48 protein-coding genes and 1 other RNA gene (2 of these 49 cut by a window edge) are annotated in these 57,671 nt (G+C 53.6%); 26 read left to right on the top strand and 23 right to left on the bottom strand.

The window, feature by feature from the left end; genetic code table 11:
- The 3 genes in view from xdhA to xdhC are tightly spaced (at most 4 nt apart) and all read left to right on the top strand, a layout consistent with a single transcriptional unit that may run on beyond the window.
- Positions 1-1,584 carry the 3' portion of a xanthine dehydrogenase molybdenum-binding subunit XdhA gene (xdhA, locus tag VSR74_RS12110; protein WP_347794971.1) on the top strand. 720 nt of this gene lie to the left of the window's left edge, so only the last 1,584 of its 2,304 coding nucleotides appear in the window; its start codon lies beyond the left edge, outside the window; it ends in the stop codon at positions 1,582-1,584.
- A gap of 4 nt (positions 1,585-1,588) precedes the next feature.
- On the top strand, positions 1,589-2,467 hold the full coding sequence (gene xdhB / locus VSR74_RS12105; RefSeq protein ID WP_347794970.1) for a xanthine dehydrogenase FAD-binding subunit XdhB: 879 nt from the start codon (positions 1,589-1,591) through the stop codon (positions 2,465-2,467).
- Positions 2,464-2,943, top strand: a complete 480-nt coding sequence (gene xdhC / locus VSR74_RS12100; RefSeq protein WP_347794969.1) for a xanthine dehydrogenase iron sulfur-binding subunit XdhC — start codon at positions 2,464-2,466, stop codon at positions 2,941-2,943. Before xdhB ends, xdhC begins: the two co-directional genes overlap by 4 nt.
- A 43-nt stretch (positions 2,944-2,986) precedes the next feature.
- Here xdhC and VSR74_RS12095 read toward each other — a convergent pair whose 3' ends face one another.
- Positions 2,987-4,765: a sigma-54-dependent Fis family transcriptional regulator gene (locus VSR74_RS12095; protein ID WP_347794968.1), complete on the bottom strand. Its 1,779-nt coding sequence runs from the start codon at positions 4,763-4,765 to the stop codon at positions 2,987-2,989.
- Between the two features lie 480 nt (positions 4,766-5,245).
- Between VSR74_RS12095 and ygeW the strand changes: the two genes are divergently transcribed.
- From ygeW to arcC, 5 genes are all read left to right on the top strand, one after another.
- Complete coding sequence (gene ygeW / locus VSR74_RS12090; protein ID WP_347794967.1) at positions 5,246-6,433, top strand: knotted carbamoyltransferase YgeW; 1,188 nt, start codon at positions 5,246-5,248, stop codon at positions 6,431-6,433.
- Between the two features lie 64 nt (positions 6,434-6,497).
- Positions 6,498-7,694 carry a diaminopropionate ammonia-lyase gene (gene dpaL / locus VSR74_RS12085; protein ID WP_347794966.1) on the top strand — a complete coding sequence of 399 codons (1,197 nt, stop codon included), beginning with the start codon at positions 6,498-6,500 and terminating at the stop codon, positions 7,692-7,694.
- Positions 7,695-7,753: 59 nt separating this feature from the next.
- The gene (locus VSR74_RS12080; RefSeq protein ID WP_347794965.1) at positions 7,754-8,965 is read left to right on the top strand and encodes a YgeY family selenium metabolism-linked hydrolase; all 1,212 of its coding nucleotides are present in this window, start codon (positions 7,754-7,756) and stop codon (positions 8,963-8,965) included.
- A gap of 53 nt (positions 8,966-9,018) precedes the next feature.
- Positions 9,019-10,404: a dihydropyrimidinase gene (gene hydA / locus VSR74_RS12075; protein ID WP_347794964.1), complete on the top strand. Its 1,386-nt coding sequence runs from the start codon at positions 9,019-9,021 to the stop codon at positions 10,402-10,404.
- A gap of 32 nt (positions 10,405-10,436) precedes the next feature.
- Positions 10,437-11,369 carry a carbamate kinase gene (gene arcC, locus VSR74_RS12070; protein WP_347794963.1) on the top strand — a complete coding sequence of 311 codons (933 nt, stop codon included), beginning with the start codon at positions 10,437-10,439 and terminating at the stop codon, positions 11,367-11,369.
- Positions 11,370-11,422: 53 nt separating this feature from the next.
- Here the strand turns inward: arcC and yqeB are convergent, their stop codons facing one another.
- Positions 11,423-13,048 (bottom strand): selenium-dependent molybdenum cofactor biosynthesis protein YqeB, encoded by a 1,626-nt coding sequence (gene yqeB / locus VSR74_RS12065; RefSeq protein WP_347794962.1) that lies wholly within the window; start codon positions 13,046-13,048, stop codon positions 11,423-11,425.
- Between the two features lie 48 nt (positions 13,049-13,096).
- Positions 13,097-13,867 carry a selenium cofactor biosynthesis protein YqeC gene (yqeC, locus tag VSR74_RS12060; RefSeq protein ID WP_347794961.1) on the bottom strand — a complete coding sequence of 257 codons (771 nt, stop codon included), beginning with the start codon at positions 13,865-13,867 and terminating at the stop codon, positions 13,097-13,099.
- A gap of 33 nt (positions 13,868-13,900) precedes the next feature.
- On the opposite strand from yqeC, the gene mocA reads away from it, so the two are divergent.
- The 8 genes from mocA to VSR74_RS12020 all read left to right on the top strand — a co-directional run bounded on the left by mocA (position 13,901) and on the right by VSR74_RS12020 (position 27,240).
- Positions 13,901-14,467, top strand: a complete 567-nt coding sequence (mocA, locus tag VSR74_RS12055; RefSeq protein ID WP_347794960.1) for a molybdenum cofactor cytidylyltransferase — start codon at positions 13,901-13,903, stop codon at positions 14,465-14,467.
- Positions 14,468-14,802: 335 nt separating this feature from the next.
- Positions 14,803-17,901 (top strand): putative selenate reductase subunit YgfK, encoded by a 3,099-nt coding sequence (gene ygfK, locus VSR74_RS12050; protein WP_347794959.1) that lies wholly within the window; start codon positions 14,803-14,805, stop codon positions 17,899-17,901.
- A 2-nt stretch (positions 17,902-17,903) separates the two neighbouring features.
- The gene (gene ssnA / locus VSR74_RS12045) at positions 17,904-19,232 is read left to right on the top strand and encodes a putative aminohydrolase SsnA (RefSeq protein ID WP_347794958.1); all 1,329 of its coding nucleotides are present in this window, start codon (positions 17,904-17,906) and stop codon (positions 19,230-19,232) included.
- 45 nt (positions 19,233-19,277) lie between these two features.
- Positions 19,278-20,057 (top strand): molybdopterin-dependent oxidoreductase FAD-binding subunit, encoded by a 780-nt coding sequence (gene ygfM, locus VSR74_RS12040; RefSeq protein WP_347794957.1) that lies wholly within the window; start codon positions 19,278-19,280, stop codon positions 20,055-20,057.
- A complete protein-coding gene (locus VSR74_RS12035) occupies positions 20,054-22,924 on the top strand; it encodes a molybdopterin-dependent oxidoreductase Mo/Fe-S-binding subunit (protein ID WP_347794956.1) in 2,871 nt (956 codons plus the stop codon). The genes ygfM and VSR74_RS12035 overlap by 4 nt, the downstream gene beginning before the upstream one ends.
- A 182-nt stretch (positions 22,925-23,106) precedes the next feature.
- Positions 23,107-24,507, top strand: coding sequence for a nucleobase:cation symporter-2 family protein (locus VSR74_RS12030; RefSeq protein ID WP_347794955.1), 1,401 nt, complete (start codon positions 23,107-23,109; stop codon positions 24,505-24,507).
- Between the two features lie 20 nt (positions 24,508-24,527).
- Positions 24,528-25,844: a guanine deaminase gene (gene guaD / locus VSR74_RS12025; protein ID WP_347794954.1), complete on the top strand. Its 1,317-nt coding sequence runs from the start codon at positions 24,528-24,530 to the stop codon at positions 25,842-25,844.
- A 28-nt stretch (positions 25,845-25,872) separates the two neighbouring features.
- On the top strand, positions 25,873-27,240 hold the full coding sequence (locus VSR74_RS12020) for an NCS2 family permease (RefSeq protein ID WP_347794953.1): 1,368 nt from the start codon (positions 25,873-25,875) through the stop codon (positions 27,238-27,240).
- 33 nt (positions 27,241-27,273) lie between these two features.
- Here VSR74_RS12020 and VSR74_RS12015 read toward each other — a convergent pair whose 3' ends face one another.
- On the bottom strand, positions 27,274-27,762 hold the full coding sequence (locus tag VSR74_RS12015; protein WP_347794952.1) for a 4Fe-4S dicluster domain-containing protein: 489 nt from the start codon (positions 27,760-27,762) through the stop codon (positions 27,274-27,276).
- Positions 27,759-29,684, bottom strand: coding sequence for a formate-dependent uric acid utilization protein YgfT (gene ygfT / locus VSR74_RS12010; protein WP_347794951.1), 1,926 nt, complete (start codon positions 29,682-29,684; stop codon positions 27,759-27,761). Before ygfT ends, VSR74_RS12015 begins: the two co-directional genes overlap by 4 nt.
- A 431-nt stretch (positions 29,685-30,115) precedes the next feature.
- Here ygfT and VSR74_RS12005 point away from each other — a divergent pair, with 431 nt between their 5' ends.
- From VSR74_RS12005 to idi, 3 genes are all read left to right on the top strand, one after another.
- Positions 30,116-31,564, top strand: a complete 1,449-nt coding sequence (locus tag VSR74_RS12005) for a nucleobase:cation symporter-2 family protein (protein WP_347794950.1) — start codon at positions 30,116-30,118, stop codon at positions 31,562-31,564.
- Positions 31,557-31,691 carry a hypothetical protein gene (locus VSR74_RS12000; RefSeq protein WP_347794949.1) on the top strand — a complete coding sequence of 45 codons (135 nt, stop codon included), beginning with the start codon at positions 31,557-31,559 and terminating at the stop codon, positions 31,689-31,691. Before VSR74_RS12005 ends, VSR74_RS12000 begins: the two co-directional genes overlap by 8 nt.
- A 110-nt stretch (positions 31,692-31,801) precedes the next feature.
- Positions 31,802-32,362 carry an isopentenyl-diphosphate Delta-isomerase gene (gene idi, locus VSR74_RS11995; protein WP_347794948.1) on the top strand — a complete coding sequence of 187 codons (561 nt, stop codon included), beginning with the start codon at positions 31,802-31,804 and terminating at the stop codon, positions 32,360-32,362.
- 683 nt (positions 32,363-33,045) lie between these two features.
- On the opposite strand, the gene lysS is transcribed toward idi, so the two are convergent.
- The 5 genes from lysS to xerD form a co-directional block, all read right to left on the bottom strand.
- Positions 33,046-34,563, bottom strand: coding sequence for a lysine--tRNA ligase (gene lysS, locus VSR74_RS11990; protein WP_347794947.1), 1,518 nt, complete (start codon positions 34,561-34,563; stop codon positions 33,046-33,048).
- A gap of 9 nt (positions 34,564-34,572) precedes the next feature.
- Positions 34,573-35,671 (bottom strand): peptide chain release factor 2 gene (prfB, locus tag VSR74_RS11985; RefSeq protein ID WP_347794946.1). Its coding sequence is split into 2 segments (ribosomal slippage): positions 34,573-35,595 and positions 35,597-35,671, totalling 1,098 coding nucleotides; the frame shifts between segments, so codons are not numbered across the junction.
- A 91-nt stretch (positions 35,672-35,762) separates the two neighbouring features.
- Entirely contained in the window at positions 35,763-37,496 is a 1,734-nt protein-coding gene (recJ, locus tag VSR74_RS11980) for a single-stranded-DNA-specific exonuclease RecJ (protein WP_347794945.1), read from the bottom strand.
- 5 nt (positions 37,497-37,501) lie between these two features.
- Positions 37,502-38,215 (bottom strand): bifunctional protein-disulfide isomerase/oxidoreductase DsbC, encoded by a 714-nt coding sequence (dsbC, locus tag VSR74_RS11975; RefSeq protein ID WP_347794944.1) that lies wholly within the window; start codon positions 38,213-38,215, stop codon positions 37,502-37,504.
- A gap of 23 nt (positions 38,216-38,238) precedes the next feature.
- Positions 38,239-39,135: a site-specific tyrosine recombinase XerD gene (xerD, locus tag VSR74_RS11970; RefSeq protein ID WP_149463303.1), complete on the bottom strand. Its 897-nt coding sequence runs from the start codon at positions 39,133-39,135 to the stop codon at positions 38,239-38,241.
- 103 nt (positions 39,136-39,238) lie between these two features.
- Here xerD and fldB point away from each other — a divergent pair, with 103 nt between their 5' ends.
- The gene (gene fldB / locus VSR74_RS11965; RefSeq protein ID WP_347795242.1) at positions 39,239-39,760 is read left to right on the top strand and encodes a flavodoxin FldB; all 522 of its coding nucleotides are present in this window, start codon (positions 39,239-39,241) and stop codon (positions 39,758-39,760) included.
- Here fldB and VSR74_RS11960 read toward each other — a convergent pair.
- A complete protein-coding gene (locus VSR74_RS11960; protein ID WP_347794943.1) occupies positions 39,757-40,173 on the bottom strand; it encodes a protein YgfX in 417 nt (138 codons plus the stop codon). The genes fldB and VSR74_RS11960 overlap by 4 nt on opposite strands.
- Positions 40,154-40,420 carry an FAD assembly factor SdhE gene (sdhE, locus tag VSR74_RS11955; RefSeq protein WP_347794942.1) on the bottom strand — a complete coding sequence of 89 codons (267 nt, stop codon included), beginning with the start codon at positions 40,418-40,420 and terminating at the stop codon, positions 40,154-40,156. Before sdhE ends, VSR74_RS11960 begins: the two co-directional genes overlap by 20 nt.
- Before the next feature lie 246 nt (positions 40,421-40,666).
- Here sdhE and ygfZ point away from each other — a divergent pair, with 246 nt between their 5' ends.
- The gene (gene ygfZ / locus VSR74_RS11950; RefSeq protein WP_347794941.1) at positions 40,667-41,647 is read left to right on the top strand and encodes a tRNA-modifying protein YgfZ; all 981 of its coding nucleotides are present in this window, start codon (positions 40,667-40,669) and stop codon (positions 41,645-41,647) included.
- Between the two features lie 48 nt (positions 41,648-41,695).
- On the opposite strand, the gene trhA is transcribed toward ygfZ, so the two are convergent.
- Both trhA and yqfB read right to left on the bottom strand, forming a co-directional pair.
- Complete coding sequence (gene trhA / locus VSR74_RS11945) at positions 41,696-42,355, bottom strand: PAQR family membrane homeostasis protein TrhA (RefSeq protein WP_347794940.1); 660 nt, start codon at positions 42,353-42,355, stop codon at positions 41,696-41,698.
- A 142-nt stretch (positions 42,356-42,497) separates the two neighbouring features.
- Positions 42,498-42,830, bottom strand: a complete 333-nt coding sequence (yqfB, locus tag VSR74_RS11940; protein ID WP_347794939.1) for a N(4)-acetylcytidine aminohydrolase — start codon at positions 42,828-42,830, stop codon at positions 42,498-42,500.
- Between the two features lie 51 nt (positions 42,831-42,881).
- Here yqfB and VSR74_RS11935 point away from each other — a divergent pair, with 51 nt between their 5' ends.
- Both VSR74_RS11935 and VSR74_RS11930 read left to right on the top strand, forming a co-directional pair.
- Positions 42,882-43,610 carry a MurR/RpiR family transcriptional regulator gene (locus VSR74_RS11935; protein WP_347795241.1) on the top strand — a complete coding sequence of 243 codons (729 nt, stop codon included), beginning with the start codon at positions 42,882-42,884 and terminating at the stop codon, positions 43,608-43,610.
- 119 nt (positions 43,611-43,729) lie between these two features.
- On the top strand, positions 43,730-45,163 hold the full coding sequence (locus VSR74_RS11930) for a 6-phospho-beta-glucosidase (RefSeq protein ID WP_347794938.1): 1,434 nt from the start codon (positions 43,730-43,732) through the stop codon (positions 45,161-45,163).
- A gap of 126 nt (positions 45,164-45,289) precedes the next feature.
- On the opposite strand, the gene VSR74_RS11925 is transcribed toward VSR74_RS11930, so the two are convergent.
- From VSR74_RS11925 to VSR74_RS11890, 8 genes are all read right to left on the bottom strand, one after another.
- Positions 45,290-46,033 (bottom strand): SDR family oxidoreductase, encoded by a 744-nt coding sequence (locus tag VSR74_RS11925; RefSeq protein WP_347794937.1) that lies wholly within the window; start codon positions 46,031-46,033, stop codon positions 45,290-45,292.
- A gap of 56 nt (positions 46,034-46,089) precedes the next feature.
- Positions 46,090-48,963, bottom strand: a complete 2,874-nt coding sequence (gene gcvP, locus VSR74_RS11920) for an aminomethyl-transferring glycine dehydrogenase (protein ID WP_347794936.1) — start codon at positions 48,961-48,963, stop codon at positions 46,090-46,092.
- Positions 48,964-49,032: 69 nt separating this feature from the next.
- The gene (gcvH, locus tag VSR74_RS11915) at positions 49,033-49,422 is read right to left on the bottom strand and encodes a glycine cleavage system protein GcvH (RefSeq protein WP_347794935.1); all 390 of its coding nucleotides are present in this window, start codon (positions 49,420-49,422) and stop codon (positions 49,033-49,035) included.
- 26 nt (positions 49,423-49,448) lie between these two features.
- Positions 49,449-50,543, bottom strand: a complete 1,095-nt coding sequence (gene gcvT / locus VSR74_RS11910) for a glycine cleavage system aminomethyltransferase GcvT (RefSeq protein ID WP_347794934.1) — start codon at positions 50,541-50,543, stop codon at positions 49,449-49,451.
- Positions 50,544-50,950: 407 nt separating this feature from the next.
- Complete coding sequence (ubiI, locus tag VSR74_RS11905; protein WP_347794933.1) at positions 50,951-52,153, bottom strand: FAD-dependent 2-octaprenylphenol hydroxylase; 1,203 nt, start codon at positions 52,151-52,153, stop codon at positions 50,951-50,953.
- 9 nt (positions 52,154-52,162) lie between these two features.
- The gene (ubiH, locus tag VSR74_RS11900) at positions 52,163-53,341 is read right to left on the bottom strand and encodes a 2-octaprenyl-6-methoxyphenyl hydroxylase (protein WP_347794932.1); all 1,179 of its coding nucleotides are present in this window, start codon (positions 53,339-53,341) and stop codon (positions 52,163-52,165) included.
- Positions 53,338-54,654 (bottom strand): Xaa-Pro aminopeptidase, encoded by a 1,317-nt coding sequence (pepP, locus tag VSR74_RS11895; RefSeq protein WP_347794931.1) that lies wholly within the window; start codon positions 54,652-54,654, stop codon positions 53,338-53,340. Before pepP ends, ubiH begins: the two co-directional genes overlap by 4 nt.
- Before the next feature lie 36 nt (positions 54,655-54,690).
- Positions 54,691-55,269: a YecA/YgfB family protein gene (locus tag VSR74_RS11890; protein WP_347794930.1), complete on the bottom strand. Its 579-nt coding sequence runs from the start codon at positions 55,267-55,269 to the stop codon at positions 54,691-54,693.
- A 160-nt stretch (positions 55,270-55,429) separates the two neighbouring features.
- Here VSR74_RS11890 and zapA point away from each other — a divergent pair, with 160 nt between their 5' ends.
- The 3 genes from zapA (at position 55,430) to VSR74_RS11875 (ending at position 56,605) form a co-directional block, all read left to right on the top strand.
- Positions 55,430-55,759, top strand: coding sequence for a cell division protein ZapA (gene zapA, locus VSR74_RS11885; protein ID WP_347794929.1), 330 nt, complete (start codon positions 55,430-55,432; stop codon positions 55,757-55,759).
- Between the two features lie 41 nt (positions 55,760-55,800).
- Positions 55,801-55,984: non-coding RNA, 6S RNA (ssrS, locus tag VSR74_RS11880), on the top strand.
- Positions 55,985-56,008: 24 nt separating this feature from the next.
- Positions 56,009-56,605, top strand: coding sequence for a 5-formyltetrahydrofolate cyclo-ligase (locus VSR74_RS11875; protein WP_347794928.1), 597 nt, complete (start codon positions 56,009-56,011; stop codon positions 56,603-56,605).
- 390 nt (positions 56,606-56,995) lie between these two features.
- Here VSR74_RS11875 and serA read toward each other — a convergent pair whose 3' ends face one another.
- Positions 56,996-57,671, bottom strand: partial view of a phosphoglycerate dehydrogenase gene (gene serA / locus VSR74_RS11870; RefSeq protein ID WP_347794927.1) — the 3' portion only. The gene runs 557 nt beyond the window's last position; only the last 676 of its 1,233 coding nucleotides appear in the window; the start codon falls outside the window, past its right edge; the stop codon is at positions 56,996-56,998.

The following is a 57,671-nucleotide window of genomic DNA, read 5'->3' as shown; positions in this document are numbered from 1 at the left end:
GTGATCAAACCCTTTGTCGGCGGCGGCTTCGGGAATAAACAGGATGTGCTGGAAGAACCTATGGCGGCATTCCTGACCAGTAAACTGGGAGGGATTCCGGTAAAAGTGTCACTGAGCCGTGAAGAGTGTTTTCTTGCCTCTCGTACCCGCCATGCGTTCACCATAGATGGGCAATTAGGGCTAAACCAGGACGGTACGCTAAAAGGCTATCGCCTGGATGTCCTGTCTAACACCGGCGCTTATGCGTCACACGGGCACTCTATTGCCTCTGCGGGCGGTAACAAAGTGGCTTATCTCTACCCTCGCAGCGCCTACGCCTATCGTTCAACCACCTGCTATACCAATCTCCCTTCCGCTGGCGCAATGCGTGGATATGGGGCGCCACAGGTTATTTTTGCCGTGGAGTCTCTGCTTGATGACGCCGCGACTGCGCTGGGGCTCGATCCCGTCGACGTTCGGCTGGCAAACGCCGCTCGCGAGGGGGATAAGAATCCACTGACGGGCAAGACGATTTACAGCGCAGGGCTTCCCGAGTGCCTGCAAAAAGGCCGCGAGTTATTTGAATGGGATAAACGGCGCGCAGAGTGCCAGGGGCAGCAGGGAAATATTCGCCGCGGCGTCGGCGTCGCCTGCTTCAGCTACACCTCAAACACCTGGCCCGTTGGCGTGGAAATCTCAGGCGTGCGGTTGCTGATGAATCAGGATGGCACCATCAACGTACAAAGTGGCGCGACGGAAATCGGCCAGGGCGCGGATACCGTGTTTGCACAGATGGTCGCGGAAACGGTCGGGGTACCTGTCAGCATGGTGCATGTCATTTCCACCCAGGACACCGATATTACGCCCTTTGACCCCGGCGCATTCGCTTCACGTCAAAGCTACGTCGTCGCCCCCGCAATCCGTAAAGCCGCTGAACAGCTCAGAGACAAAATTCTTGCCAGCGCGGCGGTCATATTGCATCAACTCTCCAGCAAACTGACGCTGGTAAACGGCAATATTGTGCTGACTGACAGGCCGCTTATCCCGCTGCTATCGCTGAAAGAGCTGGCGCTGGATGCCTTTTATCACCCTGAGCGAGGCGGCCAGTTATCTGCGGAATGCTCGGTTAAAACCATGACCAACCCGCCCGCATTCGGCTGCACCTTTGTCGACCTCACGATTGATATTGCGCTCTGTAAAGTCACGATTAATCGCATCCTGAATGTGCATGACTCTGGGCATATCCTCAATCCACTGCTGGCTGAAGGACAGGTACACGGTGGTATGGGAATGGGCATTGGCTGGGCATTGTTTGAAGAGATGATTATCGACGCGCAAAGCGGGCTGGTGCGTAATCCTAATTTGCTCGATTACAAAATGCCAACCATGCCCGACTTACCAGACCTGCAGAGCGCCTTCGTCGAAACGCAGGAGCCACAATCCGCTTACGGGCACAAATCGTTGGGTGAACCGCCGATTATTCCCGTCGCCGCCGCAATCCGTAACGCGGTAAAAATGGCCACCGGTGTTGCAATTAATACACTGCCATTAACGCCTAAACGTCTGTTCGAGGAGTTTCATCAGGCGGGTTTGATTAAAGGATAACACCATGTTTGATATCGCTACTTATCACCGTGCGACGACAATGACAGAGGCATTAAGCATGCTGTCAGCAAATCCCGACGCTAAATTGCTGGCGGGAGGCACTGATGTCCTGATTCAGCTTCATCACCATAACGCACGTTATCGCCATATCGTCGATATTCATGACCTCCCGCAACTGCGCGGGATCGCCCTGGCAGAGGATAACCAACTGCGTATTGGCTCCGCCACTACGTTCAGCGAAATTATCGATAGCCCTCTGACGAAGAAACATTTTCCGGCATTATGCGCTGCCGCGGCCTCCATCGCAGGGCCGCAGATCCGCAATGTGGCGACCTATGGCGGCAATATTTGTAATGGCGCAACCAGCGCTGACTCTGCCACACCCACCTTAATCTATAACGCAGTACTGGAAATCCAGTCGCCAACAGGCGTGCGCTTTGCTTCGATGAATGGCTTTCACACCGGCCCGGGAACGGTGTCACTGCAACATAATGAAATTGTTACTGCTTTTCTCCTGCCATTGCCGCCTGAAAAAAATGTGGGCAGCGCCCATTACAAGTACGCCATGCGCGAAGCGATGGATATATCCACTATCGGCTGCGCCGCCTACTGCCAGTTGAATAATGGCTATATCGAAGAACTGCGACTGGCGTTCGGCGTCGCGGCGCCCACCCCCATTCGCTGCCCTCAAGCGGAACTCGCGGCATATCATGCGCCAGTGTCCGCTCTGACGCTGGATGCGATCGGCGAAGCCGTGTTGCAAGACGTGAACCCGCGATCCTCCTGGCGAGCGAACAAAGCGTTCCGTTTACATCTCATCCAAACGATGACCAGAAAAGTCGTGGGCGAGGCCATCGCTGCGGCCGGGGGAGAACTGCAATGAATCAGAACGATACTATTCATATTAACTGTCAAATCAACGGGATGCCTTTTCAACTGAGTGTGCCGCCAGGCATGCCGTTATCTGAACTGCTGCGCGAGCAAGGGTTACTCAGCGTGAAGCAGGGATGCTGTGTGGGGGAATGCGGCGCCTGCACGGTACTCGTCGACGGAACCCCCATCGACAGTTGTCTGTATCTTGCCTGCTGGGCATCAGGCAAGGAGATCCGCACGGTGGAAGGGGAATCCAAAAATGGCCAACTGTCAGCAGTTCAACAGGCTTATGTCCATTCCGGCGCAGTACAGTGCGGGTTTTGCACACCGGGGCTTATTATGGCAACGACTGCATTACTGGCAAAACCGCGCGAACGCCCTTTCACTATCACAGAAATTCGTCGTGGGCTGGCGGGAAATTTATGCCGTTGTACCGGTTATCAGATGATTGTTAATACCGTGAAAGCGTGCGAAAAGCAAAAATAAACCCTGCGAATCCGGCCTGATTTCAGGCCGGATTGGCTAACACTCACGCACTTAATAATTCATATTTTTTTATTTTGCGATAAAGCGTGGCGATGCCAATACCTAATTCATCTGCCACCTGTTTTTTACTGCTATGACGCGAGAGCGCCTCGCGAATCATCTGTTTTTCCATCTCTTCAAGCGCAGTACCGCTGGTATCCTCTACTGAAGACAACCCGAAGCTGCTGACAATATTCACGCGCTCGGACTCTTTGTTATTACTCACCAGATTCGGCGGCAAAAGAACACTGTCAATCACCTCACCGGATGGCACGACATTGACCAGATACTCCATGAGATTGCTTAACTCACGCAAATTTCCCGGCCAGCGATGACGTTTAAGAACGGCAACCACCTCCGGTGAAATGCCGGGGTATACCAACCCAAGACGGCGCGTATGCAGGTGCAGGAAGTAATGAACCAGTAGCTCAATGTCGTCCTGGCGCTCTCGTAGCGGGGGAAGAGTCAGAGGAATAACGTTTAACCGGTAATAGAGATCCTCACGGAACTTTCCTTCACTGATAAACTGATTCAGGTTCTGGTGCGTGGCGGAAATAATGCGAATATCAACCGGAACCGGGCTGCTGGCGCCAATCGGTAAAATCTCCCTTGCTTCGATTGCCCGTAATAGCTTGGCCTGAAGCATCAGCGGCATATCACCAATTTCATCAAGAAAAAGTGTTCCGTTGTTTGCCGCCTGGATCAGCCCCACCTTGCCGTTCACCGACGCCCCTGTAAATGCGCCCTTCACATAGCCAAACAGTTCGCTTTCCAGCAACTGTTCGGGAATAGCGGCGCAGTTAATAGCAATGAAAGGTTTGTTTTGGCGTTCACTTAATTTGTGAATCGCCCTGGCGACCACTTCCTTACCGGTTCCGCTCTCTCCGACAATAAGAACGCTGGAGGGACTTGGCGCAATGCGGCCGATCAGCCGCTTCAATTGACGCATTACCCGACATTCCCCCACCAGTTGCTCAATATGCGGATCATCGCCGCCTGGGGTTATCGTGGAACTGGTATGTGACTGATGGAAAGCCATTAAGAAAAGTTGCCGTTCCTGCACACTATGCAACTGGCCTATAATAATTTCACTTTTATCATCCCAACTAATGATGTGTTGCATATGCCCATGGGTGAAATTACTTTCAAAGGTTAATGGACGAAAACGAATTGATTTCCCAATCATATTGTTTTGCACAACACCAAGAATTTTCAGCGCCGTATTATTGGCGAACTGTATGCGATTATCTTCGTCAATAACCAGAACACCCTGATCCATATTTTCGATCATCGTCGAAAATATTTTACTGATACTGCCGCTGCTTTTTTGGTCTTCCAGCAACTTCGAAACAAAAATAGTCGAGATGTGGCGGACGTAATCAGAAAACGCCTGCAAGTTATCGTTGATATGTTCCTGTTGCTCGTGCGTCACGGCTATCAAGCTTATCACGCCAACGCAGCGATCCTGTAAGATCACGGGCGTTCCCAGAAAGGCCTTCTCGCGGCAGCTCTCTTTGCTCTCGCAGCCTTCGCAGAGGGGATCAAACCGGCTATGCGTCACGATTTTTTCTTGTTTAGACTCCAGTACATAGCGCAATAAGCGGGAACTGCTGCCCTGCTGACGCCCAAGATATCGGCCATAGGCACCGGTGCCCGCCACCCGGCACAAGTTTTCATCGACTATTTCAACTTCAAGCTGCAACACGCTGGCCAGCATCCTGGCAAAACGTTGGATCGTGGGCTGAATCTGCATCAAAACGGAGGGAACATCTGCGATAACCATAAACTTACCTTTCAATTTTGTGAGGCGATTGAGCAGTGAAGATAAAGGCGATGATGGAAATACGATGATACTAAACCAGGGCTGGTTTGCTTTGATGGAAAGAGGGGATGTTTATCACTTTATAATGAAATTATGGAAGAAGTGTCACATTTCCATATCAATATGAGAATAAACGGCACTAATTTATCATATTGACGAAATCCGGCTTAATTTGCTTACGCTGACGTTATTACCCCCCTCATGTACGCAGGATTCACTCCGCCAAAACCCGTTCAGTTCTATTTTCGCATTCAATTTATGCCAGGGTTATGTGAAATACATCACATTCCAATCGCACAAAACATATCGTCTCGCGAATATATCCAAAGCTGGCACACTTATTGTTAGTTCCAGGCATGACGGTGATATCTCCTTCCTGATGAATATACGTTCACAGCAAAACGATCCACCAGCCTGTCATTCCACTACCGGGACTTTACAATGAAAACTGTTAATGAGCTGATAAATGACATCAATTCTCTGACCTCCCATCTTCACGAGAAAGATTTTTTGTTAACGTGGGAACAGACGCCGGATGAACTGAAACAAGTACTGGATGTTGCCGCCGCATTGAAAAAACTGCGTGCCGAAAATATTTCAACCAACGTCTTCAATAGCGGTTTAGGCATCTCCGTATTCCGTGATAACTCCACCCGCACCCGCTTCTCCTACGCTTCAGCGCTCAATCTGTTGGGCCTGGCTCAGCAAGATCTTGACGAAGGTAAATCCCAGATCGCTCACGGTGAAACCGTGCGCGAAACCGCGAACATGATCTCCTTCTGCGCGGATGCAATTGGTATTCGCGACGATATGTACCTTGGGGCGGGTAACGCCTACATGCGCGAAGTCGGCGCAGCCCTGGACGATGGCTACAAGCAGGGCGTCCTGCCACAACGTCCGGCGCTGGTTAACCTGCAATGCGATATCGACCACCCAACCCAATCAATGGCTGACCTTGCCTGGCTGCGGGAGCACTTCGGTTCCCTGGAAAATCTCAAAGGCAAAAAAATCGCGATGACCTGGGCCTATTCCCCCAGCTACGGCAAGCCGCTCTCCGTACCTCAGGGCATTATCGGCCTGATGACCCGTTTTGGTATGGACGTCACTCTGGCGCACCCGGAAGGATATGACCTGATCCCGGACGTTATCGAAGTCGCGAAAAATAATGCGAATGCATCAGGTGGCAGCTTCCGCCAGGTAACCAGCATGGAAGAAGCCTTTAAAGATGCGGATATCGTCTATCCAAAATCCTGGGCGCCTTACAAAGTCATGGAAAAACGCACTGAATTGCTGCGCGCTGACGATCATGCCGGCCTGAAAGAGCTCGAAAAGCAGTGCCTGGCGCAAAACGCCAACCATAAAGACTGGCACTGCACCGAAGAGATGATGAAGCTCACACGCGGCGGCGAAGCACTCTATATGCACTGCCTGCCAGCCGATATCAGTGGCGTCTCCTGTAAAGAAGGTGAAGTCACCGAAGCGGTCTTCGAAAAATATCGCATCGCAACCTACAAAGAAGCCAGTTGGAAGCCTTACATCATTGCCGCGATGATCCTCTCACGCAAATACGCAAAGCCTGGCGCATTGCTGGAGCAGTTGCTGAAAGAAGCAGAAAAACGCGTCAAATAACTCACCCGGCCGACCGGTTGGTCGGCCCTCCATTTGCGGAGACCATGACGGTTAAGGATCGATTATGTCCGTTTTTTCATTAAAGATTGATATCGCAGATAACCATTTTTACAACGGTGAAACGTCGCCACTGTTTTCACAACAGCAGGCCAAAACCGCTCGACAGTTCCACCAACAAATCGCGGGGTATCACCCCACGCCGCTTTGCGCGCTGGATAACCTTGCCGCGCTGCTCGGCGTAAAGAAAATCCTCGTTAAAGATGAATCCAAACGATTTGGTCTGAACGCATTCAAAATGCTCGGCGGCGCTTACGCTATCGCCAGACTGCTGTGCGAGAAATACCACCTCGATATCGCCACGCTGTCGTTTGAGCAGTTAAAAAACAGCATTGGCGAAAAGATGACATTCGCCACGACAACCGACGGCAATCACGGACGCGGTGTCGCATGGGCGGCTCAGCAGTTGGGTCAACATGCGGTCATCTATATGCCTAAGGGGTCGGCTCAGGAACGTGTCGACGCCATTCTTAATCTCGGCGCTGAATGTATCGTCACCGACATGAACTACGACGATACCGTGCGTTTGACGATGCAACACGCTCAGCAACATGGCTGGGAAGTGGTTCAGGATACCGCCTGGGAAGGCTACACCAAAATTCCAACCTGGATTATGCAAGGCTACGCCACCCTTGCCGATGAAGCCGTCGAACAAATGTCCGCGCTGGGCATCAAACCAACACACGTACTGCTGCAGGCGGGCGTCGGGGCGATGGCTGGCGGGGTTCTGGGTTATCTGGTTGACGTCTATGGCCCGCAAAATCTGCACAGCATCATCGTTGAGCCCGACAAGGCTGACTGCATTTACCGCTCTGGCGTGAAAGGCGACATCGTCAACGTTGGCGGCGACATGGCAACCATCATGGCAGGCCTTGCCTGCGGAGAGCCTAATCCACTGGGCTGGGAAATCCTGCGTAACTGCGCCAAACAATTTATCTCCTGTCAGGACAGCGTCGCTGCCCTGGGGATGCGCGTTCTCGGCAATCCCCTCGGTGACGATCCCCGCGTCATTTCCGGCGAGTCCGGCGCGGTAGGTTTAGGCGTTCTGGCCGCAGTACATCATCACCCACAACGTGAAGACCTGATGAAAACGCTGGCGCTCGATAAGAACGCCGTGGTGCTGGTTATCAGTACCGAAGGCGACACGGATGTTAAACACTACCGTGAAGTCGTCTGGGAAGGCAAACATCCGGTAGCACAATAACTTGCTGACAAATTAGAGATTTCGTAGCTCATACGGAACATGAATACTGGAGAATAAATATGGCTAAGCACATTCCATTTAAGCTGATTCTGGCAAAAGCAAACGACTATAAAGACGATATGACGCGGTTCCTGCGCGACATGGTGGCTATTCCCAGCGAAAGCTGCGATGAAAAGCGCGTCGTGCATCGTATTAAGCAGGAGATGGAGAAAGTCGGCTTCGATAAAATCGAGATTGACCCGATGGGGAATATTCTCGGTTACATCGGTCATGGCCCGCGCCTGGTCGCCATGGATGCCCACATCGATACGGTCGGTATTGGTAACATCAAAAACTGGGAATTTGACCCCTACAAAGGAATGGAAACCGACGAACTGATTGGCGGCCGTGGAACCTCCGATCAGGAGGGAGGAATGGCGTCGATGGTGTACGCCGGCAAGATTATCAAAGATCTTGGCCTGGAAGATGAGTACACCCTGCTGGTCACGGGTACCGTGCAAGAAGAGGATTGCGACGGTCTCTGCTGGCAGTACATCATTGAACAATCAGGCATTCGCCCGGAATTTGTCGTCAGTACTGAACCTACCGACTGCCAGGTTTACCGTGGTCAGCGCGGTCGCATGGAAATTCGCATTGATGTTCAGGGGGTGAGCTGTCACGGCTCAGCACCAGAGCGCGGCGATAACGCCATTTTCAAAATGGGCCCGATTCTGAGCGAATTGCAGGATCTTTCCCAGCGCCTGGGCTATGACGAGTTTCTCGGCAAAGGCACCCTGACCGTGTCTGAAATTTTCTTCACGTCGCCAAGCCGCTGTGCCGTTGCTGACAGTTGCGCGGTCTCTATTGACCGTCGACTGACCTGGGGCGAAACCTGGGAAGGCGCGCTGGATGAAATCCGCGCTCTGCCAGCCGTACAGAAAGCGAATGCGGTGGTGTCCATGTACAGCTACGACCGTCCATCCTGGACTAGCCTGGTTTACCCCACCGAATGCTACTTCCCAACCTGGAAAGTCGAAGAAGACCACTTTACCGTCAAAGCGCTGGTTAATGCCTATGAAGGGCTCTTTGGCAAAGCGCCTGTCGTTGATAAATGGACGTTTTCCACCAACGGAGTGTCCATTATGGGTCGCCACGGTATCCCGGTCATCGGCTTTGGCCCAGGCAAAGAACCAGAAGCGCACGCGCCAAACGAAAAAACCTGGAAATCACACCTGGTCACCTGCGCGGCAATGTACGCGGCCATCCCGCTAAGCTGGCTGGCAACAGAGTAATCATTACTTTCTCGTTATCCCTCCGGTTCGCCGGAGGGTGTCCGGAGCTTGTTATGCGCGTGCTGATAAAAAATGGAATCCTGGTGAATGCCGATGGGCAGGCAAAACAGGACTTACTCATTGAAAGCGGTATTGTTCGTCAAATCGCCGACAACATAACGCCGCCATTGCCCTGTGAAGTCATTGATGCACAAGGATGTTATGTGATGCCGGGAGGCATTGATGTACATACTCATTTCAATATCAACGTTGGTATCGCACGTAGCTGTGATGATTTTTTTACCGGCACCCGCGCCGCGGCGTGTGGTGGTACAACAACCATCATAGATCATATGGGATTCGGCCCGGCTGGCTGTCGCCTCAGGCACCAGCTTGAGGTTTACCACGGATATGCCGCCCATAAAGCCGTTATCGATTACAGTTTCCATGGTGTTATTCAGCATGTTAACCCCGCTATTCTCGACGAAATTCCCGCCATGGTCGAAGAGGGGATCAGCAGTTTTAAATTCTATTTAACCTATCAGTACAAAGTGAATGATGACGAAGCCCTTCAGGTGCTGCGGCGTCTGCATGATTCAGGCGCACTCGCTACCGTCCACCCGGAAAATGATGCGGCGATCGCCAGAAAGCGCGCTGAGTTTCAGGCCGCAGGGTTAACCGCTCCGCGTTACCACGCCCTGAGCCGTCCGCTGGAATGCGAAGCGGAAGCCATTGCCCGCATGATTAATCTTGCCCAGTTGGCAGGTAATGCGCCGCTCTATATCGTTCATTTATCCAATGGCCTGGGGCTCGATTATGCTCGTCTGGCCCGGGAGCGCCGCCAGCCAGTATGGGTTGAAACCTGTCCGCAATATCTGCTGCTGGATGAACGCTGTTATGAAGCGGAAGACGCTCTGAAATATATCCTGAGCCCACCGCTGCGTAATGCCCGTGAGCAGGATAAATTGTGGTGCGGCATCAGCGATGGGGCGATTGATACTGTTGCCACCGACCATTGCACTTTCCCCATGACGCAACGCCAACAACTCTCTTCCGGTGACTTCAGCCGTTGTCCAAATGGCTTGCCGGGGGTGGAGAATCGTCTGCTGCTTTTATTCTCAACCGGCGTAATGAGCGGGCGCATTTCGCCTGAGCGCTTTGTCGCGCTGACCAGTGCCACACCCGCAAAACTCTTTGGGCTGTGGCCGCAGAAAGGGATACTCGCACCCGGTGCAGATGGCGATGTGGTGATTATCGATCCTCGTCAAACGACGGTGATTCGTCATACCGATCTTCACGACAACTGTGACTACTCACCGTGGGAAGGCACCCGCTGTTCCGGCGCAATCGTCAGAACCTTATCGCGTGGAGAAACGCTCTACAGCGACGGCGTATTTTCCGGCAAGGCCGGTCGCGGTCGTTTCCTGAGGCGAAAACCTTTCGCCCACCCAACTTTTTAGCAAACAACATTCGCAGAAATGAGTGAGGAAAAATGAGTAAGAAAATTGTTCTCGCACTTGGCGGGAATGCGCTGGGTGAGGATCTCGCCGGGCAAATGCAGGCGGTCAAAATCACGGCGCAGGCTATTGTTGATTTGATTGCCCAGGGTCATCAGGTGGTCGTCACGCATGGTAATGGCCCTCAGGTTGGTATGATCAACCTGGCCTTCGAAGCCGCCGCCAAAACCGAGGCCCACACGCCGATGTTACCGATGTCAGTTTGTGTGGCATTAAGCCAGGGCTATATCGGATACGACCTGCAAAATGCGCTGCGCGAAGAGTTGTTATCCCGCGGTATCAATAAGCCCGTCGTGACGCTGGTCACTCAGGTGGAAGTGGATGCGCACGATCCAGCATTCCAGAATCCGACCAAACCCATTGGCTCTTTCTTCAGCCAGGAAGAAGCGCAGCAACTGGAGAAACAAGGATACATCCTGAAAGAGGATGCGGGCCGTGGCTATCGCCGTGTCGTTGCCTCACCGAAACCTGTCGATATTATTGAGAAAGAGACTGTCCAGACGCTGATGGAAGCGGGTCAAATCGTCATCACCGCAGGTGGCGGCGGTATCCCGGTTATTCGCGAAGGGCACCATTTACGCGGTGCCAGCGCCGTGATTGATAAAGACTGGGCGAGCTCTCGACTTGCCGAAATGATCGATGCCGATATGCTGATCATTTTGACCGCCGTCGAAAAAGTCGCAATCAACTTTGGTAAGCCAAATGAGCAATGGCTCGATCGCCTCTCCCTGGCTGACGCGCAACGCTTCATTGATGAGGGGCACTTTGCCAAAGGCTCCATGCTGCCGAAGGTTGAAGCAGCCGCATCTTTTGCCCGTTCACGTGCCGGACGCGAGGCGCTGATTACGGTTCTGAGTAAAGCGAAAGAAGGAATTGAAGGTAAAACGGGTACGATTATTTGTCAGTAATAGCTATTCTTCATCAAGAGCGGGAAGGTGTCACACACCTTCCCGCTCTCTTTTTATGCAACTTCCAGCACATCGCGAGTCGATTTTACGCCCTGATGCATTAACATCATCAGCGCCTCCAGAACGCCGCCGCCGATGGCTCTGGCCTTATCGGAAACGCTGGTAAAGTCGGCGTTTTCACCCCTGGGATCGATATCGCCAATTTTAAAACCACTCACTACCGTTAAACCGTCGCTGAGTAATCCGCGCACCATTCCTGCCAATGGCGCTTTGATTTCGCTTTCTCCCACCCAGGCAATCACGTCCCCCTGCGCAACTAAATCGCCCAGTTTAACCGCTGCGCGAAACACGCCAGCGACCGGAGCACGAATCACGCGAAGCGAAGTGTGTCCCATAATATTCCCCGGAACGCCGGTGTTTTCTTGCGCGCAACCGGAATAAATCACCTGGCCTAACCAGTGGCCGCGATTCGTTTCGACAACGGCGTGGCAATCTTTACCCGCATAAAAACCTGGCCCCAGAGCAATCGTCACCGCAGCCATATCCATGTGCGTGCCTAAGTTTTGCTTTGCCAGAATAGCGTCGACCACACAGCCGGGTTTCAGTTGTTCGAGCAGAGCACAATGCGGATCAGCAAGTAGCGGAATAATGCCGCGCTCAGAAAGCGCTATGGCCTCCGCAACATCTGCCGCCCGACGGGCAGTAACGCCTTCAACGCACATTTCACCATCAAACATCGCCTGAGCAAAAGCCACACTGCGGCGAATCACCGTGGGTTGTTCCACCTCAACCATAAATACTTTAAAACCAGCATGGAACAGGCGTAGCGCCACGCCACTGGCAATATCGCCGGCGCCGCGGATCACCACCCGTTGATGCCGGGAAGGATGATCGGCGGCCATCATCAGCCCGCCAGGCGCGCGGTTTTTAATCTGCAGGATCTCGGCCAGAACGCTAATCGCGATCTCTTCCGGCGTTTCAGCGCCAATGTCATACCCGACCGGCGCATGAAGGCGGCGAATGCTCGCTTCGCTCACGCCTTTTCCACGCAGCTCGCGTAAAAACACCTGCACCTTGCGCCGACTGGCCAACAGCCCGAGCCATGCCACAGGCTGCTCAACCAGTTTATCAAGGGCTTCCCGATCCTGATTATTGGTTGCGATTAAGACAAAGTTATCCGGCCGGATCGCCAGCGCATCCACCGCCTGGGCAAACGTGTCTGCGTGAAGCAACTGTGTTGCAGGAGGAAAAGCATCGGCTTTCAGGCTATCGCGATAAATATCCGCGACGGCGATATCGAAGCCCAACAATGCCGCATTCTTTGCTATGGCCTGATTCACATGACCCGCGCCAATTAATACCAGCCGGGGGCGTAATCCATGGACGCTGATAAATACGGACATCGCCCCCCCGCAGTCCGACCCCACCGCATCAGAGCCATTACGCGCCATTCTTCCATGAAACAGCCGCGGTTTTCGTTCTTCGAGCGCAAGCAATGATTCTTCAATTACTTTACGCTCAACCATTCCCCCTCCAATCGTTCCCGCGATCGTGCCATCGGGCCGTATCAGCATCTGAGCAGAATGGCGAGGCGTAGAGCCACGGCTATCAATAATTTGCGCTATGGCAAAGGGGCGATTCTCTTCCTCAAGCCTTGCGGCTTCCGTGAAAATATTCATAAGAACCTCAATAGATATTCCTTTCATCACGCCGAGTAACCGGCGCAGCTATCTTACGAATCTATGTGTAATCGGAAGGGTCTCCTGAACCGCCCCCAACCAAATCACATCGATATCCCCCTGTCGTAACGGCTGGAGCAGTTGCGGTTGGATCAGGGTAATATCAAACTGAGAAAAACGATTAATGAGCCAGATTCGCCGACAACCTTCCGGCGCACCTTTAAATGCTCCCTCCGGATGTTGAATCAACCGAATGAGATCGTTGACCGACAGAGGCTCATCCGCCTTCAGCCCTGTGATTTTGGTAAACAGAGGCCAACGATGAACATGTTCCGGCCCGGTTTTCTGCCCCAGCATCTGCCCGCCCATGACCGCAATCACGCAACGACTACTCTGAGGTATGCAAGGTTCATGCACATCTGGCGCTTTGAGTGGTAAACCGTGAGCGCCGTCAGCTTCGACCAAAATAATGTCGCACTCGGGCCGGGTCGCCAGGCGATCGATAGCAACTGATGAAAATCCGCGAACTTTGCCCTCAACCGCCTTCCATGAAGCAAAACAAGCCTGTATAGGTTGCATCAATATATGAGGGGGTAATGCGCCTGGCTCACGGCAAAACAGGCGAGGATATGAGACGTCGGGCAAAAACATATTTGTGGTGGTGGTGATTAACACCCTTCTGCCACCTGCTCTGAATAAATTTGCCAGCCAGAAAATCGTGCTGGTTTTCCCTCCCGCGCCAACAACAGAAATGACCAGCGGCTTATGCAGCCCACCGACATCACTATTCGGCGAAATATCTTCTGTTATATTATCCATGATAATGACCAGCCACCTGAGACAACGGAAATTATGCCGAAAATTGATTGTATAATGACTGCCGCAGGTCTTTCCTCGCGGATGGGACAATGGAAAATGATGTTACCCTGGCGGGAAGGAACGATACTTGATACGAGTATCAAAAACGCATTGCAGTTTTGCAGTCGAATTATTCTGGTCACTGGTTATCGGGCTAACGAACTTCATTCACGTTATGCTAATCATAAAGATATCGTTATTGTCCATAACCCGGATTACGCTCAGGGCTTGTTCAGTTCCATCAAGGTTGCGGCTCCGGTCGTAGAAAGCGAATACTGTTTTATCACCCATGGCGACATGCCCTGCCTCAACAAAAAAATATTCAATGATATCTGGAACCTAAAGCGTAACGGCGCGCTACTCCCACACTTCAAAGGAATACCTGGCCACCCAATTTTGCTGTCTAAAAGTTGCCTGATGCAGGCGGTATCGCAGTCCCATGCGGCCAGCATGCGCCAGGCATTACTAACAGGTATCCATTATTCTGTCGCGCTGGACGATGCCAGCATCATTCTTGATATTGATACGCCTGATGATTTCAAGCGCATTTCGAAAATGTAACGTCAAATACAGACGCGTTCAGAAAGAATTTCTCAGTCAATACAACTTCATTCGCAAAAAATATTATCATAATGATAATTGCTCACTATTTTTGAGAAACAAAGCCGTGTTCGATAAACCCGGCAATGATATGTCTCGCGGATTGATTTTAATTCTCACTTACCCACTGTGAGACGTTTCACAAAGCGGTATAAACTTTAGAAGCTCCTCACAAAACTTTATTTTTATACCGCCCTAACGCAAGAGTGGTGTGATTGTTGCTGTATCCCCCTAAACCGCCGGCGCAGTCCATGTCGGTTATTGAATAATACCTGTAATAAATTAAGGAGAGGGTCATGGGGGATATTATGCGTCCCGTTCCGTTTGAGGAACTTTTGACGCGCATATTTGAGGAATACCAGCAACAACGCTCTATCTTTGGCATTCCTGAACAACAGTTCTACAAACCCGCCGAGGAAAAGTCAGTCAACGTATTCGGTGAAACCTGCGCCACGCCTGTTGGCCCTGCCGCTGGCCCACATACTCAACTCGCACAAAACATCGTGACCTCATGGCTGACGGGCGGCCGCTTTATTGAACTCAAAACGGTACAAATTCTCGACCGCCTCGAACTGGAAAAACCCTGTATAGATGCTGAGGACGAGTGCTTTAACACCGAATGGTCAACTGAGTTCACCCTGCTAAAAGCCTGGGATGAATACCTTAAAGCCTGGTTTATTCTCCACCTGCTGGAAAAAGTATTACTGCCTCCGGAAGAGGGCAAATCCTTCATCTTTAACATGAGCGTTGGCTATAACCTTGACGGCATTAAACAACCGCCAATGCAGCAGTTTATCGACAATATGATGGATGCGTCCGCGCACCCCAAATTTGCCCAGTATCGCGATACGCTGAACAAGTGGCTGCAGGATGATGCCTTCCTCGCTCGCCATCACCTCTTGTCGCGCAGAGAAACACTTCGGGCGTTACCGGCCCGCATTCCTGGCGCCATGGTTCATGGTGTCACGCTCTCAACCATGCACGGTTGCCCGCCGCACGAAATCGAAGCTATCTGCCGCTATATGCTGGAAGAGAAAGCGCTGAATACGTTTGTAAAACTCAATCCGACACTGCTGGGCTTTGCCCGCGTCCGCGAAATCCTCGATGGCTGCGGATTTAGCTATATCGGGCTGAAGGAAGAATCTTTTGACCACGATCTTAAGCTTGATCAGGCGCTGGCAATGCTCACGCGCTTGATGCAACTGGCAAAAGAAAAATCGCTGGGCTTTGGGGTAAAACTCACCAATACCCTGGGAACCATTAACAATAAAGGTGCGCTGCCTGGTGACGAGATGTACATGTCTGGTCGCGCATTATTCCCTCTCTCTATTAACGTCGCCGCGGTGCTTTCTCGCGCCTTTGATGGTCAATTGCCTATTTCTTACTCCGGCGGCGCCAGCCAGATGAATATCCGCGATATTTTCGATACCGGCATTCGCCCTATCACCATGGCAACGGATCTACTAAAACCCGGCGGCTATTTGCGTCTGAGTGCCTGCATGCGTGAACTGGAAACCTCCAACGCCTGGCAAATGGCGCACGTTGATGTAGCAAAACTCAACCGGCTTGCCGAAGACGCCGTCACCATGGAATACACGCAAAAACACTGGAAGCCGGAAGAGAGAATTAACGTCGCGGAGGGGCTACCGCTAACCGACTGCTATGTTGCCCCCTGCGTCACGGCCTGCGCTATTAAGCAGGATATCCCTGAGTATATTCGCCTGTTAGGTGAACAGCGTTACGCCGATGCGCTGGAGCTGATTTATCAGCGTAATGCCCTGCCCGCCATCACAGGCCACATCTGCGATCATCAATGCCAGTACAACTGTACGCGTCTGGATTACGATAGCGCCCTCAACATCCGTGAGCTGAAAAAAGTCGCCCTGGAAAAAGGCTGGGACGAGTACAAACAGCGTTGGCACAAACCCGCGGGGTCGGGTTCCCGCCATCCTGTCGCTGTAATTGGCGCAGGCCCGGCTGGCCTGGCAGCGGGTTATTTCCTGGCGCGCGCCGGGCATCCCGTCACGCTCTTTGAACGGGAAGCCAACGCCGGCGGCGTGGTGAAAAACATCATTCCCCAGTTCCGTATTCCGGGCGAACTTATCGAACACGATATCGAGTTTGTTGCCAGTCACGGCGTGAAATTTGAATATGGATGCGACCCGCGTTTAAATGTCGCTCACCTGCAAAAGCAGGGTTATCACTATGTACTGATTGCCACCGGTACGGATAAAAATAGCGGCGTGAAGCTGCACGGTGACAACCCTAACGTCTGGAAATCTCTGCCGTTCCTGCGCGAATACAACCAGGGTAAACCGCTCCAGTTGGGTAAACATGTCGCCATCGTTGGCGCAGGCAATACCGCGATGGACTGCGCGCGCGCAGCCCTTCGCGTACCAGGCGTTGAAAAAGCAACGGTGGTGTACCGCCGTTCCCTGCAGGAAATGCCTGCCTGGCGGGAAGAGTATGAAGAAGCGTTGCACGACGGCGTAGAATTTCGCTTCCTGACTAACCCTGAGCAATTCGATAAAGACGGAACCTTAACCCTGCGGGTGATGACGCTTGGCGAAGCCGATGCGAAAGGGCGTCGTCGCCCTGTCGAAACCAGCGAGGTGGTTAAGCTGCACGTTGATAGCCTGATAACCGCTATCGGCGAGCAACAGGATACCGATGCGCTTAGTGCGATGGGCGTCGCGCTGGATGAAAACGGCTGGCCTGACGTCAATGATATCGGCGAAACCCGCACGGCGAATGTCTTCATGATTGGCGATGTCCAGCGCGGCCCATCATCGATAGTCTCCGCTATCGGGACGGCTCGTCGGGCCACTGACGCCATTCTGAAACGTGAAAATATCCATTCACATCACCACGACAAACACTGGAATAACGTCAATCCTGCCGATATTTACCGACGCAAAGGCGATATCGCTATTTCACTGGTCGATAAAGATGACCGTGACGCCTTTGTGACGCAGGAAGCCTCACGCTGCCTCGAATGTAATTATGTTTGCAGTAAATGCGTGGATGTCTGCCCTAACCGCGCCAATGTGTCACTGCCCATCCCCGGTTTCCACGATCGTTTCCAGACGCTGCATCTGGATGCCTATTGCAACGAATGCGGTAACTGCGCCCAGTTCTGTCCATGGCAGGGGAAACCTTATCAGGACAAAGTCACCGTGTTTAGCCTCCTTCAGGACTTTGAAAACAGTCGCAATCCGGGATTCCTGGTCGAAGGCGAAAACGTGCGCGTTCGTCTTAATGGCCAGTGCTGGACGCTGACCATAAGCCACTCAGGCGAGTTTACCCATGTGCCGCCGGAACTGGATGAGATGTGCCGCATTATCAGCCACGTCCACCAGCATCATCACTATCTGCTTGGACGGGTGGAGGTATAACCATGTTGATTCTGAAGAATGTCACCGCTGTGCAGTTATTTCCGGCAAAAGTACAGGAAGGTGTCGATATCGCAATTGATAACGACGTCATTGTCGAGGTGGGCGATGCATTAACACAACGCTACCCGCAAGCGCGCTGGAAAGAGATGCATGGGCGTATTGTGATGCCGGGTATTGTCTGTGCTCACAACCATTTTTACTCAGGACTGTCGCGCGGCATTATGGCGAACATTGCCCCCTGCCCTGATTTTATCTCCACGCTGAAAAATCTGTGGTGGCGTCTGGATCGCGCGCTGGATGAAGAGTCGCTCTACTACAGCGGGTTAATCTGCTCTATTGAAGCGATTAAAAGCGGTTGTACGGCGGTGATCGACCATCACGCTTCACCATCCTACATCACCGGCTCGCTGAGCACGCTGCGTAACGCTTTTCTGAAAGTTGGGCTGCGCGGTATGACGTGTTTTGAAACCACCGATCGTAACGGCGGCCTCAAAGAGCTGCAGGACGGCGTGGAGGAGAACATTCGCTTTGCGCGCCAGATCGATAGCGCACGTCAAAGTGGCACAGAACCCTATCTGGTCGAAGCGCATATTGGCGCACACGCGCCCTTTACCGTACCGGATGCTGGCCTGGAAATGCTGCGGGAAGCCGTGCAAACCACAGGCCGTGGGGTTCACATCCATGCGGCGGAAGACCGTTATGATGTCTCCCACAGCCACCATCACTATGGCAAAGACTTACTGGCAAGGCTCGCGGAATATGACCTTATCGGCCATAAGACGCTGATTGCCCACGGTCTTTATTTATCACCCGACGACATCGTGTTGCTCAATCAACAAGACGCGTTCCTGGTGCATAACGCCCGTTCAAACATGAACAACCATGTGGGTTACAACCCTTACCTGAGCAACATTCGCAACCTGGCGCTGGGCACCGATGGCATTGGTTCAGACATGTTTGAGGAAATGAAATTCGCCTTCTTTAAACATCGTGATGCTGGTGGCCCACTGTGGCCTGACAGCTTCGCTAAAGCGCTGGCCAACGGTAACGAACTGCTCAATCGCAACTTTGGCGCGCGCTTTGGTCAGATTGCGGCCGGTTATAAGGCCGACCTGACTGTCTGCGACTACAACTCCCCCACGCCATTGCTGGCAGACAATATCCCCGGGCACATTGCCTTTGGGCTCGGGTCGAACAGCGTACACAGCGTGATCGTTAATGGCGTCATGATCTACGAAGATCGGCAGTTTACCTTCGATTGTGACGCTATCTACCGCGAAGCGAGAAAAGCGGCAGCTAATATGTGGCGACGGATGGATTCACTGGCATAACTCATACCCTCTCCAGAAACGGAGAGGGAATCACGAGGCAGAATTATGATCGAGCAATTTTTCAAACCCGATTCGGTGGAGCAAGCACTGGAACTAAAACGTCGCTATCAAAATGACGCTGTTTGGTTTTCTGGCGGCAGCAAGCTTAATGCCACACCGACACAAACTGATAAACGTATCGCTATTTCGCTTCAGGATCTCGAACTGGAGTGGACTGACTGGGATAACGGCGCACTGCGTATTGGCGCAACGACCCGACTACAACTCCTGCGCGATACCCCGTACCTTCCGGCAGCGCTGCATGATGCGCTGGGTTTCATTTATTCACGCCACTTGCGTAATCAGGCCACCCTCGGCGGCGAAATTGCCGCTCAGCAGGAAGAGTCCGTGCTGCTGCCTGTCCTGTTAGCGCTTGATTCTGTATTGGTTTTTGGTGATGGCACTACCCTATCGCTGGAAGAGTATCTGGCCTGCCCTGGCGATCGACTGATTACCGAGATCGTCATTAAAGATCCCTACCGCGCCTGCGCGACCCGAAAAATCAGCCGCTCAGCAGCCGGCTTAACCGTCATGACGGCCGCTGTCGCACTCACCGATAAACAAGGCATTCGCATTGCCATGGACGGCGTCGCAGCCCGCGCCATGCGCTTGCATGATGTCGAAACGCAGGGACTGGAGGGGAAAGCATTAGAAAACGCGGTCGCCGGATCCATTTCCCCGCAAGAAGATCTTCGTGGAAGCATCGCGTACAAGCGCTACATCGCAGGCATCGTGGTCGCAGACCTCTACGCTGACTGCCAGCAGAGAGGGGAGGACATTCTATGATTATTCATTTTTCACTTAATAACGTTGCGCGTGAATTAAAGGTTAATCCCGGCGAGAACGTACAAAAATTATTATTTAACCTAGGCATGCATTCCGTCAGGAACAGTGATGATGGCTTTGGTTTCGCCGGTTCCGATGCGATTTTATTCAATGGACGTATTGTAAACGCCTCTCTGCTGATTGCCGCCCAACTGGCTAATGCTGAAATCAGAACAACTGAAGCGCTGGGGCAATGGAACGCATTAAGTCTGGTGCAACAGGCGATGGTCGATGTCGGCGTAGTACAATCAGGTTATAACGACCCTGCCGCGGCATTGATCATTACCGATCTGCTTGAGCGCAACCCTGAGCCGACGCGCGAAGAGATAGACGATGCGCTATCCGGTCTGTTCAGCCGTGACGCGGGCTGGCAGCAATATTATCAGGTGATTGCGCTAGCCTGCGCACGTAAAACCAATCCGCAGGCTACCCTGGATGTGGCTCCGACATTCCGTGACGATCTGGCCGTGGTGGGTAAGCTTCATCCCAAAACAGATGCGGCCAAAATGGTGCAGGCTAAACCTTGCTATGTGGAAGATCGCGTTACGTCTGATGCCTGCATTATCAAAATGCTCCGCAGCCCGCATGCCCACGCGTTGATTACTCACCTTGACGTCAGCAAAGCAGAAGCCTTACCGGGCGTGGTGCACGTCATTACCCACCGTAACTGCCCCGATATTTACTACACGCCTGGCGGTCAGAGTGCGCCGGAACCTTCTCCTCTTGATCGCCGCATGTTTGGTAAGAAACTGCGCCACGTGGGTGATCGCGTTGCCGCCGTCGTGGCCGAGTCTGAGGAGATAGCGCTGGCGGCGCTGAAACTCATTGAAGTGGAATATCAGGTGCTCAAGCCCGTTCTGTCCATCGAAGAAGCGATGGCGGACGATGCGCCCGTCGTTCACGATGAACCGGTGGTGTATGTCGCTGGCGCACCGGATACTCTGGAAGAAGATAATCAGCACGCCGCCCAACGCGGCGAACATATGATTATCAATTTCCCGATTGGCGCACGACCGCGCAAAAATATTGCGGCGGGCTTACATGGTCACATTGGCGATATGGAAAAAGGTTTTGCCGAGGCGGATGTGGTCATCGAGCGCACCTATTCTTCCACGCAGGCCCAACAGTGTCCGGCCGAACCGCACCTGTGCTTTACCCGGATGGATGGCGACCGGCTGATTATTCACGCTTCAACCCAGGTTCCCTGGCATGTCCGTCGTCAGGTTGCTCGCCTCGTCGGCATGAAACAACACAAAGTTCACGTCATTAAAGAACGCGTAGGCGGCGGGTTCGGTTCCAAACAAGACATCTTGCTGGAAGAAGTATGCGCGTGGGCAACCTGCGTCACCGGGCGGCCGGTCTATTTCCGCTATACCCGTGAAGAGGAGTTTATCGCTAACACCTCTCGTCACGTGGCCGACGTCACCGTAACGCTTGGCGCGAAGAAAGATGGCCGCCTGACCGCCATCAAAATGGACTTCCGCGCGAACACCGGCCCCTACGGAAACCATGCGTTGACCGTTCCTTCCAACGGCCCTGCGCTGTCGCTGCCGCTTTACCCTTGCGATAACGTCGACTTCCGGGTCACCACCTACTACAGCAACATTTGCCCCACCGGCGCTTATCAGGGCTACGGCGCGCCTAAAGGTAACTTTGCCATCACCATGGCGCTGGCGGAACTGGCCGATCAGCTTCAGATCGATCAACTCGATATTATTGAACGCAACCGCGTCCACGAAGGCCAGGAACTGAAGATTCTGGGCTCAATCGGCGAAGGAAAAGCACCAACATCCGTGCCGACGGCAGCCAGTTGCGCCCTTGAGGCGATCCTGCGCCAGGGCCGCGAAATGATTCAGTGGTCGTCTCCTAAAGCACAGTCGGGCGACTGGCGAATCGGCCGCGGCGTGGCCATTATCATGCAGAAATCAGGTATTCCGGATATTGACCAGGCCAACTGCCTGATCAAGCTGGAATCAGACGGTACCGTGATTGTTCAGTCTGGCGGCGCGGATATTGGTACCGGGCTGGATACGGTGGTGACTAAACTGGTTGCCGAAGTCCTGCACTGCCCAACATCTGACGTTCAGGTGATTTCGGGGGATACAGATAGCGCATTGTTCGATAAAGGCGCATATGCCTCTTCCGGCACCTGCTTCTCAGGTAATGCCGCCCGCATGGCAGCGGAAAATCTGCGTGAAAAAATTCTCTTCCATGGCGCTCAGATGCTAAATGAGCCGCTGGCTGATGTCGTCATTGCCGCGCCGGGTGTGGTACGGGGCAAACGCGGTGAAGTCAGCTATGGCGACATTGCGCATCAGGGAGAAACCGGAACGGGTTTTGGCGCGCTCTCCGCAACCGCGTGCTACATCACGCCTGATTTTGCTTTCCCGTATGGCGCAAACTTTGCGGAAGTGGCGGTCAATGTGCGTAGCGGCGAAATCCGGCTCGACAAGTTTTATGCGCTGCTGGACTGCGGTACGCCAGTAAACCCAGAACTGGCGTTAGGACAGATCTACGGCGCAACCTTGCGCGCCATTGGTCATAGCCTGAGCGAAGAAATTATCTACGATCGTGAAGGCCACCCACTTACCCGTGATTTGCGCACCTACGGCGCCCCCAAAATTGGCGATATCCCGCGTGATTTCCGCGCAGTGTTAGTCCCCAGCGATGATAAAGTCGGCCCCTTTGGCGCTAAATCCATCTCTGAAATTGGCGTTAACGGCGCGGCGCCGGCTATTGCCACCGCGATCCATGATGCCTGCGGCGTCTGGCTGCGAGAGTGGCACTTTACACCGGAGAAAATACTGACAGCGTTAGGAAAAATATAACAACACCAGGCCGCTCCGGTTGCGAATCACCTTCACCGGGGCGGCCTGATTCAACGATTCGATAACGTTTAAATTGCTGTCTGTGAATAGAGCGAACGGTGCTCCGGGCTTCCTGCGTCCAAAACTCACAGAATTTATCCTGCTGAATCAGATGATCAAATTTACTTAGAAGGAGTGAAGGGATGTCTGATATAACCCGTGCAGGTTCCGATCTTATTTATGAACTGGAGGATCGCCCTCCCTTTCACCAGGCCATGGTGGGCGCAATTACCCACCTGCTGGCTATTTTCGTTCCTATGGTTACGCCAGCACTCATCGTCGGCGCGACCTTACAGCTTTCCCCCGACACCACCGCATATCTGGTCTCCATGGCAATGATTGCATCGGGTATTGGCACCTGGCTGCAGGTCAACCGTTACGGCATCGTAGGCTCCGGTTTACTTTCAATACAGTCGGTTAATTTCTCATTTGTCACCGTCATGATTGCCCTCGGCAGCAGCCTTAAAAGCGACGGCTTTCATGAAGAATTAATTATCTCGTCGCTGCTTGGCGTCTCATTCGTCGGCGCCTTTTTAGTGGTGGGGTCTTCATTCATTTTGCCTTACCTGCGCCGGGTGATTAGCCCGACCGTTAGCGGCATCGTGGTGTTAATGATCGGACTCAGTCTGATCAAAGTCGGAATCATTGATTTCGGTGGCGGCTTTGCGGCTAAAGCCAGCGGAACGTACGGAAATTACGAGAATCTTGGCGTAGGGCTGTTGGTGCTGCTGGTGGTCATCGGCTTTAACTGCTGTCGAAGCCCATTGCTCCGAATGGGGGGCATCGCGATCGGCCTGATTATAGGCTACCTCGTTTCACTATGCCTGGGCATGGTCGATTTTAGCGGACTGCGCAATCTTCCTCTCGTCACGTTACCGGTTCCGTTCAAATACGGTTTCGAGTTCAGTTTTCACCACTTCCTCGTCGTCGGCACCATCTACCTGCTGAGCGTCCTTGAAGCCGTCGGCGACATTACCGCAACCGCCATGGTGTCGCGACGCCCGATCCAGGGCGAGGAGTATTTATCGCGCCTGAGGGGCGGCGTGCTCGCGGATGGCCTCGTATCAGTTATTGCCTGCGCACTCGGCTCTCTGCCATTGACCACCTTCGCGCAAAACAACGGCGTGATTCAAATGACGGGGGTCGCCTCACGCCATGTCGGACGCATTATCGCCATCATCCTGATTGTGCTTGGCCTTTTCCCGATGATTGGCGGCTTTTTCACGACAATCCCCTCAGCGGTGCTCGGTGGCGCAATGACGCTGATGTTCTCAATGATCGCCATCGCAGGGATCCGCATCATTATTTCAAACGGCCTGCGACGCCGGGAAACCTTAATTGTTGCCACCTCACTGGGGCTCGGACTGGGCGTTTCATATGATCCTGAGATCTTCAAAATCCTTCCAACCTCAATCTATGTGCTGGTAGAGAACCCCATTTGTGCCGGTGGGTTAACCGCCATGGTACTGAATATCATTCTTCCCGGCGGCTATCGGCAAGAGGAAATTTTCCCCGCCGTCCGGGCAACAGAAGAAACGGATTAATATCAGTAAAGGAGTTCACAATGATGGGAAAACACACGCTCAAAGCGGTGCGTGGCGGCTTCATCGATATCACCCGCACGATCGAGCATCCAGAGGAATTAGAATCGGCTCTGCGATTTATCGAAGACGGATTGCTGCTGATTCAGGATGGTAAGGTGCTGTGGTTTGGCAAATGGGAAGACGGGAAACATAAAATTCCCGATTCCATTCGCGTGCGGGATTATCGGGGCAAACTCGTCGTACCGGGGTTTGTCGATACGCATATTCACTATCCGCAAAGTGAAATGGTAGGCGCTTACGGCGAACAATTACTGGAGTGGCTGAATAAACATACCTTTCCTGCAGAGCGGCGCTATCAGGATCTGGAATATGCCCGCGAGATGTCAGCATTTTTCATTAAACAACTTCTGCGAAACGGTACAACGACGGCGCTGGTATTCGGCACAGTGCACCCGCAATCGGTGGATGCATTGTTTGAAGCGGCAAGCCATATCAATATGCGGATGATCGCCGGAAAAGTCATGATGGATCGTAATGCGCCGGACTATCTTCTGGATGATGCCGAAAGCAGCTATCAGCAGAGCAAAGCATTAATTGAGCGTTGGCATAAAAACGGACGTCTGCTCTATGCGATCACGCCACGATTTGCGCCGACCTCATCTCCGGAACAGTTAGCCATGGCGCAACGTCTGCGAGAAGAGTATCCCGACACCTGGCTACACACGCACCTGTGTGAAAATAAAAATGAAATAGCCTGGGTGAAAGAGCTTTATCCCGATCATGACGGCTATCTGGATGTGTACCACCAGTACGGTCTGACCGGCAAAAATTGCGTCTTCGCCCACTGCATCCATCTGGAGGAAAAAGAGTGGGATCGCCTCAAAGAGACCGATTCCAGCATCGCATTTTGCCCTACTTCAAACCTCTACCTTGGCAGCGGCCTGTTTAACCTGCGCAAAGCCTGGCACAAAAAAATCAAAGTTGGGATGGGTACCGACATAGGCGCTGGCACCACGTTTAACATGCTGCAAACCCTGAATGAGGCTTACAAAGTCTCGCAACTGCAGGGTTATCGACTCTCAGCGTATGAAGCGTTCTACCTTGCCACTCTCGGCGGCGCGCGAGCGCTCGGTCTGGATCATCTGATTGGTAATTTCACGCCGGGCAAGGAGGCCGATTTTATTGTACTGGAGCCAACGGTGACGCCATTACAGCAACTGCGCTATGACAACTCCGTCTCTTTGGTCGACAAATTATTCGTGATGATGACGCTCGGCGACGATCGCTCTATCTATCGCACCTATATCGATGGCCGTCTGGTTTACGAAAGAACCTGATTCCTGTTATTCCACAGAGGGCAGTATTATGTCTGGAAATACTTTACACACATCTGATAAGTCCAGGCCTGACGGGGCGCTGGATGCCTATTTCCATATTTCCGCCCGTGGTAGCACCGTTCGCCAGGAAGTGCTGGCAGGCTTTACCACGTTCCTCGCTATGGTCTATTCCGTGATAGTGGTACCCGGTATGTTAGGGAAAGCCGGTTTTCCCCCTGCGGCGGTCTTTGTCGCCACCTGTCTGGTTGCGGGATTCGGCTCCCTGCTCATGGGGTTATGGGCGAACCTGCCCATGGCTATTGGCTGCGCCATTTCCCTGACGGCGTTCACCGCTTTCAGCCTGGTGCTTGGGCAGCATATCAGCGTACCGGTGGCTTTAGGCGCGGTATTCCTGATGGGGGTTATCTTTACCGCTATTTCAGTGACAGGCATCCGCACCTGGATCCTGCGCAATTTACCTATGGGCATCGCGCACGGCACCGGGATTGGTATTGGCCTGTTTCTGCTGTTAATCGCGGCAAACGGCGTAGGTATGGTCATTAAAAATCCGTTAGAAGGATTGCCCGTCGCACTCGGTGCCTTTACCTCCTTTCCGGTGATGATGAGTTTACTGGGCCTGGCGATCATTTTCGGCCTTGAGAAGTGCCGCATACCTGGCGGTATCCTCATTGTCATCATCCTCATTTCGGTCATCGGTTTGATCTTCGATCCTGACGTGAAGTTCCACGGTCTGGTGGCCATGCCGAGCCTGAGCGGTGAAGATGGTAAATCACTGATTTTCAGCCTGGATATTATGGGAGCGCTCAAACCCACGGTATTACCCAGCGTCCTCGCACTGGTCATGACCGCCGTATTTGACGCAACAGGAACGATTCGCGCCGTTGCAGGCCAGGCCAACCTGCTGGATAAAGATAATCAAATCATCAATGGTGGAAGGGCATTAACCAGCGACTCCGTTAGCTCAGTGTTCTCCGGGCTGGTCGGCGCAGCGCCAGCGGCGGTCTATATTGAGTCAGCCGCGGGGACGGCCGCAGGCGGCAAAACGGGGTTGACCGCCACCGTCGTGGGTGTCCTTTTCCTGCTCATTCTGTTTTTATCCCCTCTCTCATATCTGATCCCAGGTTACGCCACCGCGCCCGCGCTGATGTATGTGGGTTTGCTGATGCTGAGTAACGTGGCAAAACTGGACTTTGATGATTTCATCGACGCCATGTCCGGGCTGGTGTGCGCGGTCTTTATCGTGCTGACATGTAATATTGTCACCGGCATCATGCTGGGGTTTGTCACCCTTGTCATTGGCCGGGTGTCTGCCCGTGAATGGCAAAAACTCAATATTGGTACGGTGATTATTACCCTTGCGCTGGTCGCATTCTATGCCGGTGGGTGGGCGATATAAGTATAAAGCCGCGCCAGATGACGCGGCTTTCATTCAACGTGGGTGCACGGCGCTTTTCGCAATGCGCCCGCGACGATAGCGACGCAGTTCAGCATCAGTCATCAGTTGTAACGCCTGCGTTGGGCATGTACCCACACAGGCAGGCCCTTCTTCCCTGTGTCCGCAGAGATCGCATTTTAAAATGGCCGACGTCTCCGCACCGGGAGGCGTCTCAACGGTAATCGCCCCGAATGGGCAGGCAATCACGCAGCGCAGGCACCCAATACAGCGCGTATCGTCCGCGTCGACTGCCCGCTTCCCAATCGTGAGTGCTCCTACCGGACAAGCCTCGACGCATGAGGCGCGTTCACACTGATGACACATAACCGGAACGCTTACCTCCCCCAAACGTTGAACCTTCAGGCGTGGTGAGAATGCCGCCAACTGCCCGGCATCCTCCGCAGAATGCGCCAGAGCACAGGCAACTTCACAGGTACGACAGGCAATACATCGCGCCTCATCCGCTACGATAAATGCCTTCATTTTTGCTGCTCCTTCTGTTCAAACAGGGCAAGCATATCGCGTGCAGCCTGACGACCTGCGACCATCGCTGTCACTACCAGATGTGCGCCATGCACAGCATCGCCACCCGCAAACACCTTATCAATGCGGGTTTGTGTTAAAAAGCGACCTTCGCCACCCGTTTTTATCAAGCCTCGCTTATCAAGTTCAATATCCGAACCCCGAAGCCAGGGCATGTCATGCGCCTGAAAACCAAAAGCCAGAATCAGCACGTCCGCCGGCAATTCAAATTCCGAACCACTGATCGGATGTGAACGGCGGCGACCATCCGGGCCCGCTTCACCCATTTCAGTGCGAATCAACCCGACCGCGGAGAGCCGTCCTTCATCATCACAGGCAATATACTGCGGCTGCACATTGAACAGGAACTCAACGCCCTCTTCGCGCGCGTTAACCACTTCCTTATGCGAGCCAGGCATACTGGCTTCGTCACGACGATAGGCGCAGATCACGCTGGCCGCGTTTAATCGTGCCGAAGTGCGCAGGCAATCCATTGTGGTATCGCCCCCACCCAGCACAACGACGCGTTTGTTGGTTAAATCCGTCAACGGATATTCGTCGCTCCTGGGCAACCCCATCTGCAGGCGCGTCTGAGCAATTAAAAACGGTAATGCCTGAATTACACCCGGCGCGTCCTCATGGGGGAGCTTAGCCTGAATCAAGCCATACGTACCGACGCCAATAAAAATGGCATCGTACTGATCCATTAACTGGTTGAAGGGAATGTCGCACCCCACTTCAACATTAAGATGAAAATCGATCCCCATGGTGGTGAAGATATCCCGCCGTGTAACCAGCACCTGTTTTTCGAGCTTAAAAGAGGGGATACCAAACGTCAGCATGCCACCGATCTCCGGGTGACGATCGAAGACGTCAACATGCACGCCTTCACGAGCCAGGACATCCGCACACCCCAGACCCGCCGGCCCGGCGCCAATTACCGCAACACGCTGCGGACGAGGTGTAACCTTACTGAGGTCGGGACGCCAACCAGAAGCCAGCGCCGTATCCGTGATATAGCGCTCGATATTGCCGATCGAGACGGCTCCGGAATGTCCTTTTAGAGTACACGCGCCTTCGCAGAGTTTGTCCTGCGGGCAAACTCTGCCGCAAATTTCCGGCAATGAGCTGGTTTGATGGCACAGCTCAACGGCCTCGAGAATGCGCCCCTCTTTTGCGAGACGAATATAATCCGGAATCGCGTTATGTAGCGGACATGACCAGTTGCAATTCGCTTTTTCGGCGCAGTACAGACAGCGATCGCTTTCAAAATACGCCTGCTCGCTGCTTAACCCTTGATAAATTTCATTAAAATGTGTTTTTCGCTCTTCTGCCGACGTTTTTTCCGCCCCTTTGCGCGCAGGTGTCTTCAGAAATGCGCGACGGCAAGAGGAGACCTTTGTTTGCGCTAACGCGCCTGAAACGACCTGATGTCGTCTCGTTTTTTGCAGTTGTTCAATACCATGGTCATCCATCAGACGAATTGCCTGAGTCGGGCAGGCCTGCACACACGCCGGGCCACCGGCGACGCGCTGTGCGCAAAGGTCACATTTCTGCGCCCCGTGCGCGACCATGTCGATAACCCCGAATGGGCAAGCGATTGCGCAGTTTTTACAGCCGATACAACGCCGTTCATCTAGCTGCACCTGCCCATGTTGATAGGTCAACGCATCAACCGGGCAGGAGGCGACGCAAGGGGCATGCGTACACTGGTGGCAGACAACAACGCTTGCTGATTTTCCTTTATTCACCACATGAAGCCGGGGGAAAAAATCACCACGGTTCTGCGGCCAGTTTTCCTGATTATGGGCGACAACACACGCAATTTCACAGGCATGGCAGCCAATACATTCCGTTGCATCAGAAACGATAAACTTTTTCATGGGCTTCCCTTTTTCAATCATTGGTTTTGCTTCCGCTACACGGCTGATGCAATAAATGGGCATTTTTTCTGGTGCTAAAAAAACGGAAGATGATTTTTGCGATATCCGTCAAATAAAATTCCTAATTGGCTCCTTACTTAACCTCTTTGCCATTCCGTGTGCCCTCCCTCATTTTATTAAAGTTCGCGAACGGACTTTCTCATCCATCGTGAATAACCATTTCAGAATGATTAGTTTTTTATCAAGATGATAAAATCAAAATCGATTCCGGATTACCCCTTATGCAGCCTTGAAGTTAAAAACGGAATTTATGTGACCTTTCACGCATTTTAATCACATTGGCTCCACGCAGATGAAAACTGGCACTCCACGAGCATGCTATTGCTGAATGTTGTTCATTTTTGGCTTTTGGCGAGAGAAAGGAGAAACTCATGAGCGCCATCGACTCTCAACTTCCCCCTGCTTCCGGGCAAGGTCGCGCGACAGATGAAGTAGACCGTCTGTTATCACCAGGGAAACTTGTCATTCTCGGGCTACAGCATGTATTAGTGATGTACGCAGGCGCCGTGGCTGTGCCGCTGATGATCGGCGACAGGCTGGGGCTGAGCAAAGAAGCTATCGCCATGCTCATTAGCTCCGATCTCTTTTGCTGTGGCATCGTGACATTACTTCAGTGTGTGGGAATCGGGCGTTTTATGGGCATCCGCTTACCCGTCATTATGTCGGTCACATTTGCCGCCGTCACCCCAATGATTGCGATTGGCATCAATCCCGATATTGGCCTGTTAGGGATATTTGGCGCAACCATTGCTGCGGGGATTATTACAACATTACTCGCCCCGTTAATTGGGCGTTTGATGCCATTATTCCCTCCTTTAGTCACCGGCGTGGTCATTACTTCTATTGGCTTAAGTATTATTCAGGTTGGTATCGACTGGGCGGCAGGCGGCAAGGGTAATCCTGAGTATGGCAATCCCGTTTATTTAGCCATCTCTTTTGCCGTACTTATATTTATATTACTCATCACTCGCTATGCCAAAGGATTCATGTCAAATGTTGCCGTTTTATTGGGTATTATATTTGGATTTATCCTCTCCTGGATGATTAACGAGGTTAATCTCTCTGGCCTGCATGATGCAGCCTGGTTTGCCATTGTGACCCCCATGGCTTTTGGCACCCCGGTTTTTGATCCCGTATCTATCCTGACCATGACAGCGGTGCTGGTTATCGTATTTATTGAATCCATGGGGATGTTTCTGGCGCTTGGCGAAATCGTCGGTCGAAAACTCTCCTCGCAGGATATCATCCGTGGCCTGCGCGTTGATGGCGTCGGTACGATGATAGGCGGTCTGTTCAACAGCTTTCCTCACACCTCATTTTCTCAGAATGTCGGCCTGGTCAGCGTAACGCGCGTTCATAGTCGCTGGGTATGTATTGCCTCCGGCATTATTCTCATTTTGTTCGGCATGGTGCCCAAGATGGCGGTACTGGTGGCATCTATTCCACAGTTCGTCCTTGGCGGTGCGGGTTTAGTGATGTTTGGTATGGTGCTGGCAACGGGTATCCGTATTCTGTCCCGCGGTAACTATACGACGAACCGTTACAATCTTTATATTGTCGCCATCAGCCTCGGTGTGGGCATGACACCGACCCTTTCGCATGATTTCTTCTCCAAATTGCCCAGCGTTCTCCAGCCGTTACTCCACAGCGGGATCATGCTTGCCACCGTCAGCGCGGTTGTTCTGAACCTCTTCTTTAACGGTTATCAGCATCATACCGAAATGGCGCAGGAAGAGAGTGCGGCCAGTGGGATGAAAGTGCGGACTGTTCGCATGCTGCTGCTGTTACGCAAGCTAAAAAAGGAGCAGCGCGATGAGTAGAAAGAATCTCGTCATTCGAGGATTGGTTAGCCTGATTCTGCTGTTGCTGATGACCATTCCGGCCGTATCGGATGTTATCGCGCAGGGCATTGAAAGCCGATTCCAGTTTGCGCTGACGCTCTTCTGATTCCTCGACACCCGGCTAAAAGTGCGGGTGTCGAAATTTTTACCAGTAAAACCGCTACATGTTATTTATACTGTCGCAATACTGTTAGATAAGAATCACATTGAGACACTATGCGACAGGAACACGTCATATTACTGGATGAGCTGGGAAATTCGATCGGCACACTGGAGAAATATGCGGCGCATACCACCACTACGCCCCTTCACCTCGCCTTCTCCTGCTGGATTTTCGATAACAAAGGCCAGATTCTGATTACCCGCCGTTCGCTCAGTAAAAAAGCCTGGCCGGGCGTCTGGACTAACTCGGTATGCGGTCATCCGCAACTGAACGAATCTTTTGAACAGGCTATTACCCGCCGCTGCCGTTTCGAAGTCGGCGCGGAGCTCACCGACATTACCCCGGTTTATCCGGAATTTCGTTATCGCGAAACGGACGCCAGCGGCATTGTGGAAAACGAAGTCTGCCCGGTCTATGCGGCAAGGTTAACCAATACCATTGTGCTGAACCCGGACGAAGTGATGGATAGCCACTGGGTTTCATTAGATGCGCTTTTCCAGGCACTGGCCGCCACACCGTGGGCATTCAGCCCGTGGATGGTATTGCAGTATGGTTCGCAAGAGGCGCGGGATAAGCTGATGCGGTTTGTACCCTCACCCCTGCCCTCTCCCTGAGGGAGAGGGAGAAAACCTGCACCAGAATCAACCACCAGCACAATCTCTCCCCTCTCCCTCAGGGAGAAGGAGAAAACCTGCACCAGAATCAACCACCGGCACGATCTGTCCCCTCTCCCTCAGGGAGAGGGAGAAAACCTGCACCAGACTCAACCACCAGCACAATCTCTCCCCTCTCCCTCAGGGAGAGGGAGAAAACCTGCACCAGACTCAACCACCAGCACAATCTGTCCCCTCTCCCTCAGGGAGAGGGAGAAAACCTGCACCAGAATCAACCACCGGCACAATCTGTCCCCTCTCCCTCAGGGAGAAGGAGAAAACCTGCACCAGACTCAACCACCGGCACAATCTCTCCCCTCTCCCTCAGGGAGAAGGAGAAAACCTGCACCAGACTCAACCACCAGCACAATCTGTCCCCTCTCCCTCAGGGAGAAGGAGAAAACCTGAACCAGACTCAACCACCAGCACAATCTGTCCCCTCTCCCTCAGGGAGAGGGAGAAAACCTGCACCAGACTCAACCACCAGCACAATCTGTCCCCTCTCCCTGAGGGAGAGGGAGAAAACCTGCACCAGAATCAACCACCGGCACAATCTGTCCCCTCTCCCTCAGGGAGAGGGTTAGGGTGAGGGTGAAAAAAAGCCCCGATGCTCACACATCAGGGCTTTTTCACATCTCAGCGATTTATTTCACCGGGCGCATCGCCGGGAACAGAATCACGTCGCGGATAGTGTGGCTGTTGGTGAACAGCATCACCATACGGTCGATACCGATACCCAGGCCCGCAGTCGGCGGCAGGCCGTGTTCCAGCGCGGTCACGTAGTCTTCGTCGAAGAACATCGCTTCGTCGTCGCCTGCGGCTTTCGCATCAACCTGATCCTGGAAGCGCTGCGCCTGATCTTCTGCATCGTTCAGCTCGCTAAAGCCGTTACCGATTTCACGGCCACCGATGAAGAACTCGAAGCGGTCAGTGATTTCCGGGTTAACGTCATTACGACGCGCCAGCGGAGACACTTCAGCCGGGTATTCAGTGATGAAGGTCGGCTGAATCAGGTGCGCTTCGGCCACTTCTTCGAAGATCTCGGTCACAATACGGCCCAGACCCCAGCTCTTCTCAATGTTAATACCGATGCTTTCCGCAATCGCTTTTGCAGAATCGAAGTTATCCAGATCCGCCATATCCGTTTCCGGGCGGTATTTCTTGATAGCTTCACGCATGGTCAGTTTTTCGAACGGTTTACCGAAGTCGAAGGTTTCTTCGCCGTAAGACACTTCGGTAGTTCCGAGGATATTCTGCGCCAGGGTGCGGAACAGAGATTCGGTCAGTTCGATCAGATCTTTGTAATCCGCATACGCCATATAGAGTTCCATCATGGTGAACTCTGGGTTATGACGAACGGAGATGCCTTCGTTACGGAAGTTACGGTTGATTTCGAATACGCGTTCGAAGCCGCCAACGACCAGACGTTTCAGGTACAGTTCCGGCGCGATACGCAGGTACATGTCCAGATCCAGGGCATTGTGATGGGTGATGAACGGACGGGCAGACGCGCCGCCTGGGATCACCTGCATCATCGGGGTTTCCACTTCCATAAAGTCGCGACCCACCATGAACTGACGGATGCCAGCCATAATCTGGGAGCGGATTTTAAAGGTTTTGCGGGATTCATCGTTAGAGATGAGATCCAGGTAACGCTGACGATAGCGCGCTTCCTGATCCTGCAGGCCATGGAATTTGTCCGGCAGCGGGCGCAGCGCTTTGGTCAGCAGACGCAGCTCGGTGCAGTGGATAGAGAGTTCGCCAGTTTTGGTTTTGAACAGCTTACCTTTCGCGCCGAGGATGTCGCCGAGGTCCCATTTTTTGAACTGCTCGTTATAGATGCCTTCCGGCAGATCGTCACGAGCAACGTACAACTGGATACGACCGCCGACGTCCTGCAAAGTCACGAAAGAGGCTTTACCCATAATACGGCGGGTCATCATGCGGCCAGCAACGGACACTTCGATGTTCAGCGCTTCCAGCTCTTCGTTCTCTTTGGCGTCGAAGTCAGCGTGCAGTTGGTCTGAGGTGTGGTCGCGACGGAAATCGTTCGGGAACGGGAGACCCTGTTCGCGCAGTGCTGCCAGCTTCTCGCGGCGCGCTTTCAGTTCATTGTTAAGGTCGGCTACCGCGTCAGCACCTTGTGCGTGTTGTTCAGACATGTTGGTTCCTCATAACCCTGCTTTCAAACTTGCTTCGATAAATTGATCCAGACTGCCGTCCAGCACCGCCTGCGTGTTACGGGTTTCTACACCAGTACGCAAATCTTTGATGCGGGAGTCGTCCAGGACATAAGAACGAATCTGGCTACCCCAGCCGATATCAGACTTATTGTCTTCCATCGCCTGTTTTTCAGCGTTCTTCTTCTGCATTTCCAGCTCATAAAGCTTCGCTTTCATCTGCTTCATGGCCTGGTCTTTGTTTTTGTGCTGAGAACGGTCGTTCTGGCACTGCGTTACCGTGTTGGTCGGAATGTGGGTAATACGTACCGCAGATTCTGTACGGTTAACGTGCTGACCACCCGCCCCGGATGCGCGATACACATCGATACGCAGGTCAGCCGGGTTGATTTCGATATCGATATCGTCATCGACTTCCGGGTAGACAAACGCGGAGCTAAAGGAGGTGTGGCGACGGCCGCCGGAATCGAACGGGCTCTTACGCACCAGGCGGTGAACGCCGGTTTCAGTACGTAACCAGCCATACGCGTAATCGCCGGAAATCTTAATGGTAACGGACTTGATACCCGCGACTTCACCTTCAGATTCTTCAATAATTTCGGTTTTGAAGCCGCGCGCTTCCGCCCAACGCAGATACATACGTTCCAGCATGCTGGCCCAGTCCTGCGCTTCGGTACCACCGGAGCCAGCCTGGATGTCGAGATAGCAGTCGGCGTTGTCGTACTCACCGGAGAACATGCGGCGGAACTCAAGCTGCGCCAGTTTTTCTTCCAGGGTGTCGAGTTCAGCGACGGCTTCGTTGAAGGTTTCTTCGTCGTCCGCTTCCACAGCCAGCTCCAGCAGGCCGGAAACATCTTCCAGCCCCTGCGACATCTGGTCGAGGGTTTCAACAATCGCTTCGAGAGAGGAACGCTCTTTACCTAACGCCTGTGCGCGTTCAGGTTCGTTCCAGACGTCCGGCTGTTCCAGCTCGGCATTTACTTCTTCGAGACGCTCTTTCTTCGCATCATAGTCAAAGATACCCCCTAAGAACGTCAGAGCGCTCCGTGAGGTCCTGAATGCGGTTATTTACCGGGTTAATTTCAAACATGATCTGTTTTCTTTTAATGGACGAGTCAAAATTCAGTTATAAGGGCGAGATTTTACCGGATCTGCGCCCTTATTTATAGCGATTACTGGCGCTAAATTGGCCAGATATTGTCGATGATTAACTGCAAACTGCGGTTTCCGCGAAACTCATTGATGTCGAGCTTGTAGGCAAGCTTCACCTCGCGCACGCCGTTATCCGGCCAGCAGGTCGTATCAACGTTGAACGCGATACCATCCAGCAGCGGGCCGCCACCTACGGGTTCTACCATCACTTTCAGATGGCGTTCGCCGACAATGCGCTGTTGCAGCAGGCGAAAATCCCCATCAAACAATGGCTCCGGGAACATCTGCCCCCACGGCCCGGCTTCGCGCAGCATCTGCGCCACTTCCAGCGTCATTTCCGGCGCGGAAAGTTCGCCATCCGAAAGAATTTCACCCTGCAACAGCGCCGGATCGAGCCATTCCGTCACCAGTTCGCCAAAGCGCTGCTGGAACTCATCAAACTTCGCTTCTTCCAGCGATAAACCGGCCGCCATCGCGTGGCCACCGAACTTCATCATCAGGCCAGGATAGAGTGTATCCAGGCGCTCCAGCGCATCGCGCATATGCAGCCCCTGAATCGAACGGCCAGAACCTTTCAGCATGCCGTCGCCAGCAGGCGCAAAGGCGATTACCGGGCGGTGGAAACGCTCTTTAATACGCGAGGCCAGAATGCCGACCACGCCCTGATGCCACTCAGGATGATACATCGCCAACCCGCCGGGCAGTGTGTCACTACTGCGCTCAAGCTTTTCGCACAGGGTCAGCGCTTCCGCCTGCATGCCCTGCTCAATCTCTTTGCGCGTCTGGTTGAGCGCATCGAGTTCATTCGCCAGCATGCGGGCTTCACCGAGATTATCACTCAGCAGTAATGCCACGCCGACCGACATATCGTCCAGTCGCCCGGCCGCGTTCAGACGTGGGCCGAGGGCGAAACCGAGATCGCTCGCCACCAGCTTTTGCGGGTCGCGATTAGCTATTTCCAGCAAGGCTTTGATGCCCGGGCGACACACACCCGCGCGAATACGGCTCAGGCCCTGCCAGGTCAGAATGCGGTTATTGGCATCCAGCGGCACCACGTCGGCAACCGTACCCAGCGCCACCAGATCGAGGAACTCGACAATCTTCGGCACCGCGATACCGCGCGATTCAAACCAGCCTTTCGCCTTCAGGTGATTACAGAGCACCAGCATCAGGTAGAACGCCACGCCCACGCCCGCCAGCGATTTCGATGGGAACGGACAATCCACCAGATTTGGGTTCACCATCGCATCGGCATCCGGTAGCGTCTCGCCCGGCAGGTGGTGATCGGTCACCAGCACGCTGATCCCAAGCTGATGCGCGTGATCAACCCCCGCATGGGAGGAGATGCCGTTATCGACCGTCATGATCATCTGCGCACCGCGCGCATGAGCCTGATCAACCACCTCAGGGCTCAGGCCATAACCGTCTTCAAAACGGTTCGGCACCAGATACTCCACATTGTGGCAGCCCATCGCGCGCAGCGACAGTACGCTGAGCGCGGTACTGGTGGCGCCATCGGCGTCAAAATCGCCGACCACCATGATGCGCAGGTTTTTCTCAAACGCATCGTGCAGCATCTCAACGGCTTTTTCGACGCCCGTCAGTGTGCGCCAGTGCAGCATGCCCTTCAGGCCGCGCTCTAAATCGTCCGCCGTTTTCACACCGCGACTGGCGTATAAACGACGCAACAGCGGCGGTAGGTCAGCCGGCAGCGAATCTGAATCAACCGCCTCGCGGCGGCAAAGTTGAATCTTAGGTTTCACGCGAATTATTTACCGCTGGTCTGTTTTTTATGTTCGTCGAGGAACGCTTTCATCTCTTTCGGCCCCTGATAACCCGGCACAACGTAGCCATCGTTCAGGACAATCGCCGGTGTGCCGCTCACGCCAAACTGCACGCCCAGGGCGTAGTGGTCAGCGATATTAATATCGCAGCTTGCCGGTTGCACACCCTTCCCGGTCATGGCGTCATCGAAGGCTTTGTTGCGATCTTTGGCGCACCAAATCGCTTTCATATCCTGTTCAGCCTGGCTTTGAATGCCCTGACGCGGGAAAGCGAGATAGCGCACAGTAATACCCAGCGCGTTGTAGTCGCTCATCTCTTCATGCAGCTTGTGGCAGTAGCCGCAGGTAATGTCAGTGAAGACGGTAATCACGTGCTGCTCTTTCGGCGCTTTGTAGACAATCATCTCTTTTTCCAGGGCGTTGAGATGCGTCATCAGCAGTTGATTGGTCACGTTGACCGGCTGCGCGCCGCTCACGTCATACATCGGCCCCTGGATAATGTGTTTACCATCTTCGGTGACGTAGAGTACGCCGCTGTTGGTCAGCACGGTTTTCATGCCTGCGATCGGTGCCGACTGGATATCCGTGCTCTGTACGCCCAGTTTAGCCAGCGACTGTTTAATCGCTGCATCATCCGCATGGGTGACCGTGGAAAAAGCCGCCGCCAGCAGGGTGAACATCACTAAACCTTTTTTCATAAAATCGTCCTTTATAGTCAGCATCATGCCCGTGGATGGTGCTGTTGATGAAGTTGTCGCAGTCGCTCAGTCGCCACGTGCGTATAAATTTGCGTTGTCGATAAATCACTATGGCCTAATAACATCTGCACCACGCGTAAATCTGCACCGTGGTTAAGCAAATGGGTAGCAAACGCGTGGCGCAATACGTGCGGAGAGAGCTTTTCGCTGTCGATACCCGCCAGTTGAGCATAGTGTTTAATGCGGTGCCAGAACGTCTGGCGCGTCATTTGCTGGGCGCGCTGGCTGGGGAACAGGACATCAATAGAGACTCCGTTTAATAGCCACGGGCGACCATGTTCCAGATACGTTTCCACCCAATATACCGCTTCTTCCCCCAGGGGAACGAGGCGTTCTTTGTTACCTTTACCGATGACGCGCACCACGCCCTGACGCAGGCTGATGTCACTCATCGTCAACCCGACAAGTTCGGAGACGCGAAGACCAGTGGCATAAAGCACCTCCAGCATCGCTTTATCGCGCAGTTCCAGCGGAATATCGGTCACCGGCGACTGCAGCAGTCGGTCAACCTGCGCTTCACTCAAATCCTTCGGCAAGCGCTGCGGCAGCTTTGGCGATGCCAGCAGCGCGCTGGGGTCATCAGCGCGCACTTTCTCGCGATAAAGATGCTGAAAAAACCGACGCATCGCGCTCAACAAACGTGCTGAACTGGTGGCTTTATACCCGCCCTGCTGGCGTTCCGCGAGCAGATTCTGCAAATCATCATGCTGGACGGTATCAAGCGTCAGGCCTCGATGAGCCAGCCATTCAACCACCATAGTGAGATCGCGACGATAGGCGCTCAGCGTATTTTCGGCAAGATTCCGCTCCAGCCACAGCGCATCGAGAAATTGTTCGATTCGTGCGAGATCCTGTTCCACGTTCGCCCCTTTGCCTGTTTCATCGGCACCATTATGCATGATTCTATGTGTGTTCTGGTACACTGACGGCATAGTCACTGTAAGAATCGAGACCATTTACGTTATGAACATCGGCCTTTTTTATGGTTCCAGTACCTGCTACACCGAAATGGCAGCGGAGAAAATTCGCGACATCATCGGCCCGGAACTGGTGACGCTGCACAATGTGAAAGATGACGCTCCGGCGCTTATGGAGCAGTACGATGTGCTGATTCTCGGCATCCCAACCTGGGATTTTGGTGAGATTCAGGAAGATTGGGAAGCTGTCTGGGAACAACTGGATACGCTGAACCTGGAAGGTAAAATTGTCGCGCTCTATGGCATGGGCGATCAGCTAGGTTACGGCGAATGGTTCCTGGACGCGCTCGGTATGCTGCACGATAAACTGGCGACCAAAGGCGTGAAGTTTGTCGGCTACTGGCCGACTGAAGGGTACGAATTTACCAGCCCGAAACCGGTTATTGCCGATGGTCAGTTGTTTGTTGGCCTCGCGCTGGACGAGACCAACCAGTATGATCTGAGCGATGAACGTATTCAGAACTGGTGCGAACAGATTCTTGGCGAAATGGCCGAACAGTTCTCTTAATGCTTACTCGGCGCGGGCTGCTGCGTCATAATACGTCGCAGGTCACGCCACTCATCGGCATCCATGCTGTCGGCAGCAATCCATAAATGCTGCCGACGACGGCTGGTCAGCCGGCGTAAACGCAGCATCATACCGGTGTTAAGCACCCACGGATGCCCGAGAATTTCCCACTCCTGATCGCGCCAGCGAAGGCGGGAGTCCATCAGCAGTTTGATCTCCCCTTGATGGCTGTTAATGCGCCGCTGACTGCGCACGCAGTCAAACACCACCAGCGACAACAACAACAGCCATAACGGGGTGTAACTTAACGGCCAGGGCATCAGCAAAATGAATGCCGCCACCAGGCCGTGGAGCAGTAAAGAGAGCCATTGAGCGCGCCATGAGACGCGTAAATCAGATTGCCACAGGACCACGTTCCCGATTCCGAGTCTGAATTAAATGCACCATACGCTGAAGATCAGCGTCCGCTGGCTTACCGTGATTCATCAGCCAGTTAAATAAATCCGGATCGTCGCATTCCAGCAGACGAACAAAAATAGCTTTATCACCGTCGCTGAGAGAATCGTACTCGTGTTCGAAAAACGGCATGATGGAGATATCGAGTTCGCGCATACCACGGCGGCATGCCCAGTGGATACGGGCCTTATTATTGATGTCCATAATTTCCTTCCAGCATAACGATGTCATTAGTCTAACGTGTTTTTTGGACTTACTTTACAGCAATCTCGTTAATCGCGGGCAACATTCAGAAAACACACGTAAACAAAGTGGTTTTTCATCATACCTGCGTACCTTATCGCAAACCGTTCTTCAGGGCACGAATCGTCTGTTGAAAGGGCTTGCATTGATGACTATCTCTTTTACCATGAGTTATCTACCCGTGCGTTAGCAATTCAGGACATCACTATGGCTTTTACTCCTTTCCCTCCTCGTCAGCCCTCGGCCTCCGCGCGTTTACCGCTGACGCTTATGACTCTCGATGACTGGGCGCTGGCGACCATTACCGGCGCTGACAGTGAAAAGTACCTGCAAGGCCAGGTCACCGCGGATGTCGTGCAACTGGGCGCGAACGAGCATCTGTTGGCCGCCCATTGCGATGCCAAAGGCAAGATGTGGAGCAACCTGCGCATATTTCGCCGCAATGAAGGGTTTGCATGGGTTGAACGCCGCAGCCTGCGCGAAGCGCAACTGACGCAACTGAAGAAGTACGCGGTATTCTCGAAAGTGGCTATTGAACCGAACGATGAGCTGGTACTGCTGGGCGTGGCGGGTTTCCAGTCGCGCGCGGCGCTGGCGAACCTGTTCCCCGGGTTACCTGACGCGGATAAACCGCTGGTGCAGGAAGGCGAAACCTCAATCCTGTGGTTTGCACACCCTGATGAACGCTTCCTGCTGGTGACTGACGAGGCGACCGCTACGCGCGTCACTGAAGCGCTGCGTGGGGAAGCACAACTTAATAACAGCCAGCAGTGGCTGGCGCTGAATATCGAAGCCGGTCTGCCCGTTATTGATGAAGCCAACAGCGGGCAGTTCATCCCGCAGGCGACCAACATTCAGGCGCTGGGCGGCATTAGCTTTAAGAAAGGCTGCTACACCGGGCAGGAGATGGTGGCGCGGGCGAAATTCCGTGGCGCAAACAAACGCGCACTGTGGTCACTGGCAGGAACAGCCAGCCGCGTACCAGAAGCTGGTGAAGACCTGGAGCTGAAAATGGGTGAGAACTGGCGTCGCACCGGCACCGTACTGGCCGCCGTGCAACTGGATGATGGGCGTCTTCTGGTGCAGGCAGTGATGAACAATGATATGGAAGCTGACAGCGTATTCCGCGTGCGTGATGACGCCAATACGTTAAGTATTGAGCCGCTGCCCTATTCACTGGAAGAGTAACGTTGTGAGTGCCGGATGATGGCGGCTTCGCCTTATCCGGCAATACAACTAGGCCTGCCCGACATAAAGATAAATCGCCAGAAAATGGCACACGCTGCCGCCCAACACGAAGCCGTGCCAGATAGCGTGGTTGTAGGGGATTCGTTTGCAGACATAAAAAATCACCCCCAGCGAATATATCACCCCGCCCACGGCGAGCAGAGTTACGCCACCAATCGCCAGCTTAATCGCCAGTTGATACACCACAATCAGCGACAGCCAGCCCATTGTCAGATAAGTCACCAGCGATAACACCTTGAAACGATGCGCAATAGTGAGCTTGAACAGGATCCCCAGCAGCGCCAGGCTCCAGATAACAATCATCAACCCGCGCGCCAGCGGAGAATCCAGCCCCACCAGCAAAAACGGCGTATAGGTTCCGGCAATCAGCAGGTAGATGGCACAGTGGTCAAATTTCTTCAGCCAGATCTTCGCTCGCTGATGCGGGATGGCATGATAGAGCGTCGAGGCGAGGAACAGCAAAATCATGCTGCCGCCATACAGGCTATAACTGGTGATCGCCATCGCGCTGGCATTGGTGTCCACCGCCTGCACCAGCAGCAGAACCAGCCCCACAATACCAAATACAAAACCCACTCCATGGCTGATGCTGTTGGCAACTTCCTCTGCCAACGAATAACCCTGTTTAATGAGCGGTTTCTGGTTCATTACGTACTCCGGGAGAACAACACAATCGGTTCAACGTTCCTAGTGTAACTGAGAATGATTCCAGTGAACACCTGTTAGCTAAAATAAAAAGATGTAAATTTGTAAATCCATATAAATCATTGAATTACATAAATCATTCAACTCACACTTGTTCATCGTTTGAGTGAAGATACCGGAACTCAATAACGTGATACTCGCGCAGGCCGGGGTAAATGTCGGTGATCACCTGACGCAGTTCAGCAAGCGTCATGTTTTCCTGCCGGGCATGCCACTCGGTAAGCGTATCAAGCGTGATACGGGAGGTCGCCAGCACTTCTATCGTGCAGAAGTAGCCATCATCCTCATATCGCCCAACGCGTAAAACATCCCCGACGCTGAAATGAGACTCAGCATCGTCGCGCAGCGTGATGGTTTTACGCCCCGTCAAAATATCGTTCTGAAAACGGCGAAAAAAAGTGATGTCGTTAGGTTGCATGGTATTATCCCTTTAAGGTCTGTGAATTTTAAGAGAATCGCCACCGTGAGCATGTTTACCCACACCGCTATCGCTAGCCTCAATGGTCTTGAGATGTTGGTCTATCACTACGTTATCAAAAACCGTGACAAAGTGATGTACATGACCATTCGCGAACTGGCTGGTGCGGTGGGCGTCTCCACCACTACCGTGATGCGCTTTTGCCGTAAGTTCAACTGCGACGGTTACTCTGAGTTTCGTGTGCGTTTTAAATTGTATCTCGAGCAGAATGAGCCACAACAGGCTAATTCCGGCGCCAGTGAAATTATCAGTTTTTTTAAAAGCGTCAATAACGACGAGTTTGATAAATTACTCGATGCCGCCGTTGATATTATTCTTTCTTCTGAACGTATTATTTTCGTCGGCGCGGGAACATCGGGGGCTCTGGCTAAATATGGTGCGCGTTTCTTCTCTAATATAGGAAAATTCAGCAATCATATTGATGACCCGTATTTTCCGGTGACCAATGACATGGCTAAAAACGCGCTGGCAATCGTGCTTTCGGTTTCCGGTGAAACGGAGGAGATCCTGCGCTTTGCCAGCCAGTTCAGCCTGCACCATTGCAAGGTGATGTCGATAACCAGTCATGAGCATTCACGCCTGGCGAAACTTGCAGATTATAATCTCTCCTGGCACTTCCCACAAACGCGCATCGGCGGAGTTTATGATATTACGACGCAAATCCCGGTTATTTATATTCTCGAATCACTAGGTCGGAAACTGGCGAAGAAATTAGCATAAAAATACAGAGCGTTTTTTTGATGTAACATATACCCTGACGGGTAATTTGTTATATCGTGACATTTACTCTTCCTTTGTTAGACTCACCTTAATTGCATTAACGAGTGAGTAGAGCAACAATGAAAAAAATGACCTTACCAAAAGATTTTTTATGGGGCGGCGCGGTCGCGGCGCATCAGGTTGAAGGCGGCTGGAATAAAGACGGCAAAGGCCCAAGCATCTGCGACGTACTGACCGGCGGCGCGCACGGCGTACCACGTGAAATCACTCAGGAAGTGGTGCCGGGAAAATACTATCCGAATCACGAAGCCATCGACTTTCATGGTCGTTACAAAGAAGACATCAAACTGTTTGCTGAAATGGGCTTCAAATGCTTCCGTACCTCTATCGCCTGGACGCGAATCTTCCCGAAAGGCGACGAAACTCAGCCGAATGAAGAAGGCTTACAATTCTACGACGCCATGTTCGATGAACTGCTGAAATACAACATCGAACCCGTTATCACACTTTCCCACTTTGAAATGCCGCTGCATCTGGTACAGGAATATGGCGGCTGGACTAACCGTAAAGTAGTTGATTTCTTTGTCCGTTTCGCGGAAGTCGTTTTCGAGCGCTACAAGCATAAGGTCAAATACTGGATGACCTTCAACGAAATCAATAATCAGCGTAACTGGCGCGCCCCGCTGTTCGGCTACTGCTGTTCTGGCGTGGTCTATACCGAGCACGACAATCCGGAAGAGACCATGTATCAGGTGCTACACCACCAGTTCGTGGCCAGCGCGCTGGCGGTAAAAGCAGCGCGTCGCATCAACCCGGAAATGAAAGTCGGCTGCATGCTGGCGATGGTGGCGCTCTATCCATTCTCCTGCAAACCAGAAGACGTGATGTTTGCCCAGGAATCGATGCGTGAACGCTATGTCTTCACCGACGTTCAGCTACGCGGCTACTACCCTTCTTACGTCCTGAATGAGTGGGAGCGTCGCGGCTTTGATATCAAAATGGAACAGGGCGACGACGCGATTCTGCGCGAAGGTACCTGTGACTACCTTGGTTTCAGTTACTACATGACCAACGCGGTAAAAGCCGAAGGCGGCAGCGGCGATGCCATCTCCGGCTTCGAGGGCAGCGTACCGAACCCGCATGTGAAAGCATCTGACTGGGGCTGGCAGATTGACCCGGTCGGCCTGCGTTACTCGCTGTGCGAACTGTATGAGCGTTACCAGAAACCGCTGTTTATTGTCGAAAACGGCTTTGGCGCGTATGACAAAGTAGAAGACGATGGCAGCATCAACGATGATTATCGCATCGATTACCTGCGGGCTCACGTCGAAGAGATGATGAAAGCGGTGACCTACGATGGTGTGGATTTAATGGGCTATACGCCGTGGGGCTGCATCGATTGCGTATCGTTCACCACGGGCCAGTACAGCAAGCGTTACGGCTTTATTTACGTGAACAAACACGACGACGGCACCGGAGACATGTCACGCTCACGCAAGAAAAGTTTTGAGTGGTACAAAGCGGTGATTGCCAGCAACGGCGAAACACTTTAAATATGGCCCCCCTCACCCTAACCCTCTCCCACAGGGAGAGGGAACCGATCGCGCCGGGTTACATATCTGCGCAGGTTTTTACCCTCTCCCTGTGGGAGAGGGCAGGGTAAGGGAATAACAAAACACTCACTTCCCGCCCGCCAGCTCAATAAAACTCCCCGTCACATACGACGCTTTATCACTCAACAGCCAGACAATCGCCTGCGCCACTTCTTCCGGCTGGCCACCACGCTGCATGGGTAACGATGATTTCACCCGATCCACGCGCCCCGGCTCACCGCCGTCGGCATGCATTTCGGTATAGATAAATCCGGGCCTCACGCCATTCACCCGTATTCCCTGCGCCGCGACTTCCAGCGCCAGCCCCGTCGTCAGGGTATCGACCGCCCCTTTCGACGCGGCATAATCCACATACTCGCCCGGAGCGCCAAGGCGTGATGCCGCAGAGGAGACATTCACAATGCCTCCGCCCACGCCGCCATACTGGTGCGCCATACGCTTAACCGCTTCGCGACAACACAGGAAGTAACCCGTCACATTGGTTGCCAGTACACGATTGATGCGATCTGCCGTCAGCGCTTCCACGCGGCTTTGCTGAAACAAAATGCCCGCGTTATTCACCAATGCCACCAGCGGCTGGCTGTGTTTGTCGATCGCCTCAAACATTGCCACCACCTGCGACTCATCGCTGATATCGGCACGTAGGGCAAACGCCTCTCCGCCCGCATCGGTTATCTCACGCACCACATCAGCCGCCGCCTGTACATTGTGGTGGTAATTGACGGCGATCTGATATCCCTCCTGCGCGAGCTGTAATGCCGTCGCCCGGCCAATCCCCCGACTTGCGCCAGTTACCAGTGCAATTCCCATAACAGTCTCCCATAAGAAAGGGCGCCGAAGCGCCCTTAAAAGAATAGTCCAATAGCTTACTGATATTCACTCATCGGTACGCAGGAGCAGAACAGATTACGGTCGCCATAGACGTCGTCAAGACGCTTCACGGTCGGCCAGTACTTGTTCTCGACGCCAGCAGGGAAGACCGCCACTTCGCGGCTGTAGCCGTGCTTCCACTCAGACACCAGCTCATTCTGGGTATGCGGCGCGTTGACCAACGGGTTATCTTCTAACGTCCACTCACCCGCTTTCACGCGGTCAATTTCCGCACGGATCGCAAGCATTGCATCAATGAAGCGATCCAGTTCGACTTTGCTTTCGGATTCCGTTGGCTCGACCATCAGCGTCCCCGCCACCGGGAAAGACATGGTTGGCGCGTGGAAACCGTAGTCAATCAGACGCTTGGCAATGTCCAGTTCGCTGATACCTGTCTCTTCTTTCAGCGGACGAATATCAAGAATACATTCGTGCGCTACATGTCCTTCGCGACCGGTATAGAGCACCGGGAAAGCATCTCTCAGACGGCTGGCAATATAGTTGGCATTCAGGATTGCTACCTGGCTTGCCTGCTTCAGCCCTTCCGCGCCCATCATGCGGATGTACATCCAGCTAATTGGCAGAATGGAGGCGCTGCCGAACGGCGCGGCAGAAACCGCGCCCTGACGGGTCAGCATACCTTCAATTTGTACTACGCTGTGACCCGGAACAAACGGTGCCAGATGCGCTTTCACACCAATTGGGCCCATACCCGGGCCGCCGCCGCCGTGCGGGATACAGAAGGTTTTATGCAGGTTAAGGTGCGAGACATCCGCGCCGATAAAGCCCGGCGAGGTGATCCCCACCTGCGCGTTCATGTTCGCGCCATCGAGGTAAACCTGGCCACCAAACTGGTGAACGATCTCACACACTTCGCGGATGGTTTCTTCGTATACGCCGTGGGTAGACGGGTACGTCACCATGATGCAGGAGAGGTTGTCGCCATGCTGCTCGGCTTTCGCGCGCAGATCCGCCAGGTCAATGTTGCCCTGCTTATCACAGGCAACAACGACCACCTGCATCCCCGCCATCTGCGCAGAGGCCGGGTTCGTGCCGTGAGCGGACGCCGGGATCAGGCAAATATCGCGATGCCCTTCATTGCGGCTTTCGTGATAGTGACGAATCGCCAGCAGGCCCGCGTATTCACCCTGCGCACCAGAGTTCGGCTGCATGCAAACCGCATCGTAGCCGGTCAGTTTCACCAGCCAGTCAGAGAGCTGACCGATCATCTGATGATAACCTTCCGCCTGCTCTGCCGGGCAGAACGGGTGCAGTTCGGCAAATTCAGGCCAGGTGATCGGGATCATTTCCGCTGCCGCATTCAGCTTCATGGTGCAGGAACCCAGCGGGATCATTGCCTGGTTCAGCGCCAGATCTTTACGCTCCAGCGAGTGCATATAGCGCATCATCTCGGTTTCGCTGTGATAGCGATTAAATACCGGATGAGTCAGGATCGCGTCATCGCGCAGCATCGCTGCCGGGATCGAACGGCTATCGAGCGCCACGTCTTTATCCAGCGTGTCGATGTTCAGGCCGTGGTTGTCACCGAGGATCACACTGAACAGCTTCAGCACATCGTCACGGGTGGTGGTTTCATCAAGCGTAATGCCCACCGCGTTGTGGATATCGCTGCGCAGGTTGATTTCCGCCGCCTCGGCGCGCGCCAGTACGCTGGCTTTATCCGCGACTTCTACACACAAGGTGTCGAAAAAGTGGGCGAAACGCAGTTTTTGCCCTTTCTGCTGTAAACCTGTCGCCAGGATATCAGCCAGACGGTGAATACGATTGGCAATACGCTTCAGGCCAACCGGGCCGTGGAAGACGGCATACAGGCTGGCAATGTTCGCCAACAGAACCTGAGAAGTACAAATATTAGAGTTCGCTTTCTCGCGACGAATATGCTGTTCACGAGTCTGCATCGCCATGCGCAGCGCGGTATTGCCCGCCGCATCTTTCGATACGCCAATAATACGGCCTGGCATGGAGCGTTTAAATTCATCTTTTGCGGCAAAGAAAGCCGCGTGTGGGCCGCCGTATCCCATCGGAACACCGAAGCGTTGGGCAGAGCCGAAAACAATGTCTGCGCCCTGTTTACCCGGTGCGGTCAGCAGCACCAGCGCCATAAAATCGGCAGCAACGCTTACCACCACTTTGCGGGATTTAAGCTCGGCAATCAGGCTGGTGTAGTCGTGAACTTCACCGGTAGTGCCAACCTGTTGTAACAGCACACCAAAGACATCCTGATGATCCAGCGCTTTGTCGGCATCATCAACAATCACATCAAAACCAAAGGTTTCTGCACGAGTGCGTACCACGTCCAGCGTCTGCGGATGGACGTCTGCTGCCACGAAGAAACGGTTAGCATTCTTCAGTTTGCTTACGCGTTTCGCCATTGCCATCGCTTCAGCCGCGGCAGTGGCTTCGTCCAGCAGAGAAGCGGAGGCGATGTCCAGACCGGTCAGATCCAGCGTTACCTGCTGGAAGTTCAGCAGCGACTCAAGACGCCCCTGCGACACTTCTGGCTGATAAGGTGTGTAGGCGGTGTACCAGCCTGGGTTTTCCAGCATATTGCGCTGGATAACCGGCGGCAACTGTACGCCCGTATAGCCCATGCCAATGTAAGACTTAAAGCGCTTGTTGCGCCCGGCAATCGCTTTCAGTTCCGCCAGCGCGGCGAACTCTGTCGTTGCGTCGCCCACCTGCGGCGGGGTGGCAAGCTGGATATCTTTCGGCACGATTTGAGAAATCAGTGCAGTTAATGAATCCGCGCCAACCGTTTGCAGCATGGCGTGCTGTTGCTGAGCGTCCGGCCCGATGTGACGTTCGATAAAAGCATCACGGTTTTCAAGCTGGCTTAAAGTCTGTGTCATGAGCGATGGTTCCTGAAACATGCGGTGATTTTAGAATGCCCTCTCCCTGAGGGAGAGGGAGAAAAACGGTTACTCGTCTTCTAACAGTGCTGCGTAGGCTGTCGCATCCAGCAGCGCGTCCACTTCCGCCTCATCGCTGGCTTTGATTTTGAAGATCCAACCGCCCGCATACGGTTCGCTGTTAACCAGTTCCGGCGAGTCGCCCAGTTCATCGTTAACGGCGACGATTTCACCGCTGATTGGCGCGTAGATATCTGATGCCGCTTTTACGGATTCCGCTACTGCGCAGTCGTCGCCCGCGGCCACGGTCGCACCGACGTCCGGCAGGTCAACAAACACCATGTCGCCCAGTAATTCCTGCGCGTGTTCGGTGATGCCTACGGTGTAAGAGCCATCGGCTTCTTTACGCAGCCATTCGTGTTCTTTGCTGTATTTCAGTTCTGCTGGTACGTTGCTCATCAAAAAATCTCCAGAAATAGGGGGAATTACGCGACGGCTTTGCCGTTACGCACAAAAACAGGTTTGGTAACTTTTACCGGCATTTCGCGGTTACGAATCTGCACGATTGCCGTCTCGCCAATCCCTTCCGGGACACGGGCCAGCGCAATACTGTGGCCGAGCGTCGGGGAGAATGTGCCGCTGGTGATCACGCCTTCCAGCGCGTTGCCGTGAGCGTCGGTGAAACGTACCGGCAGTTCGCCGCGCAGTACGCCTTTTTCGGTCATCACCAGGCCTACCAGTTGCTCGGTACCTTTTTCACTCTGTATCTCCAGCGCTTCGCGACCGATGAAATTACGGTCAACAGGCTCCCAGGCAATAGTCCAGCCCATATTGGCTGCCAGCGGAGAGATACCCTCGTCCATTTCCTGGCCGTACAAATTCATACCGGCTTCCAGACGCAGCGTATCACGCGCGCCCAGACCACATGGTTTTACACCCGCTTCAACTAAAGCGCGCCAGAAATCGGCGGCTTTCTCGCGCGGCATCGCAATTTCATAACCCGCTTCCCCGGTATAGCCAGTGGTTGCGATAAATAAATCGCCCGCCTGTACGCCGAAGAATGGCTTCATGCCCTCAACGGCGTGACGCTGTTCATCGCTAAACAGGGTTGCGGCTTTTGCTTTGGCATTAGGCCCCTGCACCGCGATCAGCGACAGGTCGTCACGCACGGTGATTTCAATAGCGTAAGGTTCAGCGTGTTGGGTGATCCAGGAGAGGTCTTTTTCGCGGGTAGCGGAGTTTACAACGAGGCGGAAATAATCTTCGGTGAGGTAATAGGCGATAAGGTCGTCAATCACGCCGCCCGAGGCGTTTAGCATGCCGCTGTAAAGCGCTTTGCCGGGGACGGTCAGTTTGGCAACGTCATTTGCCAGCAGATAGCGCAGAAACTCGCGGGTGCGGCTGCCGTGAAGGTCGACGATGGTCATGTGCGACACATCGAACATCCCGGCGTCGGTGCGTACCGCATGGTGCTCATCAATTTGCGAGCCGTAATGCAGCGGCATCATCCAGCCGTGGAAATCCACCATGCGTGCGCCGCACTGCACGTGTTGATCATACAAAGGCGTTTGTTGTGCCATCTTGTCCTCGTTGAGTAAGCAAAGCCAACCACTTTCCATTACAAAAACCCGGCGTCGACACTGCGAACAGGCCCCGACGCAAACGTTCTCTTTTGCCTGAACTTACCACCGAAATCGGCAGTAAACCATAAGCAGGGACGGGTCATCAGATTAGCTTATGGTCAAAATAAGCCAAAAGCTTACAGAGTTATTCGCTACAAAAATGCGAATAAAGCCACATATAATTAACAAACATCGGTGAGCATTTAGCATAAAACCATATTTAGTGCGGAAATCGGGGCGTGATTTTCGTCATGAAAAAAATGCTGAATTAGAAAAACTAATGCGAAAAAAGAGGTGAAATTAGATTTTTTCAAACGAGCGGAAAGATCTCCCGACAGAGCGTCGGGAGAAGAAGTGTGACGGAGTTAACGAAGCCAATCAGGCAGATCGTTAAGCCCCATTGCCTGGCGAATAAGTTGCGGTTTCACACCCGGCAAGGTATCCGCCAGTTTCAGGCCAATATCACGCAGCAGTTTTTTCGCCGGGTTTTCACCTGCGAAGAGTTCGCGGAACCCCTGCATCCCCGCCAGCATCATAGCAGCACTGTGCTTGCGGCTGCGTTCATAGCGGCGCAGATAGAAGTGCTGACCGATATCTTTGCCCTGCGCATGCAGGCGCTTCAGTTCATCAATCAATTCTGCCGCATCCATAAAGCCCAGATTAACGCCCTGCCCTGCCAGCGGGTGGATGGTATGCGCCGCATCGCCCACCAATGCCAGACGGTGCGCGGCGAACTGACGCGCATAACGCCCGGTAAGCGGATAGACCTGCCGTTCACTCTCGAGTGAGCACAGGCCAAGGCGATTATCAAAGGCAATACTGAGCGCTTTGGTAAACTCACGTTCATCCGCCTGCTGCATCCGTTCGGCTTCCTGCGGTGCAAGCGACCAGACAATTGAGCACAGATGCGGGTCAGAAAGCGGCAGGAACGCCAGAATGCCTTCGCCGTGAAAGGCCTGGCGAGCGATGGCATCATGCGGCTCACTGGTGCGAATGGTCGCCACCAGCGCATGATGCTTGTAATCCCAGAAGGTTAACGGAATATCCGCTTTTGTACGCAGCCAGGAGTTTGCGCCATCCGCGCCAACCACCAGACGCGCCGTCAGCATCGAGCCATCCTTGAGGGTCAGGAATGCGTCATTCTCGCCCCAGGCGACCTGCTGAAGCTCAGCGGGTGCCATCAGGGTAATGTCCTGACAACGTTGCGCTTTTTCCCATAACGCCTCGTGGATGACCGCATTCTCGATAATGTGTCCCAGATGGCCGTAGCCCAGGCTCTTGTCGTCAAAAGCGATGCGGCCAAAGCTGTCTTTATCCCACACTTCCATACCGTGGTAGCGGCTGGCGCGATGAGCCACAATAGAAGACCAGACATCCAGTCTGGTGAGTAATTTTTCGCTGCCGGCATTAATGGCTGATACGCGAAGCGCTGGCGGCGCATCTGCCGGAAGCCTCTGCGGCCGGGCCTGTTCCAGCACCGCCACGCGCAGCCCGCTGCCCTGTAAACCACAGGCAACCGCCAGCCCCACCATTCCACCGCCGACAATAGCGACATCTACACTCTGCACTTTAACTCCTTATCGGGCTACCCAGCCCAGCGTTCGCTGCGCCAGCACATCGCGTGCCGGGGTGAATAATTCCATCGCCATCAGCCCCAGATTTCGGCCCGCCACCAGCGGTGCCCAGCGGTTGGCAAACAGATGAACCAGACCATCGGTGACACCGATTGTGGCAGACTTATCGCCCGCGCGCTGGCGTTGATAACGACAAAGCAGAGCATAATTTCCGATATCCTGATTCGCTTTATGCGCCTGCGCCAGTCGTTCCGCAAGCGACATCACATCACGCAAACCGAGGTTGAAGCCCTGCCCGGCAATCGGATGCAGGGTTTGTGCCGCATTCCCCACCAGCGCCAGGCGATGGGATACCGGGCGGGTTGCCGTGGTCAGCGATAGGGGATAAGCAGTACGTGCGCCCGCATGGGTAATGCGCCCTAAACGCCAGCCAAACGCCTGCTGAAGTTCGTTACAGAAACGTTCGTCTGACCAGCCCATCACCTCATCGCGTTTTTCCAGCGCATGGCACCACACCAGCGAACAGCGCCCCTGCGACATAGGCAACATCGCCAGCGGGCCGTACTCGGTAAAACGTTCAAAGGCGCGGCCCTGATGGGCTACCGCCGTAGTGACATTGGCAATCACCGCCAGTTGTTGATAGGGCTCCTGCTGCCAGCTTATACCGCACTGCTCGCCCAGCGCCGAACGGGAACCGTCGGCCGCCACCAGCATCTGACCGGTGATGACCTCGCCACCGGCAAGCGTAACGCTTATCGCATCCTGTGTGCGGTTTACGCTCGCCACGCGCGCCGGGCAGTGTAACGTAACCCCGGACGCTTTACGCAGCAGCGCAAAAAGGCGTTGCCCAATATCATGCAATTCGACAACGTGGCCCAGCGCAGGCAAACGATACGATTCCGCCTCCAGAGTGACGAACCCGGCATGTCCGCGATCGCTTACATGAACGGTATTAATTGCCGTCGCACAGTCTGCAATTGCCTGCCAGATACCGACTTTCGCCAGTTGCTGACAGGTACCTGCCGCCAGCGCAATCGCCCGGGCATCAAAGCCCGGATGCTGCAGAGAGTCGACTTCTGCCGCTTCAATCAGATGCACCGGCAAACGCCCGTCTGTCATCTGCGACACCGCCAGCGCAAGCGTCGCGCCAGTCATTCCCCCGCCGACAATAATCAGGCTCATGGGCGACGCGCCGCCGCCATCAGCGCCTCAATATCATCCGCGCGTTTTACCACTGATGCGGTCAGGTTTTCGTTGCCGTCTGCGGTTATCAGAATGTCATCTTCGATGCGGATGCCAATGCCACGATACTCCGCAGGAACATCTGCATCCGGGGCGATATAAAGACCTGGTTCCACGGTTAATACCATGCCCGGTTCCAGCACCCGTGAACGATCCATGCCGTAAACACCGACATCGTGCACATCCAGCCCCAGCCAGTGGCTCAGGCCATGCATGAAGAACGGACGATGCGCGTTAGCAGCGATGAGCTTTTCCACGTCGCCATGCAGAATACCAAGGTTGCGCAAGCCAGTAATCATGATGCGCACCACTTCGCTGGTTACCTCCTGAATAGAGGTGCCTGGACGATAAAGTTTCAGCGAGGTTTCCAGCGATTCCAGTACGATATCGTAGATAGCGCGCTGCGCGGGGGTGAACTTGCCGTTTACCGGGAAGGTGCGTGTGATATCGCCTGCATAGCCTTTATATTCGCAACCGGCGTCGATCAGCACCAGGTCGCCATCACGCAGTTCTGATTCATTTTCGGTATAGTGCAGAATGCAGCCGTTTTCACCGCCACCAACGATGGTGTTATAAGACGGGAAACGTGCGCCGTGGCGGGTAAACTCGTGCAGAATTTCCCCTTCAAGCTGATACTCGAACATCCCCGGCTGGCACTTTTCCATCGCGCGCGTATGCGCCAGCGCGGTAATTTCACCAGCCCGTCGCATCACCGCAATCTCTTCTTCCGATTTGAACAGACGCATTTCGTGCACCAGCGGACGCCAGTCAATAACCGTTGCCGGTGCCACCAGATTTTGGCGCGAACCTTTACGCAGCTTATCCATCGCCGTGAAGACAATCTCATCAGCCCAGGCATACTCACCCTGAGCGTAATAGATAGCGTCCAGGCCATTAAGTAACTGGAACAATTGCTGATTGATTTCGCTGAAGGCCAGCGCGCGGTCAACGCCCAGTTTTTCCGGCGCGGCGTCCTGACCCAGACGGCGACCAAACCAGATCTCCGCCGTCAGGTCGCGCACACGGTTGAACAGCACGCTGTGGTTGTGAGTGTCATCGCTTTTAATCAGCACCAGCAAGGCTTCCGGCTCGTTAAAGCCCGTGAAGTACCAGAAATCGCTGTTCTGGCGATAGGGATACTCGGAATCCGCGCTGCGGGTCACTTCCGGCGCGGCAAAAATCAGCGCCGCGCTGCCTGGCTGCATTTGCGCCAGCAGTGCCTGACGGCGACGGAGAAACTCTTGCTGTGTCATGACATCTCCTTATTCACACATAACAATCGATAACGTTTAGTGTAGCGTTGGCTTTTGAACTTCCGGCGCAGTCGGCTGCGGACGAGTGAAGGTATCATGGCACAGCAGCGCCGCAACGCGCACATACTCAATAATCTCCTCCAGCGACATCTCCAGCTCTTCCTGATCCTCGTCTTCGTCGTAGCCCAGTTGTGCGATATTACGCAGATCGTCAATCGCTTCCCCGGTTTCGCCCTTCACTTTATCGAGCTTCGGCTGCGAAACGCCTAACCCCAGCAGGTAGTGATTTACCCAGCCCGAAAGCGCGTCGGCGCGTTCGAATACGCTGATGTCATCGCCATCAGGCAGATAAAGCTGAAAAAGAAAGCCGTCGTCTTCCAGCGAATCGCTGGTTACTGCATGCAGAGTGCGCAGCGCTTCAGCCAGTTCGTGGCCGAACGCCAGCCCTTCGTTAGTGAGGTCGTGAAGCAGCGGCTGCCATGAGCTGTCGTTGTTTCCGCCACAGAGCATCCCGCTGATGAGACCATGCATTTCCGCAGGTGTCAGACCTACCCCTTGTTGGTTCAGTAACTGGTTAAGTTCGGTGTAACCAGGCATTTCGTTCTGTATAGACATGCGCATTCATCATCGTTGGGAGGAATATTCATGGTATGCTACCACTTTGGACCCTGGTGATACCAGAAAAGGGCTTGTATGTTCGTGCCAGGGTAGCTATAGTGTCGCCCCTTCGCATCCTGGGTGTGAAGGCCGCGCAGTCAATCAGCAGGAAGGTGGCATGTCTGCAGAACCCGTCGATATTCACATTTTTGGCCGTTCGCTTCGCGTGAATTGCCCGCCTGAACAAAGGGATGCTTTGAATCAGGCTGCGGACGATCTGAATCAGCGGTTGCAAGATCTGAAAGAACGCACTAGAGTCACAAATACTGAGCAGTTGGTCTTCATCGCCGCGTTGAATATCAGCTATGAGTTAACTCAGGAAAAGTCCAAAACGCGCGATTACGCTTCCAGTATGGAGCAGCGCATTCGGATGCTTCAGCAGACCATTGAACAGGCATTGCTTGACCAGGGTCGCAGCACCGAAAAACCAGGGCAAAACTTTGAATAACACTTTGCAGTTTACTGTGGTAGAGTGACTGTGAAGAAAAAATTTCTCTGAGATGTTCGCAAGCGGGCCAGTCCCCTGAGCCGATATTTCATACCACAAGAATGTGGCGCTCCATGGTTGGTGAGCATGCTCGGCCCGTCCGAGAAGCCTTAAAACTGTGACGACGCATTCACCTTGAACCAAGGGTTCAAGGGTTACAGCCTGCGGCGGCATCTCGGAGATTCCCCTTCATTTACCACCTACCCCGTTATGACACAACTCCCTGAACTCGCACTCTCCCGACAAGACATCCGCAAGATGATTCGGCAAAAACGTCGCGAGATAACAGAACAGCAGCAAATCGATTTTGGCGAGCAAGCCGCATCACGCATGATGGCGTATCCGCCCATGGTGATGGCGCACACGGTCGCGCTGTTTTTGTCTTTTGATGGCGAGCTCGACACTCAACCGCTAATAGAACAACTCTGGCGAGCGGGTAAGCGCGTGTATCTGCCGGTACTTCACCCCTTCAGCCCCGGAAATCTGCTGTTTCTGCACTACCATCCACACAGCGAACTGGTCATTAACCGACTGAAAATTCACGAACCGAAACTCGATGTGCGCAATGTTCTGCCACTGAGCGAACTGGATGTGCTGATTACGCCGCTGGTCGCTTTCGACGAACAGGGGCAACGGCTGGGAATGGGCGGCGGGTTTTACGATCGCACGCTGCAAAACTGGCAGCATCATGGCATCAGCCCGGTAGGCTACGCGCACGATTGTCAGTTGGTGGAACGGCTGCCGGTTGAAGAGTGGGATATCCCGCTGCCAGCGGTGGTAACGCCGTCAAAAACCTGGGTGTGGTAGGGCGAAGTTTCCCACTTCGCCCCGATTGACTTTGCTGAATTTTTGACCTAAATTCCTCGGTAAAGGGTGAGGGAGGCGAACCTCCCTCCTGCGTCTTTGTTAATAGGCCGGGAAAGCGATTATTAACAGAATCAGCAGCATGATGACGTAGCTCATCATCGTCCCTTTCCTTATCAGAGCCCCTGCTTCGGTAGGGGCTTTCCCGTTTTAGCACCATGCTGCCCCTATCCTAATCTTTCTTACGCGCGCAAAATCGCCGTCGCGCGGCTTTAGTTGCCTATTACGACTCGCTTCGCAAAGGGTGATTACATACGTTTCAGAATGGAAAACAGCAGCGGATGAGCGGGAAAGTACAGGCAGGCCAGCGGCCCGCCCGTAAGTTAGTAAGAATCAGAACAGCATACGTGCGCGAACCGTGCCCGGAATCGCTTTCATGCTTTGCAGCGCTTTCTGCGCAACATCTTCTTCCGCTTCAATATCGATAACCACATAGCCCATCTGCGGCGTGGTTTGCAGGTACTGTGCGGCAATGTTGACGCCTTGCTCCGCGAAGATCTGGTTGATGGCGGTCAGTACGCCCGGGCGGTTTTCATGGATGTGCAGCAGGCGACGACCACCGTGGATCGGCAGCGAGACTTCCGGGAAGTTCACAGCAGAGAGCGTGGAGCCGTTGTCGGAGTATTTCGCCAGTTTACCCGCCACTTCCAGGCCGATATTTTCCTGCGCTTCCTGAGTTGAGCCCCCAATGTGCGGAGTCAGGATAACATTATCAAATTCACAAAGCGGAGAATTGAACGGATCGCTGTTCGTCGCCGGTTCGGTCGGGAAGACATCAATAGCCGCCCCCGCCAGATGTTTACGCGCCAGCGCATCGCACAGCGCCGGAATATCGACAACCGTACCACGCGAGGCGTTAATCAGCAGTGCGCCCGGCTTCATCAGCGCCAGCTCTTCCACGCCCATCATATTTTTGGTTGAGGCGTTTTCCGGCACATGCAAACTCACCACATCGCTCATGTTTAGCAAATCGGAGAGATGCTGAACCTGGGTGGCATTGCCCAACGGC

The organism is Pseudocitrobacter cyperus, assembly GCF_039889165.1.
Lineage (GTDB): Bacteria > Pseudomonadota > Gammaproteobacteria > Enterobacterales > Enterobacteriaceae > Pseudocitrobacter > Pseudocitrobacter cyperus.
Note: the sequence above shows the minus strand (reverse complement) of the source record. Positions and strands in the feature narration are given on the sequence as shown.

Coding starts and splice junctions, on each gene's coding strand:
- xdhB (WP_347794970.1), top strand. CDS start 1,589: ATGTTTGATATCGCTACTTATCACCGTGCGACGACAATGACAGAGGCA.
- xdhC (WP_347794969.1), top strand. CDS start 2,464: ATGAATCAGAACGATACTATTCATATTAACTGTCAAATCAACGGGATG.
- VSR74_RS12095 (WP_347794968.1), bottom strand. CDS start 4,765: ATGGTTATCGCAGATGTTCCCTCCGTTTTGATGCAGATTCAGCCCACG.
- ygeW (WP_347794967.1), top strand. CDS start 5,246: ATGAAAACTGTTAATGAGCTGATAAATGACATCAATTCTCTGACCTCC.
- dpaL (WP_347794966.1), top strand. CDS start 6,498: ATGTCCGTTTTTTCATTAAAGATTGATATCGCAGATAACCATTTTTAC.
- VSR74_RS12080 (WP_347794965.1), top strand. CDS start 7,754: ATGGCTAAGCACATTCCATTTAAGCTGATTCTGGCAAAAGCAAACGAC.
- hydA (WP_347794964.1), top strand. CDS start 9,019: ATGCGCGTGCTGATAAAAAATGGAATCCTGGTGAATGCCGATGGGCAG.
- arcC (WP_347794963.1), top strand. CDS start 10,437: ATGAGTAAGAAAATTGTTCTCGCACTTGGCGGGAATGCGCTGGGTGAG.
- yqeB (WP_347794962.1), bottom strand. CDS start 13,048: ATGAATATTTTCACGGAAGCCGCAAGGCTTGAGGAAGAGAATCGCCCC.
- yqeC (WP_347794961.1), bottom strand. CDS start 13,867: ATGGATAATATAACAGAAGATATTTCGCCGAATAGTGATGTCGGTGGG.
- mocA (WP_347794960.1), top strand. CDS start 13,901: ATGCCGAAAATTGATTGTATAATGACTGCCGCAGGTCTTTCCTCGCGG.
- ygfK (WP_347794959.1), top strand. CDS start 14,803: ATGGGGGATATTATGCGTCCCGTTCCGTTTGAGGAACTTTTGACGCGC.
- ssnA (WP_347794958.1), top strand. CDS start 17,904: ATGTTGATTCTGAAGAATGTCACCGCTGTGCAGTTATTTCCGGCAAAA.
- ygfM (WP_347794957.1), top strand. CDS start 19,278: ATGATCGAGCAATTTTTCAAACCCGATTCGGTGGAGCAAGCACTGGAA.
- VSR74_RS12035 (WP_347794956.1), top strand. CDS start 20,054: ATGATTATTCATTTTTCACTTAATAACGTTGCGCGTGAATTAAAGGTT.
- VSR74_RS12030 (WP_347794955.1), top strand. CDS start 23,107: ATGTCTGATATAACCCGTGCAGGTTCCGATCTTATTTATGAACTGGAG.
- guaD (WP_347794954.1), top strand. CDS start 24,528: ATGATGGGAAAACACACGCTCAAAGCGGTGCGTGGCGGCTTCATCGAT.
- VSR74_RS12020 (WP_347794953.1), top strand. CDS start 25,873: ATGTCTGGAAATACTTTACACACATCTGATAAGTCCAGGCCTGACGGG.
- VSR74_RS12015 (WP_347794952.1), bottom strand. CDS start 27,762: ATGAAGGCATTTATCGTAGCGGATGAGGCGCGATGTATTGCCTGTCGT.
- ygfT (WP_347794951.1), bottom strand. CDS start 29,684: ATGAAAAAGTTTATCGTTTCTGATGCAACGGAATGTATTGGCTGCCAT.
- VSR74_RS12005 (WP_347794950.1), top strand. CDS start 30,116: ATGAGCGCCATCGACTCTCAACTTCCCCCTGCTTCCGGGCAAGGTCGC.
- VSR74_RS12000 (WP_347794949.1), top strand. CDS start 31,557: ATGAGTAGAAAGAATCTCGTCATTCGAGGATTGGTTAGCCTGATTCTG.
- idi (WP_347794948.1), top strand. CDS start 31,802: ATGCGACAGGAACACGTCATATTACTGGATGAGCTGGGAAATTCGATC.
- lysS (WP_347794947.1), bottom strand. CDS start 34,563: ATGTCTGAACAACACGCACAAGGTGCTGACGCGGTAGCCGACCTTAAC.
- dsbC (WP_347794944.1), bottom strand. CDS start 38,215: ATGAAAAAAGGTTTAGTGATGTTCACCCTGCTGGCGGCGGCTTTTTCC.
- fldB (WP_347795242.1), top strand. CDS start 39,239: ATGAACATCGGCCTTTTTTATGGTTCCAGTACCTGCTACACCGAAATG.
- sdhE (WP_347794942.1), bottom strand. CDS start 40,420: ATGGACATCAATAATAAGGCCCGTATCCACTGGGCATGCCGCCGTGGT.
- ygfZ (WP_347794941.1), top strand. CDS start 40,667: ATGGCTTTTACTCCTTTCCCTCCTCGTCAGCCCTCGGCCTCCGCGCGT.
- trhA (WP_347794940.1), bottom strand. CDS start 42,355: ATGAACCAGAAACCGCTCATTAAACAGGGTTATTCGTTGGCAGAGGAA.
- yqfB (WP_347794939.1), bottom strand. CDS start 42,830: ATGCAACCTAACGACATCACTTTTTTTCGCCGTTTTCAGAACGATATT.
- VSR74_RS11935 (WP_347795241.1), top strand. CDS start 42,882: ATGTTTACCCACACCGCTATCGCTAGCCTCAATGGTCTTGAGATGTTG.
- VSR74_RS11930 (WP_347794938.1), top strand. CDS start 43,730: ATGAAAAAAATGACCTTACCAAAAGATTTTTTATGGGGCGGCGCGGTC.
- VSR74_RS11925 (WP_347794937.1), bottom strand. CDS start 46,033: ATGGGAATTGCACTGGTAACTGGCGCAAGTCGGGGGATTGGCCGGGCG.
- gcvP (WP_347794936.1), bottom strand. CDS start 48,963: ATGACACAGACTTTAAGCCAGCTTGAAAACCGTGATGCTTTTATCGAA.
- gcvH (WP_347794935.1), bottom strand. CDS start 49,422: ATGAGCAACGTACCAGCAGAACTGAAATACAGCAAAGAACACGAATGG.
- gcvT (WP_347794934.1), bottom strand. CDS start 50,543: ATGGCACAACAAACGCCTTTGTATGATCAACACGTGCAGTGCGGCGCA.
- ubiH (WP_347794932.1), bottom strand. CDS start 53,341: ATGAGCCTGATTATTGTCGGCGGGGGAATGACTGGCGCGACGCTTGCG.
- pepP (WP_347794931.1), bottom strand. CDS start 54,654: ATGACACAGCAAGAGTTTCTCCGTCGCCGTCAGGCACTGCTGGCGCAA.
- VSR74_RS11890 (WP_347794930.1), bottom strand. CDS start 55,269: ATGTCTATACAGAACGAAATGCCTGGTTACACCGAACTTAACCAGTTA.
- zapA (WP_347794929.1), top strand. CDS start 55,430: ATGTCTGCAGAACCCGTCGATATTCACATTTTTGGCCGTTCGCTTCGC.
- VSR74_RS11875 (WP_347794928.1), top strand. CDS start 56,009: ATGACACAACTCCCTGAACTCGCACTCTCCCGACAAGACATCCGCAAG.